44 protein-coding genes (2 of these 44 only partly in view) are annotated in these 57,671 nt (G+C 64.6%); 20 read left to right on the top strand and 24 right to left on the bottom strand.

Annotated elements, in window-relative coordinates; genetic code table 11:
- Positions 1–512: the beginning of a penicillin-binding protein 1C gene (pbpC, locus tag PHA8399_RS06590; protein WP_058285376.1), read on the bottom strand. 1,510 nt of this gene lie to the left of the window's left edge; only the first 512 of its 2,022 coding nucleotides appear in the window; the start codon lies at positions 510–512; its stop codon lies beyond the left edge, outside the window.
- A gap of 149 nt (positions 513–661) precedes the next feature.
- The gene (locus PHA8399_RS06585; RefSeq protein WP_208856274.1) at positions 662–6,112 is read right to left on the bottom strand and encodes an alpha-2-macroglobulin family protein; all 5,451 of its coding nucleotides are present in this window, start codon (positions 6,110–6,112) and stop codon (positions 662–664) included.
- A gap of 149 nt (positions 6,113–6,261) precedes the next feature.
- On the opposite strand from PHA8399_RS06585, the gene PHA8399_RS06580 reads away from it, so the two are divergent.
- The gene (locus PHA8399_RS06580) at positions 6,262–8,532 is read left to right on the top strand and encodes an ATP-binding protein (RefSeq protein WP_058285375.1); all 2,271 of its coding nucleotides are present in this window, start codon (positions 6,262–6,264) and stop codon (positions 8,530–8,532) included.
- A 447-nt stretch (positions 8,533–8,979) separates the two neighbouring features.
- On the opposite strand, the gene yaaA is transcribed toward PHA8399_RS06580, so the two are convergent.
- The 3 genes from yaaA to PHA8399_RS06565 all read right to left on the bottom strand — a co-directional run bounded on the left by yaaA (position 8,980) and on the right by PHA8399_RS06565 (position 12,281).
- Complete coding sequence (yaaA, locus tag PHA8399_RS06575) at positions 8,980–9,744, bottom strand: peroxide stress protein YaaA (protein ID WP_058285374.1); 765 nt, start codon at positions 9,742–9,744, stop codon at positions 8,980–8,982.
- A 42-nt stretch (positions 9,745–9,786) separates the two neighbouring features.
- A complete protein-coding gene (recQ, locus tag PHA8399_RS06570) occupies positions 9,787–11,853 on the bottom strand; it encodes a DNA helicase RecQ (protein ID WP_058285373.1) in 2,067 nt (688 codons plus the stop codon).
- A 140-nt stretch (positions 11,854–11,993) separates the two neighbouring features.
- Complete coding sequence (locus PHA8399_RS06565) at positions 11,994–12,281, bottom strand: YggT family protein (RefSeq protein WP_058285372.1); 288 nt, start codon at positions 12,279–12,281, stop codon at positions 11,994–11,996.
- Between the two features lie 135 nt (positions 12,282–12,416).
- On the opposite strand from PHA8399_RS06565, the gene PHA8399_RS06560 reads away from it, so the two are divergent.
- The 11 genes from PHA8399_RS06560 (at position 12,417) to PHA8399_RS06510 (ending at position 22,128) form a co-directional block, all read left to right on the top strand.
- Positions 12,417–12,965 (top strand): acyl-CoA thioesterase, encoded by a 549-nt coding sequence (locus PHA8399_RS06560; protein ID WP_058285371.1) that lies wholly within the window; start codon positions 12,417–12,419, stop codon positions 12,963–12,965.
- Positions 12,966–12,982: 17 nt separating this feature from the next.
- Entirely contained in the window at positions 12,983–14,380 is a 1,398-nt protein-coding gene (locus PHA8399_RS06555) for an MFS transporter (protein ID WP_342027517.1), read from the top strand.
- Positions 14,377–15,246 carry a penicillin-insensitive murein endopeptidase gene (gene mepA, locus PHA8399_RS06550; protein ID WP_058285369.1) on the top strand — a complete coding sequence of 290 codons (870 nt, stop codon included), beginning with the start codon at positions 14,377–14,379 and terminating at the stop codon, positions 15,244–15,246. The genes PHA8399_RS06555 and mepA overlap by 4 nt, the downstream gene beginning before the upstream one ends.
- Positions 15,219–16,133 (top strand): esterase-like activity of phytase family protein, encoded by a 915-nt coding sequence (locus tag PHA8399_RS06545; protein WP_058285368.1) that lies wholly within the window; start codon positions 15,219–15,221, stop codon positions 16,131–16,133. The genes mepA and PHA8399_RS06545 overlap by 28 nt, the downstream gene beginning before the upstream one ends.
- 161 nt (positions 16,134–16,294) lie before the next feature.
- On the top strand, positions 16,295–16,930 hold the full coding sequence (locus PHA8399_RS06540; protein WP_058285367.1) for a queuosine precursor transporter: 636 nt from the start codon (positions 16,295–16,297) through the stop codon (positions 16,928–16,930).
- 258 nt (positions 16,931–17,188) lie between these two features.
- Positions 17,189–17,608 (top strand): alternative ribosome rescue aminoacyl-tRNA hydrolase ArfB, encoded by a 420-nt coding sequence (gene arfB / locus PHA8399_RS06535; RefSeq protein WP_058285366.1) that lies wholly within the window; start codon positions 17,189–17,191, stop codon positions 17,606–17,608.
- 63 nt (positions 17,609–17,671) lie between these two features.
- Complete coding sequence (locus tag PHA8399_RS06530; RefSeq protein WP_058285365.1) at positions 17,672–18,418, top strand: SDR family oxidoreductase; 747 nt, start codon at positions 17,672–17,674, stop codon at positions 18,416–18,418.
- 85 nt (positions 18,419–18,503) lie between these two features.
- Positions 18,504–19,526, top strand: coding sequence for a P1 family peptidase (locus PHA8399_RS06525; RefSeq protein ID WP_058285364.1), 1,023 nt, complete (start codon positions 18,504–18,506; stop codon positions 19,524–19,526).
- 109 nt (positions 19,527–19,635) lie between these two features.
- Entirely contained in the window at positions 19,636–20,097 is a 462-nt protein-coding gene (locus tag PHA8399_RS06520; RefSeq protein WP_058285363.1) for a c-type cytochrome, read from the top strand.
- Between the two features lie 153 nt (positions 20,098–20,250).
- On the top strand, positions 20,251–20,793 hold the full coding sequence (idi, locus tag PHA8399_RS06515) for an isopentenyl-diphosphate Delta-isomerase (RefSeq protein WP_058285362.1): 543 nt from the start codon (positions 20,251–20,253) through the stop codon (positions 20,791–20,793).
- A 78-nt stretch (positions 20,794–20,871) separates the two neighbouring features.
- Complete coding sequence (locus PHA8399_RS06510; protein WP_058285502.1) at positions 20,872–22,128, top strand: flavin-dependent oxidoreductase; 1,257 nt, start codon at positions 20,872–20,874, stop codon at positions 22,126–22,128.
- A gap of 238 nt (positions 22,129–22,366) precedes the next feature.
- Here PHA8399_RS06510 and glpK read toward each other — a convergent pair whose 3' ends face one another.
- The 3 genes from glpK to panB all read right to left on the bottom strand — a co-directional run bounded on the left by glpK (position 22,367) and on the right by panB (position 25,798).
- Positions 22,367–23,857 carry a glycerol kinase GlpK gene (glpK, locus tag PHA8399_RS06505; RefSeq protein ID WP_058285361.1) on the bottom strand — a complete coding sequence of 497 codons (1,491 nt, stop codon included), beginning with the start codon at positions 23,855–23,857 and terminating at the stop codon, positions 22,367–22,369.
- A gap of 226 nt (positions 23,858–24,083) precedes the next feature.
- Positions 24,084–24,944 (bottom strand): pantoate--beta-alanine ligase, encoded by an 861-nt coding sequence (panC, locus tag PHA8399_RS06500; RefSeq protein WP_058285501.1) that lies wholly within the window; start codon positions 24,942–24,944, stop codon positions 24,084–24,086.
- A gap of 8 nt (positions 24,945–24,952) precedes the next feature.
- Positions 24,953–25,798 carry a 3-methyl-2-oxobutanoate hydroxymethyltransferase gene (gene panB, locus PHA8399_RS06495; protein ID WP_058285360.1) on the bottom strand — a complete coding sequence of 282 codons (846 nt, stop codon included), beginning with the start codon at positions 25,796–25,798 and terminating at the stop codon, positions 24,953–24,955.
- A 164-nt stretch (positions 25,799–25,962) separates the two neighbouring features.
- Between panB and PHA8399_RS06490 the strand changes: the two genes are divergently transcribed.
- Positions 25,963–27,441 carry an ABC transporter substrate-binding protein gene (locus tag PHA8399_RS06490; protein ID WP_058285359.1) on the top strand — a complete coding sequence of 493 codons (1,479 nt, stop codon included), beginning with the start codon at positions 25,963–25,965 and terminating at the stop codon, positions 27,439–27,441.
- Between the two features lie 109 nt (positions 27,442–27,550).
- Here the strand turns inward: PHA8399_RS06490 and PHA8399_RS06485 are convergent, their stop codons facing one another.
- On the bottom strand, positions 27,551–28,675 hold the full coding sequence (locus PHA8399_RS06485; RefSeq protein WP_058285358.1) for an acetoin utilization protein AcuC: 1,125 nt from the start codon (positions 28,673–28,675) through the stop codon (positions 27,551–27,553).
- A gap of 175 nt (positions 28,676–28,850) precedes the next feature.
- Between PHA8399_RS06485 and PHA8399_RS06480 the strand changes: the two genes are divergently transcribed.
- From PHA8399_RS06480 to PHA8399_RS06460, 5 genes are all read left to right on the top strand, one after another.
- Positions 28,851–29,798, top strand: a complete 948-nt coding sequence (locus tag PHA8399_RS06480; RefSeq protein WP_058285357.1) for an ABC transporter permease — start codon at positions 28,851–28,853, stop codon at positions 29,796–29,798.
- 136 nt (positions 29,799–29,934) lie between these two features.
- On the top strand, positions 29,935–30,750 hold the full coding sequence (locus PHA8399_RS06475; protein WP_058285356.1) for an ABC transporter permease: 816 nt from the start codon (positions 29,935–29,937) through the stop codon (positions 30,748–30,750).
- Complete coding sequence (locus PHA8399_RS06470) at positions 30,747–32,339, top strand: ABC transporter ATP-binding protein (RefSeq protein WP_058285355.1); 1,593 nt, start codon at positions 30,747–30,749, stop codon at positions 32,337–32,339. Before PHA8399_RS06475 ends, PHA8399_RS06470 begins: the two co-directional genes overlap by 4 nt.
- The gene (locus PHA8399_RS06465) at positions 32,336–32,809 is read left to right on the top strand and encodes a GNAT family N-acetyltransferase (protein WP_058285354.1); all 474 of its coding nucleotides are present in this window, start codon (positions 32,336–32,338) and stop codon (positions 32,807–32,809) included. Before PHA8399_RS06470 ends, PHA8399_RS06465 begins: the two co-directional genes overlap by 4 nt.
- Complete coding sequence (locus PHA8399_RS06460; RefSeq protein WP_058285500.1) at positions 32,802–34,259, top strand: aldehyde dehydrogenase family protein; 1,458 nt, start codon at positions 32,802–32,804, stop codon at positions 34,257–34,259. Before PHA8399_RS06465 ends, PHA8399_RS06460 begins: the two co-directional genes overlap by 8 nt.
- Before the next feature lie 83 nt (positions 34,260–34,342).
- Here the strand turns inward: PHA8399_RS06460 and pncB are convergent, their stop codons facing one another.
- The 3 genes from pncB to pncA form a co-directional block, all read right to left on the bottom strand.
- Positions 34,343–35,632: a nicotinate phosphoribosyltransferase gene (gene pncB, locus PHA8399_RS06455; protein ID WP_058285353.1), complete on the bottom strand. Its 1,290-nt coding sequence runs from the start codon at positions 35,630–35,632 to the stop codon at positions 34,343–34,345.
- 64 nt (positions 35,633–35,696) lie between these two features.
- Positions 35,697–37,958: an ATP-binding protein gene (locus tag PHA8399_RS06450; protein WP_058285352.1), complete on the bottom strand. Its 2,262-nt coding sequence runs from the start codon at positions 37,956–37,958 to the stop codon at positions 35,697–35,699.
- Positions 37,959–38,027: 69 nt separating this feature from the next.
- On the bottom strand, positions 38,028–38,624 hold the full coding sequence (pncA, locus tag PHA8399_RS06445) for a bifunctional nicotinamidase/pyrazinamidase (protein WP_058285351.1): 597 nt from the start codon (positions 38,622–38,624) through the stop codon (positions 38,028–38,030).
- A gap of 179 nt (positions 38,625–38,803) precedes the next feature.
- On the opposite strand from pncA, the gene trhO reads away from it, so the two are divergent.
- Entirely contained in the window at positions 38,804–39,715 is a 912-nt protein-coding gene (gene trhO, locus PHA8399_RS06440; protein WP_058285350.1) for an oxygen-dependent tRNA uridine(34) hydroxylase TrhO, read from the top strand.
- A gap of 198 nt (positions 39,716–39,913) precedes the next feature.
- Here the strand turns inward: trhO and PHA8399_RS06435 are convergent, their stop codons facing one another.
- From PHA8399_RS06435 to PHA8399_RS06405, 7 genes are all read right to left on the bottom strand, one after another.
- Entirely contained in the window at positions 39,914–40,582 is a 669-nt protein-coding gene (locus tag PHA8399_RS06435) for a NapC/NirT family cytochrome c (RefSeq protein ID WP_008554939.1), read from the bottom strand.
- The gene (locus tag PHA8399_RS06430) at positions 40,582–41,052 is read right to left on the bottom strand and encodes a nitrate reductase cytochrome c-type subunit (RefSeq protein ID WP_058285349.1); all 471 of its coding nucleotides are present in this window, start codon (positions 41,050–41,052) and stop codon (positions 40,582–40,584) included. Before PHA8399_RS06430 ends, PHA8399_RS06435 begins: the two co-directional genes overlap by 1 nt.
- Positions 41,053–41,060: 8 nt before the next feature.
- Positions 41,061–43,559, bottom strand: coding sequence for a nitrate reductase catalytic subunit NapA (napA, locus tag PHA8399_RS06425; protein ID WP_058285348.1), 2,499 nt, complete (start codon positions 43,557–43,559; stop codon positions 41,061–41,063).
- The gene (locus tag PHA8399_RS06420) at positions 43,556–43,834 is read right to left on the bottom strand and encodes a chaperone NapD (protein ID WP_058285347.1); all 279 of its coding nucleotides are present in this window, start codon (positions 43,832–43,834) and stop codon (positions 43,556–43,558) included. The genes napA and PHA8399_RS06420 overlap by 4 nt, the downstream gene beginning before the upstream one ends.
- Complete coding sequence (napF, locus tag PHA8399_RS06415; protein WP_058285346.1) at positions 43,831–44,346, bottom strand: ferredoxin-type protein NapF; 516 nt, start codon at positions 44,344–44,346, stop codon at positions 43,831–43,833. Before napF ends, PHA8399_RS06420 begins: the two co-directional genes overlap by 4 nt.
- A 12-nt stretch (positions 44,347–44,358) precedes the next feature.
- Positions 44,359–44,508 (bottom strand): periplasmic nitrate reductase, NapE protein, encoded by a 150-nt coding sequence (gene napE, locus PHA8399_RS06410; RefSeq protein ID WP_008553292.1) that lies wholly within the window; start codon positions 44,506–44,508, stop codon positions 44,359–44,361.
- 827 nt (positions 44,509–45,335) lie between these two features.
- Positions 45,336–45,590, bottom strand: coding sequence for a hypothetical protein (locus tag PHA8399_RS06405; RefSeq protein ID WP_058285345.1), 255 nt, complete (start codon positions 45,588–45,590; stop codon positions 45,336–45,338).
- A 174-nt stretch (positions 45,591–45,764) separates the two neighbouring features.
- Here PHA8399_RS06405 and PHA8399_RS06400 point away from each other — a divergent pair, with 174 nt between their 5' ends.
- Positions 45,765–46,622 (top strand): GSU2403 family nucleotidyltransferase fold protein, encoded by an 858-nt coding sequence (locus PHA8399_RS06400; protein WP_058285344.1) that lies wholly within the window; start codon positions 45,765–45,767, stop codon positions 46,620–46,622.
- Here the strand turns inward: PHA8399_RS06400 and PHA8399_RS06395 are convergent.
- From PHA8399_RS06395 to PHA8399_RS06380, 5 genes are all read right to left on the bottom strand, one after another.
- The gene (locus PHA8399_RS06395) at positions 46,610–47,863 is read right to left on the bottom strand and encodes an HAD family hydrolase (RefSeq protein ID WP_058285343.1); all 1,254 of its coding nucleotides are present in this window, start codon (positions 47,861–47,863) and stop codon (positions 46,610–46,612) included. The genes PHA8399_RS06400 and PHA8399_RS06395 overlap by 13 nt on opposite strands.
- Positions 47,864–47,872: 9 nt before the next feature.
- Positions 47,873–48,697, bottom strand: a complete 825-nt coding sequence (locus tag PHA8399_RS21860; protein WP_244270168.1) for a DNA-processing protein DprA — start codon at positions 48,695–48,697, stop codon at positions 47,873–47,875.
- Between the two features lie 13 nt (positions 48,698–48,710).
- Positions 48,711–49,484, bottom strand: coding sequence for a tyrosine-type recombinase/integrase (locus PHA8399_RS06390; protein WP_082649474.1), 774 nt, complete (start codon positions 49,482–49,484; stop codon positions 48,711–48,713).
- A 467-nt stretch (positions 49,485–49,951) separates the two neighbouring features.
- Positions 49,952–54,934 carry an nSTAND1 domain-containing NTPase gene (locus PHA8399_RS06385; RefSeq protein WP_058285342.1) on the bottom strand — a complete coding sequence of 1,661 codons (4,983 nt, stop codon included), beginning with the start codon at positions 54,932–54,934 and terminating at the stop codon, positions 49,952–49,954.
- On the bottom strand, positions 54,921–57,671 hold the 3' portion of the coding sequence (locus PHA8399_RS06380; RefSeq protein ID WP_058285341.1) for a DUF7379 domain-containing protein. 759 nt of this gene lie beyond the right edge of the window; 2,751 of the gene's 3,510 nt are visible here — the last part of the coding sequence; its start codon lies beyond the right edge, outside the window; it ends in the stop codon at positions 54,921–54,923. The genes PHA8399_RS06385 and PHA8399_RS06380 overlap by 14 nt, the downstream gene beginning before the upstream one ends.

Genomic DNA, 57,671 nt, shown 5'->3' with positions numbered 1-57,671 from the left:
TAGGTCGCCGCGCGGATCCCCTCTGCCGCGCCGCCATAGGGGGCGTGGGTCAGGTAGAGGGTGAGGATTTCGTCCTTGCTGAGGCGGCGTTCCAGCGCCAGCGCCACCCGCATCTGGCGCAGCTTGCCGGACCAGCGGCCAGTGGTGCCGTCCTCCAAGAGGCGCGCGACCTGCATGGTGAGGGTGGAGCCGCCAGAGACTGTCCTGCCGTTCCACAGCGCCTGCCCTGCGGCGCGCAGGAGGGCGATGGGGTCGACGCCCGCGTGGGAGCGGAAGCGCTTGTCCTCGTAGCGCAGAAGCATGGCGATAAAGCGCGGGTCGACGCCGGCGGGCTGCACGGCGAGGCGCCAGAGGCCGGTGCCGACGGGGTAGGCGCGCAAGAGCTTGCCGTTGCGGTCGAGGACCTCGGTCGAGGTTTCAGTGAGGGTGAGGGGGAGGTTTGTGTTGCCGATCCAAGTGTCGAAGCTGCGATACGCAGAGAACGTCACCGCAACCAGCAGCGCCAAGGCCAAAGCGCTCCGCCTCCACCTCCTGCCTGGCCGATAGGCCGGGCATCGCCCGTCCGCCCCCGTCACGCCAGAGGCGTGCTTGCAGCACGACGGCGGGCGATTCTCGCCCCCCCGCGGACGGGCGCTGCCCTCTGAGCTGTTCAGCCAGCGTGTCACCTGACCTCCACGCGCCCCGTGCCGGTGCGGGCGCGGTAGGCGGGGCGGTACATGTCCTCGACCGAGGCGGCGGGGTGGTGGAACGTGCCGGGCGTCACCGCGCGGACCACATAGGCCAGCGTCACCGGCGCGGCATCGCGCGCATTCACCGCCGCCAGGAAGCGGTCGCTGCGGAACTCAGCGTGTTCGGCCTCTGCCGGGTTCAGCCAGTCGAGATCGCGCAAATCGCCGGAGCGCAGCAGGTTGGGGTTGTCGATCTCAAATCCCGCGGGCAGCGGGTCGTTGATCATCAGCCGGGCGCCGGTCTCTTCATGCGGCATCACCCGCAGAACCGCCACGAACCGCGCGCCTGTCTGCACGGACTGCGCGTCCAGCGGCTGGCCCTCCAGCGTGTAGTAGCTGCGCTCGATGGTGTAGCCGAAGCCGCCCGCGGCAGGCGGGACCTCCGGCACGCCAAGGGTGGTGAGCGTGATCTCAGCCGTGCGGCCATTGGCGGCGGTCAGGGCAAGTTCCGGCATGTCCTGACCGTCTGCGGCCTGCACAAACGGGCCCTGAACCGGCTGGCCGTTGACCAGCAGGCCAGAGGCCTCGGGGGTCTGCGCCAGCGCGCGGGCGGCCATCAGGGTCCAGGCCGCCTCTTGCGTGGAGCGTTGGCCGCTGGCGTTCGAGATCCGCGCCGACAGGCGGGTCCGGTCCACCGCGTCCGATCCGGCCTCTGCCGCCAGCGCCAGAACGCCTGCGGTGTCGCGCAAGGCGGTGCCGAAGTCGGCGCGCCAGAGGCGGGCTTCGCCCTGCGCCTCGGAACCGGTCATCCGGGCGGCGCGGGCAAACATCCGGTCCGCGCGGCGCTGGTCGCCATAGGCCGCGAGCGCGGCGCCCAGCTGGGCGGCGGCGAGCGGGGTGGCAAAGGCGTCGCCCTTCACATCCGCATAGTAGCGCAGGTCGCCCATCTGGGCCGCACCTTCACGCGCCAGCACCAGGAGGGCATAGGCGATCTCCTCGCCGCCCGTGTCGAAATCGGCGGCGTAGCTGATGCGGTTGCGCAGGTTATCCATCGCCTGGGCGAAGGCTTGCTGCGGCACCTCATACCCTTGCGCGCGGGCGCGGCTGAGGAAGTCGCTGGCGTAGGCATCCAGCCAGAATTCGCCGCTGTCGGCGCGCCACATCCCGAAGGCGCCGCTGGGGGCCTGGCGGGTCAGCACCTGGCGGATGGCGGCGTTAATGCGCGCGTCCACCGCCGGGCCGTTACCCAGCCCAGCTGCCTGCGCGACGCTGCTGAGGTAGAGGAGCGGCAGCGCCTTGGAGGTCACCTGCTCGGTGCAGCCGTAGGGGTACTGGTCCAGCTCCGCCAAAAGGCCCGGCACGTCGAACTTGGCAAGCGGGCCGGAGGAGATGGTGGCCCGCGCAGTGCCGGGGCGCAGGCCGGTGAAGACGTCCTTGCTGAACAGGAACGTGTCGCCTGCTGCGAGAGTGAAGCGGCGGGTTTCCGACGTCACCGGATCATTGGCGCGGACCGGCATCCGCAGGTCCTGCCGCAGCTGCTGCCCGTCGGGTGTGGTGAGGGTGAGGGTCAGCGCATGGTCGCCGATGGTTTCTGCCGTGACCGGCAGGTCCAGCACGGTCTTGCCCTGCTCCGCCAGAGTGACGGAGGCCGGCAGGCTGCCGAGCGTCAGGCCGCCTGCGGTGCTGGCTGTCAGCTTCATCTCACCTGCCGGGCCGTCGGCGTGGACGATTTCGATGCGGGCGCGGCTTTGATCGCCCGGCGCCAGGAAGCGCGGCAGGGCGGCGGTGACCACCACCGGGTCGCGCACCAGCATGTCGGCCTCGGCCTGGCCCACGGCCTTGCCCGACCAGGCCACCGCCATCAGCCGCACGGTGCCGTTGAAGGCGGGCAGCGTCAGGGGAAAGTCAGCCTCGCCATTGGCGTCCACCTGCAGCGGGCCGGAGAACAGCGCCACCAGATCCTGGGTAGGGGGCGGCGATTGCATCTTCATGCCGCCGTCCGCATCGCCGCCGGAGCGGATGCGGCCCATGGCGCCATTGCCGGGGTCGATCAGGCGGCCATAGACGTCGCGCAGCTCCATCCCCAGACGGCGCTGACCGAAGTAATGCGCGCTGGGATCGGGGCTTTGGAACCCTGTCAGATTGAGGATGCCGAGGTCGACGGCGGCGGCGGTCAGCCAGACCTCCTCGCCCTCCGCCGCGCCATCCACACGGATTTTGGCCACTTGCGTGCCGCGCGGGCGGGCCACTTCGGGGACGTCAATCGCGACCTGCAATTGCTGGCCGGGCTGGGTGACGCTGGCGTGGGCGAGGCCCAGGGCGCGCAGCGGGGTACGGCCGCGGTCGCCTGCCACTGGCTGGATCACCGTGGCGGTCACATAGGCGCCGCTGCCCCAGTCCTGCGTGACTTCCAGCGGGATCACGGTTTCGCCGGCAGGGACCTCAACCGCCATGCGGTGGATCAGATGGCTGGAGACCACCGAGACCAGCGCGGTGCCCGCGGCCTGCGGCACGATGCGCAGGCGGGCGGTGCTGCCGGGGGTGTAGCTTTCGCTGTCCAGCGACAGGTCCAGACGGGCGGGTGTCTCGGTGTTGCCCTCGGGCGCGTACCAGCCGGCATAGAAGTCAAAGGCGGCGGAGGCATATTCGCCGTCGAGGCGCTCCACCACCAGTTCATAGCGGCCCCAGTCGACCGGCTGCGACAATGGCAGGGGATCGCTGCCCAGCTGCGCCTCGCCGGTGGCGATGCGGGTGCGGCGGGTCACCGGCTCCCAGTTCCAGTTGCCGTAGAGCTGGTACCACTGATAGCGCGTCTCGACCCGGTTCAGGGTCCATTTGACGCGCATCGGCATAGGCGTCAGGTCCGGCGACAGGGCGATCAGTTCAAAGCCTGCTTCAGAACCTTCTGCCGCGGCCTCTTCAAATTGCGGCTTGATGCCGAGGACCGGACCCGCGGGGCGGACGGGCAGGTCCAGGGAGCGCTCCACGGGCCGGGCGGACCCATCCGCGACGCGGGTGGTGAAGGTGGCGAGCAGCGGCTTGCCTTCTGCCGGGGGGACGGCTGGCAGGCTGACGGTGAAGGCCGCGGCACCGTCAGGGCCGGTTTCCTGGCCGCCGAAGTGTTCGGTCTGGGGCGAGGACGCCTCATCATAGCGGCCAAAACGAAAACCCGGCCATTGTTCCAGAGTATTGGCGGCGGTGAGGCGGACGCTGCCCTCCACCTTCAGGCCCGCGCCCGGCGCGCCGAACAGGTAGTCGGCTTGCAGCGCGATCTGAGCTGTACCGCCGGGCTGGAGGCTTTCTGCATTCGTTACCTGCTGTTCAAAGTCGATGCGCTCCGGCAGAAAATCCTCAACCAGGATCTGGCGGCTGGCGAGCGCGGGGGCCTTGAGGTCGCTTTTGATCTCGACCCGCCAGGTGCCGCGCGGGGCGGCGGGGCCGGTGGCAAGCGCAAAGACATGGCCGCCCTGATGGCCTGCGGCGGAGGTCTGGCGGGTGTATTCCACCCCGTCGGGGCGCAGGAGAATCGCAGTCAGCGGCAGGCCGTCGATGGCTTTCGCCTGGCTGTCGCGGGCCAGCGCGGTCACATGCACGGTTTCGCCTGCGCGGAAGGCGCCGCGGGTGGTGGCGAGGAAGACATCCACCGGCCCCGGTGCGGGGCGGCCGGCCACACCGCGGTCAGAAAGGTCAAAGGCGGCATCGTTCAGGGGCAGGAAGGTGAAGTCGCCCTCCCCCGCCCGCGCGGTGATCAACGCGGGTGCCGCGCCGCCGGTGCCGCGGTTGAGGCCGGGGGCGAAATGCACATAGCCGCTGGCGTCGCTGGCTGCTGTCGCCAGAACCTCGTTGGCTGAGGAGATCAGGCTGACCTCGGCGCCGGCGTGCGGCTTGGCGTCCGCCAGGCCCTGCACCTGCACATGCAGGCCGTCGCTGCCGGACATGGTGGAGAGGCCCAGGGAAGTCAGCACGAACCACTGGGTGGCACCGGCGTCTTCATAAGGATCGGCCCCTGGCACCCGGGCGGTGAGGGCATAAAGGCCCGGTTTCTTCTGCCCTGTCAGCGCATCTTCCAGCGGCAGGCGGCTGGTCATCGCCTGATTGAGCGCGGTGTCCACCTCGGCGCTGCCGGTCCAGATTTCCTCGGCAATTTCAGACGCGAAGTTCTTGTCCTCCCACTGCGAGAGCGGCTTGGCGAAATAGCCCTCCTGCAGGGTGCGCAGCACGTTGCGGCTGCTGACCCGGCGCAGGCGCAGGTCCAGATCCGTCAGGTTCACGGTTTCCACCGGCAGCGCCGCCGCGCCGCCCGCGGGCAGCACATAGGCGCGGCCCGGGAAGCGGACCTGCGGGGCGCGGTCGCGCACGTAGTGGGTCAGCTCCACGTCCTTATACAGCTGCTCGCCGCTGGCGGCGGGCAGGCCGCGGCGCAGGGTCAGGCGGTAGCGCTTGCCGTGCTCCGCCCCGTCGAGGCACAGCTGGCGGCCCTGCACGGTGACGGCCAGGCCGGCCTCGGCCATGCGGACGTAGTTTTCGTAATCGGTTCCGGCCTGTTCCAGATCCTCCGAGAATTCGGCGCAGATGCGCGGCGCGGCGCTGTCGCTTTCGACGGTGCTGGCCAGCACGCGGAAGCCGTGTTTGGCAATCGCATCCTCCAGCCGGGCGGCGCGGGCCTCATCCGGCGCGATGTCCTGCGCCAGCCGCAACAGCGGCAGCATGGCACGGCCCCTGCCCTGCAGCTGCTGCGCCTCGGCTGCTGCCGCCAGCGCCTCGGCCTGCGCGGCCGGGTCCGCGGCCCGCAGATAGCCGTTCAGCGCGGCATGATAGGCCTGCGCGCGGTAACGGTTCTGCTGGCTGCGGCTGCTGCTGTACTTGGCCGCGCGCAGCAGATACGCGGAAAACTGCGTCCAGTCCGCGGCCGCGTCGCCCAGCACCACCGCTTGCGCCATCCAGCGCAGGGCAGCCGGGGAATCACCGTCCCGCAACAGGCTGCGGGCGGCGGCGCGGGCCTCTGCCGGGGCATTTGCGGCCAGCGGATAGTCCAGCCCCAGGGTGCGCGCCAAGGCGGCGGCGTCCTGCAGCTCCTGCGCGGGCAGGAAATCCAGCCGCGCCGCACGCGCCGCGGCCGCTGCGGCCAGACCCGGGGCGGCGGGCTGTTTCACGGCGGAGAGGGCGCCTGCGTAGGGGCTGGACTGCGTCAGCTGCGATTTGGGGAAACAGGCATTGGCGCGCTGGTTGAAAACAAAGCCTGCGCAATCCGCCTGCGCGGAGCAGGCGCGGGCGCAGGACTGCACGTCGGTGCCGTACAGAGGCTGCAGGTCGGAGCCGAAGAAATCCGTGTCCGCATAAGAGCGGTAACGGTAATCGGGCACCTCCGGTCCGGCCCAAGCCGAAGGTAAAACCGTAATAAAAGCAATAAAGTAAAATAAGGCAGAAGCTAACAGACGCGGCATGGCACCCTCCAATACTGGGGACAGGCTGGCACGGGCTTAACGTCATAGCAAGATTCCTCCGCGTAACACATGAGGGGCAGCCCTGCGGCCGCCTGTGCGGGAATTTGCCGCGCGTTGTTTGTCTTGATGCATTGCCGGAGTTTGCAGGGATGAGCCTTGCCGACAAATTATCGGAAGAAAGGCGGGCCCGGCTGGCCGCCGAGCGGCTGCTTGAGCTGAAGCAGGCGGAGCTGTCTGCTGCCAACCGCAAACTCGGCCGCCACGCGCTGGCATTGACCAAGCAGATCGGCCAGACCCAGGCGGAAGTCGCCACCGTGCGCGACGAAAACGCCAAGGTGAAATCCGACCTCCACACCGCCAACGAGAAAATCGAAACCGCGGAGCGGCGCCTGTGGCATTCGATCCAGGCGTTTCAGGACGGGTTTGCCTTTTTCGACACTGACAGCAACCTCATTGGCGCCAACACCGCCTATCTCAACATCTTCGACGGTCTGGAGGAGGTGGCGCCCGGCATCTCCTACATGCGCATCCTGCAGCTGCTGACCGACGAGGGGCTGATCAACACCGGCGGCATGGCCCCGGATGCCTGGCGGGCGATGATGAACGAACGCTGGCTCTCCCCCGCGCCGGAACCGGTGGTGGTCCAGCTTTGGGATGAGCGGTACCTGCGCCTGATCGACCAGCGCGGCCATGACGGCGACATGGTGACGCTGGCGCTCGATATCACGTCGACCGTGCGCTATGAGGAGGAGCTGCGCGCCGCCCGCGCCCGGGCCGAGGCCGCCAACCGCGCCAAATCCGCCTTCCTCGCCAATATGAGCCATGAGATCCGCACGCCGATGAACGGGGTGGTGGGCATGGCGGAACTGCTGTCAGACACGGGGCTGAACGAGGAGCAGCGGCTGTATGCCAGCACCATCAAGAATTCGGGCGAGGCGCTGCTGGTCATCATCAATGACGTGCTCGACTACTCCAAGATCGAAGCCGACAAGCTGGAGCTGCATCCCGAGCCCTTTGACCTGGAGCGCAGCCTGCATGAGGTGGTGATGCTGCTGCAGCCCACCGCCCGGGACAAGGGGATTGCGCTGCTGGTCGATTACGACCTGTTCCTGCCGACCCGCTTTACCGGGGATCCGGGCCGGATCCGGCAGGTGCTGACCAACCTGGCCGGCAATGCGGTGAAGTTCACCAAGGAGGGGCACGTGACGCTGCGGGTGACCGGCATCACCTCTCCCGACGACAAGCAATGCGCGGTGCATGTCAATATCGAGGACACCGGCATCGGCATCCCGGAGGAGAAGATCAGCCACATCTTCGGCGAGTTCAACCAGGTCGAGGACGAGCGCAACCGACAGTTCGAAGGCACCGGCCTGGGGCTGGCGATCTCCAAGCGGCTGATCGAGATGATGGGCGGCGAGATCTGGGTCGACAGCGAGGAGGGCAAGGGCTCCTGCTTTGGCTTCCGCCTGCCGCTGCCGGTGGAAGCCGGCCCCGAGGCGGCGGTTCAGGCGCTGCCCAGCACCCTGCGCCACGTGCTGCTGGTGGATGACATGCCGCTGAACTGCGAGATCCTGCAGAAGCATCTGCTGATGCTGGGCATCCAGGTCACCACCGCCGGCACCGCCGCTGCTGCGCTGGCAGCGATGCAGGACGGGATCGACCTGGTCATCAGCGGCCACAACCCGCCGGTGCTGGACGGTGTGCAGCTGGCCCGGAACCTCAGGTCCGGGCCGTGGAGCGGGGTGCCGGTGCTGCTGCTGAACTCCAGCCCGCAGGCGGCCAATGATCCGGAAATCCGCCAGCTGGTGAACGGCGTGCTGCAGAACCCGGTGCCGCGCGGCGAGCTGTTCCGCCAGCTGGCGCGCCTGGCCGGCCCCGGCAGGCCCGCCGCGGTGCAGGCGGCCCCTGTCGCGAAGCCGGAGCCTGCCGCCGCCGCCATTCCGCTGGCCGCGCCGCCGGAACCGCCCGCGGCGCCGGCCTCCCCCGAAGCCCGGCGGATGCGGGTGCTGGCGGCAGAGGACAACAAGACCAACCAGCTGGTGTTCCGCAAGATGGTGAAGGAGCTGGACATCGACTTGAAATTCGCCGGCAACGGCTTGGAGGCGATCGACGCCTACAGCAGCTTTGAGCCGGATCTGATCTTCATGGACATCTCGATGCCCAAGATGGACGGCAAGGAAGCCACCGCCGAGATCCGCAAGATCGAGGCCGGAACCGGCCGTCACGTGCCGGTGGTGGCGCTGACGGCGCATGCCATGGCGGGCGATTCCGAGGGCATTCTGGCTGCCGGGCTGGATCATTACCTGACCAAGCCGCTGCGCAAGGCGCTGATCCACGAGAAGATCCGCGATTTCGCCCCGGCCGGCACAAGGCCGCTGGACCCCGGCAGCCCGCCCGCCGTCTCCGCCGCCGGGGGATGACGCGCGGCCGGAGAGCGTCTGCGCCGGGCCGCCCGCAGCTGGGATAACCGGCCTTCGGGAGCCGCGGCAGTGCCGTGCCCTGACCCGGCCGCCGGACCAGCCGGTCAGGCGGAAGCCGGTGAGATGAAGGCCAGTCATGCCGAGGCCGGTCAGACGCAGGCCAGATATGCAGAAGCCAGTCAGGCTTCGGGCAGTCAGACGGAGACCGCGCTGGCGGAGGCTGCTCAGGCTGAAGGTGCTCAGCCCGGGCTGCAGCCTGCGCCGGGCAGGATTGCAGCTGCCAGGCCCTCCCGCGCCCGCGGGCGCACCGGCTGCGCCGGAACGCCCTCTGTGCGGCCTTGGGCCCGGCAGCGCGCGTGCCGCGCGCTGCCGGGCCCAACCGGGACGGTGCGTTCTTTGAATGTGCCGGAGCGGGCGGGAGCTGCCCTCTTTTATGTCAAGTTCAGGTCAAGCCTTGCGCAGGAAGACGGGCTTGTCCGGCTCCGACATCTGCGGCTGGTACGCGTAGCCGCCGGCGTCAAAGTACTTGAGGCTTTCGCTATCCGTCAGCCGGTTCTGGATGATATACCGCGCCATCGCGCCGCGGGCGCGTTTGGCGTAGAAGCTCACCACCTTGGGGGTGCCGTTCTTGTCTTCCATGAAGACCGGCGTGACCACCCGCAGCTTCAGCGCCGCCAGATCCACCGCGCCGAAGTATTCCTGGCTGGCGCAGTTCACCAGCACCTGCGCGCCCACCGCGTCTGCCTGTTCATTCAGTGCTTCCGAAATCCGGCTGCCCCAGAAGTCATAGAGGTTCTTGCCGCGCGGGTTCTTCAGGCGCGAGCCCATTTCCAGCCGGTACGGCTGCATCGCGTCCAAGGGCCGCAGCACGCCGTACAGGCCGGACAGGATGCGGAAATGCTCCTGCGCCCAGGCCATTTCCTCAGGCTCCAGCGAGGCGGCCTCCAGCCCCTGATAGGTGTCACCGGCAAAGGCCAGCGCCGCCGGGCGGGTGGCGTCTGTCTTGGGGTCGGCGGCAAACTCCTGGAACCGTGCATAATTCAGCTTGGCCAGATCCTCGCTGATGTGCATCAGCTTCATCAGATCCGCCACCGATTGCCCGCGGGCCACCTCTGCCAGCGCCACCGCATCGTCATGCAGCGCGGGCCAGGTCATCTCCTGCTCCCGTTCCGCCCAGTCCAGCTTCTTGGCCGGAGAGGTCACTACCAGCATATCTGCCCCCAAAATTTCCTAGCCCGGTTTCTCGGCGCGACCCTAGCCCGCGCCGCGCAAGACGTCCAGAAACGCCGATGCGAAACGTTCGGCGCGGCGCTCCCCCAGCAGCCTGGTGACGCCGGTCTCGTCCTCCGGGCGCATCTGCGCCACTTTGGCCAGGAGCGACGCAGAACAGGTGAGCGGTTTCAGCGTGCCGCACGCGCCGCGCGCCAGCTGCGCCTGCACTTCCAGCAGCGAATCATAAACGGAGCCGGACTCCCGCCCCGCCAGCTTGCGCCGCGCGGGATGCAGCTGCTCCGCCGCGCCGGTGATCACACCCAGGAAGTCATCGCCGTAGCGTTCCAGCTTCTTGGCGCCGACGCCGTTGATGCGGGCCATCTGGTCCAGCGTTTCCGGGCGCATCTCTGCCATCTCGATCAGGGTGCGGTCGGGGAAGATCACATAGGCCGGCACTTTCTGCGCCTCGGCCAGGGCGCGGCGCTTGGCCTTCAAGGCCGACAGCAGCGGCGCGTCCTCCTCGGAGACCAGCGCCTTCACTGCCGGGCGGCGGTCGGCGGATGTGATGGTGTCGCGGCGCAGCTCAATGGTTTGCTCGCCGCGCAGGATCGGCAGCGCGGATTCGGTAAAGCGCAGGGCGCCGTGGCGTTCGGGGTCGGGGCGCAAGAGGTCGTGGCCCATCATCTGCCGGAACACCGCCTGCCACTGACGCTTGCCGAATTCCTTGCCGCAGCCATAGACCGACAGCTCGTCATGGCGCTTGGCGCGGATGCGCTCGTTGTCGGCCCCCAGCAGAATGTCGATCAGATGGCCGGAGCCGAACCATTCCTCGGTCCTGAGCACCGCTGACAGCGCCTTCCTCACCACGGTGGTGCCGTCGAACACATCCGCTGGCGTGTCGCAGAGGTCGCAGTTGCCGCAAGGCTCTGCCTCTTCGCCGAAATAGCCCAGCAGTTTCTGGCGGCGGCAATGCAGCGCCTCGGCCAGGCCAAGGAGAGCGTTCAGGCGGGCGTGGTCGGCGGCGCGGCGTTCGGGCGGGGCCAGCCCCTCGTCGATCTGCGAGCGGCGCAGGCGGATGTCGTCGGGGCCGAACAGGGTGAGGGTTTCCGCAGGCGCGCCGTCGCGCCCTGCTCGGCCGATTTCCTGGTAATAGGCCTCGATGCTTTTCGGCAGGTCGGCGTGGGCGACCCAGCGAATGTCGGGCTTGTCGATGCCCATGCCAAAGGCGACGGTGGCAACCACGATCAGCCCGTCCTCGCGGGCGAAGCGGGTTTCGACGATGCGGCGGTCCTCGGCCTCCATGCCGCCATGGTAGAAACAGGCGCTGTGGCCTGCGTCGCGCAGGGCGGCGGACAGCGCTTCGGTCTTGGCGCGGGTGCCGCAGTAGACAATGCCGGATTGCCCCTTGCGGGCGGCGGCGAAGTCCAGGATCTGGCGGCGGGGGCTGTCCTTGGCGCCAAAGGCAAGGTGGATGTTGGGCCGGTCAAAGCCTCGCAGGAAACTGCGGGGGGCCTCGCCGTCGAACAGTTTCTGGACGATTTCTTCCTGGGTTTCCTGGTCCGCGGTGGCGGTGAAGGCTGCCAGCGGCACGTCCAGGGCACGGCGCAGCTCGCCGATGCGCAGGTAGTCGGGGCGGAAATCATGGCCCCACTGGCTGACGCAATGGGCCTCGTCCACCGCGATCAGGCTGACGCCGATACGGCGCAGCATGCCCATGGCGGCGCCGGAAGCGAGACGCTCGGGCGCCATGTAGAGGAGCTTGAGCCGCCCGGCCTCGATCGCCTCCCAGACCATCTCGGTCTCTTCGTCGGTATTGCCGGAGGTGAGGGCGCCGGCGGTGACGCCGGCCTCCTGCAGGGCGCGGACCTGGTCGCGCATCAGCGCAATGAGGGGGGAAATCACCACGGTGATGCCGTCGCGCAGCAGCGCGGGTAGCTGGTAGCACAGCGACTTGCCGCCGCCGGTGGGCATGATCGCCAGCACGTTTTCCCCGGCGGTTACTGCGTCGACGATCTCTTCCTGGCCGGGGCGGAAGGCGTCGAAGCCGAAGATCTCGCGCAGGATCGGGGACGCGCCAGGGAGTTCTGCCGGGGATGCCGGGGCTGTCATGGGGGCGAAGGGCCTTGTTGTGGTGGTCTGCTCTTACTTGGCAGGCACAATCCCACAGGAGGCATGGGGCGGCAAGGGGGGCTTAGGCCAGCAGCGGGAATGCCCGGCGGTGCCGCCGGGCGAAACACTTTCAAGCTGGTTCAGTAGAACGCCGCCATGTTGTTCATCAGGATGATGCGCAGCGCGTAGACCGCGACCAGCACCACCAGCGGCGCCAGATCCAGCCCGCCCATGTTCGGGATCACGCGGCGCACCGGGGTATAAAGCGGTTCCAGAATCCGGTTCAGCCCGTACCAGATCTGCGCCACCAGCTGCTGGTGCAGGTTCAGCACCTGGAAGTTGATCAGCCAGCTCATGATCACATGGGCAATGATGAAGAACCAGACAATGTCCAGGATCAGCATCAGGATTTGGAACAGCGAGACCATCTGTTATCTTTCCTCTTTCGAACAGCCACACAGGTAAGCAGCCGGCAGGAAATACGCAAGGCTTCCGCGAGGTTGCGGTTGACGCGCTGTAAACGGGTGGCATCACGGGCACATGCGAAACAGGAGCGCCGTGCGATGTACCCGATTTTCCGCCTGATCAAGGATACCGTTCTGGCCAGCCGGATGGAGCGGCTGCCGATCACTGGCCTGCATGTGTCCAGCCATATCTGCTGGCCCTGGGATCTGGACATGTGGATGGAGCTGAACAACGGCCGCACCATGACCCTGTACGATCTGGGCCGCACCATGCTGGCGCAGCGGGTCGGGCTGATCCGCTGCCTGCGCGAGAACCGCTGGGGGCTGACGGTGGCCGGGTCTTCGGTGCGCTACCGCCGCCGCATCCGCGGCTTTGAGAAGTTCGAGATGCGCAGCCGCACCGCGGGCTGGGATGATAAATTCATCTATGTCGAGCAATCCATGTGGAAGAAATACGGCGACTGCGCCAGCCACGTGATGCTGCGCACCGCGGTGACCGACCGCAACGGCATCGTGCCGCCCGCCAAGGTGCTGGCGGCGCTGGGGCAAAATGCAGAAACCTCGCCCGAGCTGCCGGCCTGGATCAAGGGCTGGTGCCAGGCGGATGCGGGACGCCCCTGGCCGCCGATGCAGGACGGGCTTGCCTAGGCCCCTGCCCGCCTGTCATACCTGAAGGCAACAATAAAAAGAGGCCGGGTATGCAGCAGGTGTCCACGCGCAAGCGGATCTGGGGATGGTGGTTCTTCGATTGGGCCAGCCAGCCGTACCAGACACTGCTGGTCACCTTCATCTTCAGCCCGTTCTTTGCCGCCGTGGCCGCCGAGCACTTCATGGGCCAGGGCCTGGACGGCGAGGCCGCCAAGGCGCAGGCGCAGACCGTCTGGTCGATGTGCCTGACCGTGACCGGGCTGATCATCGGCTTCGGGGCGCCGTTCCTGGGCGCGCTGGCCGACATCACCGGGCGGCGCCGGCCCTGGATCGCCGTGTTTTCGCTGATGTATCTGATCGGCGCCTGGGGCCTTTGGCACATGGATCCCGCGGGCAGCAACCTGTGGTGGATGCTGGTCAGTTTCGGCTTTGGCTTCATCGGCGCCGAGTTTGCCCTGATCTTTGTCAACGCCCAGCTGCCAACGCTGGCCAGCCGCGAGGATGTGGGGGATATTTCCGGCTCCGGCTTTGCCTTTGGCTATCTGGGCGGGGTGATTTCGCTGTTCATCATGCTCTTGCTGTTTGTCGAACAGGGCAGCGGCAAGACCCTGATCGGCCTCAGCCCGGCCCTGGGCCTGGATGCCGGGGCGCGGGAAGGCACCCGCGCCGCCGGGCCGTTCACCGCGATTTGGTTTGCCGTCTTCATGATCCCCTATGTCCTGTGGGTGAAGGACCGCGGCGCGACCGGGCGCAAGGCGACGCTGGGCAAGGCCTGGCAGATGGTGGTCAAGCTGGTCTCTGGCCTGCGCCGGCGGCTGAGCCTGGCGAGCTATCTGGGGTCTTCGATGCTGTACCGCGATGCGCTGAACGGGCTTTATGGCTTTGGCGGCGTCTACGCCAAGCTGGTGCTGGGCTGGGAGATCACCCAGATCGGCATCTTCGGGATTGTCGCCGCCCTCGCCGCCACCCTGTTCAGCTGGCTGGGCGGCAAGGCGGACCGGCGGTTCGGGCCGAAGCCGGTGATCATCGCCGCGATCCTGGTGCTGTCGCTGGTCTGCCTGATCATCGTCAGCATGTCGCGCACCCAGTTTTTCGGCGTCGTGCTGGCGGAGGGCTCGACCCTGCCGGACACGGTGTTCTTCGGCTGCGGTGTGCTGATCGGCGGCTTTGGCGGCATCCTGCAGGCCGCCAGCCGCAGCCTGATGGTGCGCCACACCAGCCCCAGGGACGCAACTGAAAGCTTTGGCCTTTACGGGCTGTCGGGACGGGCCACCGCGTTTCTGGCGCCCGCACTGATCGGCTTGGCGACCACGCTGACCGGCAGCGCCCGGCTGGGGATCACCCCCGTCATCGGGCTGTTTCTGATCGGATTGATACTGTTATTCTGGGTTCATGGAGAAGGAGATCAGGGTTGAGACTGTTATTTGCCACATGTTTAGCGGTTGCTGGTTTACTCAGTCCGGCAAGCGCGCAGACCCCCGCCAAGGCTCTTTTCGGGGCCAAACCCGTTGCCTCCCCGCACCGTCCAGCCCCCTTCGGCTCTTACGCCAAGGGCTGTGTCGCCGGCGCCGAGCAGCTGCCGGAAACCGGCCCCACCTGGCAGGCCATGCGGCTGAGCCGTAACCGCAACTGGGGGCACCCGGCAGCGATTGATTTCGTCAAGGACCTGAGCCGCGTGGCTGCGAAGCAGCGCGGCTGGAAGGGGCTTTATATCGGCGACATCAGCCAGCCGCGCGGCGGGCCGATGCTGTCGGGCCACCGCAGCCATCAGATCGGCCTGGACATCGACATCTGGATGCGCCCGCCCGACCGGCTGAACCTGAGCCGCAGCGCGCGCGAGAACATCTCCTCGATCTCGATGCGCCGGGCCAATGGCGCCTATGTGAACGCCAGCTGGACGCGGGCGCATCACGAGATCCTGAAGGCGGCCGCCAAGGACAAGCGGGTGGCGCGGATTTTCGTCTTTCCAGGCGCCAAGGTGCAGATGTGCAACGACGAGAAAGGCGACCGCCGCTGGCTGCGCAAGATCCGGCCCTGGTGGGGGCACCATTACCATTTTCACGTGCGGCTGAACTGCCCCCGCGGCGCCCGCGGCTGTGTCGATCAGGCGGCTCCGCCCAAGGGCGACGGCTGCGCCGATGCGCAGCAGTGGGTCAGCAACATCCTGAACCCGCAGCCGCCGAAACCGGTTGACCCGAACGCGCCAAAGCCTAAACCTCGGCGGGACTACACCCTTTCGGACCTGCCTCAGCAATGCGCCGCCGTTCTGCACTCAAACTGATCCTGGCATTTACCGCCGCCGCCGGGCTGGCGGCGGCGGCTTTTGCGGCCAGCCGCCCTGCCGCTGCCGTGACCGCCAAGGCGCAGTATCTGGGCAGCTATACCTGGAACCTGAAACAGCCCTGGTTCGGTGGCTTCTCCGCGCTGAAGATCAGCGCAGGCGGCCGCGAAATGACGGTGCTCAGCGACCGGGCCACGCTGGTGACAACCAGCATCCGGCGCAAGAAGGGGCAGATCTCCGGCGTGACCGCCCGCACCGCGCATGGGCTTCGCGCCTCCACCGGCAAGATGCTGAGCGGCTTTGCCGGCGACAGCGAGGGCCTGGCCATCGCGGCGGACGGCAGCCGTTACATCTCCTTTGAGGGCGCGGCGCGGGTCGCCCGCTACCGCCACGCGCAAGGCCGCGCCAAGGTGCTGCCGCGGCCCGCCGCGTTCCGCAAGCTGCCGGTCAACAAGTCGCTGGAAACGCTGGCGATCGATGCCCGCGGCGATCTCTACACGCTGCCGGAACAGGCCTTTGACCAGAACGGGCAGATCCCGGTCTGGCGCTGGAACGGCCGCCGCTGGTCGCGCCCCTTCAGCCTGCCGCCCTCAGGCGGCTTCCTGCCGGTGGATGCCGATTTCGGGCCTGACGGGCGCTTTTACCTGCTGGAGCGGGACCTGACCTTTCTGGGCTTCCGCAGCCGCCTGCGCCGCTGGGACATGACCGCTGGCGGCCCCGCGAACGAGACGGTCCTGCTGCAGACCGGCCCCGGCACCCACGACAATCTTGAGGGCCTGTCGGTCTGGACCGATGACACCGGGCGGCTGCGCGCCACTATGGTGTCCGACGACAATTTCCTGCCGCTGCAGCGGACGGAACTGGTGGAATACGCTCTGCCCCGCTGATCTGCGCCCTGCGCCGCGCCAGCGGCGCCCGGCCCAACCGCGGGCGGGAGCCCCTGCCCGCACCCGGGAGGCTTGCACCGCGGGCCGGAGCATTTTAAACGGGCCGGTCTTTTGCTGCCGCGGAGAAATTTTCCGCGCCCCGAAACAAACGGATCCGATCCATGACCCGCTCGCATATCCCCGGCATTCTTGCCATGGCCGCCGTGGTGGCGGCCTCCAACATTCTGGTGCAGTTCCTGTTCGGCCAGTGGCTGACCTGGGGCGCCTTCACCTATCCGGTCGCCTTTCTTGTCACCGACGTGATGAACCGGGTCTACGGCGCCGCCGCCGCGCGCAAAGTCGTGGCTGCCGGCTTTGTCGCCGGGGTGATCTGCTCGCTCATCGGCACTCAGGTAATGCTGCAGGGCGATGGCTTCACCTACCCGGCGGTGACCCTGCGGATCGCGCTTGGCTCCGGCCTTGCCTTCCTCACAGCGCAGATGCTGGATGTGGCCGTGTTCTCTGCCCTGCGCGAGGGAAAATGGTGGCGCGCGCCGCTGGCCTCCACCCTGATCGGCTCCTCCGTCGACACCGCGATTTTCTTCACCCTGGCGTTTTCGGCCGCGCTCAGCTGGCTGGAACCGGCCAATGACGTGTCCTGGGCCGGAGAGATGCTGCCGCTGCTGGGCGTTGGCCCCGAATCCCCCTTGTGGGTTTCGCTGGCCCTGGCCGATTGGCTGGTGAAATTGTCGCTGGCCGTGGTCGCCCTTGTGCCCTTCCGCATCATCGTGCGTAAGCTCACCGCAAAGACCACATGATTTTGTTTTGACATTAACCGAATCTGTGGCAGGCTGGACTTACACGAAACATCAGAAAGGAGGTGCCCATTGTCTAGAGAAGCTATGGAGAGCAGTGCCGGAACAGTTCAGAAGGAGTGCGGCCGAGGCAGCCCTTGGCACGAATAGCCCGCTGAATTGGTGCTGACCTAACCGGTGCACCTCCTATCATCTCGAAGGGCTGTTCCCCCGTGTGGGAACAGCCCTTTCGATTTTCCGGTGGCTATTTCATAAAGAGCCATGATCCGCATCAACGACCAAATCAGCCTGCAGGACTGGGAAATGACCGAGAGCTTCATTCGCGCCTCGGGCCCGGGCGGGCAGAATGTGAACAAGGTGGCGACCGCCGTGGAGCTGCGGTTCGAGGCCGCCCGTTCGCCCGCGCTGGCGCCTGCGGTCAAATCGCGGCTGAAGCGGCTGGCAGGCCGCCGCTGGACCAAGGACGGCGCGATCATCCTGCAATGCGACGAGACGCGCTCGCAGCAAAGAAACCGCGACATCGTGCGCGAGCGGCTGGCGGAGCTGGTGCGCAAGGCGCTGGTCGCACCGAAGCGGCGGATTGCCACCAAACCCACCCGCGGCTCGGTCAGGCGGCGGCTGGACGCCAAGAAGCAGCGCGGCGAATTGAAAGCGACGCGCGGTAAAATCGACCCGGATTGACATGGGATTGCGTCCGCCGCCCGCTCCCCGCATGCTGACGCCAAACAGTTCGGGAGGGAAATCATGCGGCTGGACGGAAAGACCGCCATTGTGACCGGCGGCGCCTCGGGCTTTGGCGCAGGCATCGTGCGCAAGTTCCTGGCGGAAGGCGCAAAGGTGATGATTGCCGACATCAACGGCGCCGCGGCAGAGGCGATGGCGGCAGAGCTGGGCAGCAGCGCCATCGCACAGACCGTGGATGTCTCGGACGGCGCTTCGGTCACTGCGATGGCAGAGGCGGCGCTGGCGGACTTCGGGCATCTCGACATCCTGGTGAACAATGCCGGCGTCACCCATCTGCCCGCCCCGCTGGAGGAGATCAGCGAGGACGACTTTGACCGGGTGATGGGTGTCAACATGAAATCGGTCTACCTGACCGCCCGCGCGCTGGTGCCGCATATGAAGGCCAACAAGGCGGGCGCGATCCTGAACGTGGCCTCCACCGCCGGCGTGTCGCCCCGCCCCAACCTCAACTGGTACAATGCCTCCAAGGGCTGGATGATCACCGCCACCAAGACCATGGCGGTGGAGCTGGCGCCGCATGGCGTGCGGGTGAATGCGATCAACCCGGTTGCCGGGGAAACGCCGCTGCTGAAATCCTTCATGGGCGAGGACACCCCGGAAATGCGCGCCAAGTTCCTGTCCACCATCCCGATCGGCCGCTTCTCAACGCCGGAGGACATGGGCAACGCGGCCTGCTTCCTGTGCTCCGATGAGGCCAGCATGGTCACCGGTGTCGCGATGGAAGTGGACGGCGGGCGCTGCATCTAGCGGCCCTGTTTTCATCTTTCCCGAAATACTCCCGCCGGAGGCCGCGCGCGCCAGCGCGCTTCATTCAGCAAAAGGACATCCCGCCATGCTCCCCGGCCCAAAGAACCTGATCACGGACGTGCCCGGCATCCTGGTCGGCAACGCCCAGGACGCGGCGCTGAAGTCGGGCACCACGGTGCTGATCGCGGACGCGCCCTTCACCGCCTCAGTCCACGTGATGGGCGGTGCGCCGGGCACGCGGGAGACGGACCTGCTGGCGCCGGACAAATCGGTCGCCAGGATCGACGCGCTGGTGCTGTCGGGCGGCTCTGCCTTCGGGCTCGACGCCTGTTCCGGCGTGATGGATGCGCTGCACGGCCAAGGCCGCGGCTTTCCGGTCGGGCCTGCGCGGGTGCCGCTGGTGCCGGGCGCGATCCTGTTTGATCTGCTGAACGGCGGCAGCAAGGACTGGGATCAGAACCCCTACCGCGCCCAGGGCCGGGCGGCGTTTGAGGCGGCGGCAGAGGACTTCACCCTTGGCACTGCCGGCGCCGGCACCGGCGCGCTGACTGCGATGCTGAAGGGCGGGCTGGGGTCAGCCTCCCTAATGCTGGAGAGCGGCGTTACCGTGGGCGCGCTGGTGGCGGCCAATCCGCTGGGCGCCGTCACGACGCCGGGCGAGCGGCATTTCTGGGCCGCCCCGTTTGAGATCGGCGATGAATTCGGCGGGATCGGACCGGACCGGGCCGCCGGGCTGGGCCGCAGCCTGCACAGCCGCAAGATCGAGGCGATCCAGACCCTGGGCGGCGCGCCGCTGCCGCCGGAGCGCGCCAATACCACCATTGCCATCGTCGCCACCGATGCGGCGCTCAGCAAGGCGCAGTGCCAGCGGCTGGCCACCGCCGCCCATGACGGCATCGGCCGCGCCATCGTGCCGGCGCATTCCCCCGGCGATGGCGATCTGGTGTTTGCCGCCAGCACCGGCGCGCGGGTGCTGGAGGCTGCGGACGCAGAACTCGGCACTCTCTGCCATGCCGCCGCCCTGTGCCTCAGCCGGGCCATCGCCCGCGCGGTCTTTCACGCGCGCCCGGAACCCGGAGATCTGCTGCCCTGCTGGTCAGCGCCTTGAATTGCCGCAGTTTCCTGCCGGAACTTTGATGCGCGTCAAACTGCCGGTTGACACTGCCGGGTATTGGATCATGAGTCACACGTGCCAACTCATAACCGGAGCAAGCAATATGAAACCTCTCGTTACAGCCGCCATTTTCGGCCTCCTCGCCGCCCCTGCCTTCGCCGAAGGCGACCCCGAAGCTGGCGAGAAAGGGTTCAACAAATGCAAGTCCTGCCACATGGTCGTGTCGGATGACGGCGACGTGATCGTCAAGGGCGGCAAGACCGGCCCCAACCTGTGGGGTGTTGCCGGCCGTGCCGCGGCCAGCGTGGAAGACTTCAAATACAGCGATGACCTGACCGCCGCAGGCGAAGCGGGCCTGGTCTGGGATGAAGAGAAATTCGTTGGCTTCACCACCGACCCCAAGAAGTTCCTGCAGGCCGAAACCGGCAATTCCAAAGCCAAGTCGAAAATGTCCTTCCGCTTGAAAAAGGGCGGCGAAGACATCTATGCCTTCCTGGCCAGCCACGGCCCGGCCCCGGCAGAGGGTGCCGAAACTGAGGAAAGCGCAGAAGCGGCCACCGAATAACGCCCGGATTTCCGGCAAGCATTGCATCAAAGCCGCGGCATTTTCGCCGCGGCTTTTCGCGTAATTGCTTTCGCAACCCGCAGGCGTTAGCGGTAAGAGCCAGGCCATCGCATTTGCGGCAGGCCGGCCAGGGAACCACGTCACGGACACAGTATGAGCCACATGATCCCCGCCTGGGTGAACGGCGATTTGACACCTGTTGACAAGCTCGCCGCACATGAGCGCGGGCTGAAACACAAGGCGGTTTCCGTCTTTGTGGTGAAAGGCGTGGAAATCCTGATGCAGCGCCGGGCGATGGGCAAATACCACACTCCGGGCCTGTGGGCGAACACCTGCTGCACCCACCCGATGTGGGAGGAGCAGCCCTCGGCCTGCGCGGTGCGGCGGATGCAGGAGGAGCTGGGGATCACCGGTCTTTACCCGGAGTTCCGCCACCACCTGGAATACCGCGCCGATGTCGGCAACGGGCTGGTGGAGCATGAAGCGGTCGATGTGTTCCTGGCGCACGCCCACCGCCCGCTGAAGATCACCCCCAACCCGGATGAGGTGATGGAGACCCGCTGGGTCGACTACCACGACCTGCTGGCAGAGGTGAGCCGCCATCCTGAACGCTTCACCCCCTGGCTGAAGATCTACCTGCACAATTATGCCGACGTGATCTTTGGCCCCGACCTGATCATCGCCGGACGGCGCTGACCTCAATCCGCCTCTGCCCGCTTGCCCTGCTGCCTGCGCCGTGGTTATCTGCCCGCGCCATTAGGGAGTATGCTTATCATGTCCATTCTCATCGCCGGCGGCGGCATTGCCGGGCTGACCCTGGGGCTGACCCTGCAGCAGGCCGGGGTGCCCTTCCGCATCTTCGAGGCCGCGCGGGAGCTGAAGCCGATGGGGGCTGGCATCAACCTGCAGCCCAATGCGGTGCGCGAGCTGTTCGATCTGGGGCTGGAGGCGGAGCTGGACGCGATTGGCGTCCGCACAAGGCAGCTGGGGTTTTACAGCAAGCTGGGCAAGACGATCTGGGAGGAGCCGCGCGGCACCGGCGCGGGCTATGCCTGGCCGCAGTATTCGGTGCACCGGGGGGCGTTGCAGATGATGCTCTGCCGCGCGCTGGCGGAGCGTGCGGGGGCGGATTGCATTGAAACCGGCGCGCGGGCGGCGGGGTTTGAGAACACGGACGGCGGCGCGGCGCTGCTGCTGGCAGACGGGCGGCGGATCGACGGCGGGCTGGTTGTGGGGGCGGATGGCATCCACTCTGCCCTGCGCGCGCAGATGGTGCCGGATGAGGGCGCGCCGGTCTGGAACGGCCGCATCCTGTGGCGCGCCACCACCAAAGCGCCCGCATTCAAGGGCGGCGCAGCGATGGCGATGATCGGTCATGACCATCTGCGCCTCGTAGCCTATCCCATCTCAGCGCCGGACGCGGACGGCCGCGTGACGATGAACTGGATTGCGGAGAAGAGTTTCGACCCCTCCGCGCCCTGGCGGCGGGAGGACTGGAACCGGCCCGCGGATATCACTGAGTTCCTGCCGGATTTTGCGGATTGGCAGTTTGATTGGATCGACGTCCCGGCCCTGATCCGCGGGGCGAAGGCGGTTTATGAATATCCGATGGTGGACCGCGACCCGCTGGCGCGCTGGACGCATGGCAACGTCACCCTTATGGGCGACGCGGCGCATCCGACCTATCCGGTCGGGTCAAACGGTGCCAGCCAGGCGATTGTGGGCGCGCGGGTGATCGGCGCCAAGCTGCTGGAGCACGGCATCAGCGCCGCCGCGCTGGAGGCCTATGAGGCAGACGTGCGCCCGGTGACCACGGCAGTGGGCCTGGCCAACCGCGCGGGCGGCGGGCCGGACGGGGTACTGCAGCGGGTCGAGGACCTCTGCGGCGGAGACTTCGGGGACATCAGCGAGGTGATCCCGCAGGCGGAGCTGGCCGCCCATGCCGCCAAGTACAAATCCATTGCGGGCTTCTCCATCGCGGAACTGAATGCACGCCCTGCTACCATCCCGGCAGGTGCCCGCGTCGGTTAGGGAACGCCTGCGGCCGGCCGCGGGTCAAGGGCGGCGCAGCCGCCGTGCCGCAGGCACGGTTCACCCTTGAGGCGCGGATGGGCGCACGGACCCTCGGCAAGGCGCGTTTCAGGGCAGCCCTGCCCTGAAACCGCTTCTCAGCAAAAAGAGAACGCCGCGCAAAGCGCGGCGCCACGCCCAACTGTGAGGCGCATTCTTTGAATGCCGCAGAACAGGCGGGAGCCGCCCGCCTGCTGCTTTAGACGCCGATCACGGCCTGCACCGCGCGCTGCCAGCGCCCGTAGGCGGCTTCGCGCGCGGCGGGCTGCATCAGCGGCGCGAACTGGCGGTCGAGCTTCCAGGTGTCGGCAAAGCCGGTCTGGTCCGGGTAGATCCCGGCCCGCATCCCCGCCAGCCAGGCGGCGCCCAGCGCGGTGGTTTCCTGCATCACCGGGCGGTCGACGGCGGCGCCCAGGATGTCCGACAGGCTCTGCATGGTCCAGTCGCTGGCGCTCATGCCGCCATCGACGCGCAGGGTCACGGTGTGGTGGCTGTCGTCCTCCCAGTCCGCCCGCATCGCCTCATAGAGATCGCGGGTCTGGTAGGCGACGCTTTGCAGCGCCGCGCGGGCAAGCTCTGCCGGGCCGGAGTTGCGGGTGAGGCCGAACATGCCGCCGCGGCACTCCGGCTCCCAATAGGGTGCGCCGAGGCCAGTGAAGGCGGGCACCAGGATCACATCCTGGCCCGGATCGGCGCGCAGGGCCAGTTCGCCCGAATCCGACGCCTGTTCGATGATGCCCAGCCCGTCGCGCAGCCATTGCACCGCCGCGCCGGCGATGAAGATCGAGCCCTCCAGCGCATAGGTCGGCTTGCCGTCCAGCTGATAGGCGATGGTGGTCAGCATCCGGTTCTTTGACACCACCGGCTCATCCCCGGTGTTCAAGAGCGCAAAGCAGCCCGTCCCGTAGGTGGATTTCATCATCCCCGGCTGGAAACAGGCCTGGCCGATGGTGGCCGCCTGCTGGTCGCCCGCCACCCCCAGGATCGGGACCGGCCCGCCCAGGATTTCCGGATCGGTGGTGCCGAAATCTGCCGCGCTGTCCTTCACCTCCGGCAGCATCTGCTGCGGCACGTCCAGCAGATCGCTGATGGTGCGGCTCCAGCGGCCCTTGCGGATGTCATACATCAGCGTGCGCGCGGCATTGGTTGCATCCGTCACGTGGGAGGCGCCGCCGGTCAGGCGCCAGATCAGGAAGCTGTCGACGGTGCCGAACAGGAGATCCCCCGCCGCCGCCCGGTCGCGCGCGCCCGGCACGGTGTCGAGGATCCATTTCACCTTGGTGCCGGAGAAATAGGGGTCCAGCAGCAGCCCGGTGCGGTCGGCCACCATGTCCGCGTGGCCCGCCTGGCGCAGCTGCTCGCAGATGGCGGCGGTGCGGCGGTCCTGCCAGACGATGGCGTTGTGAACCGCCTTGCCGCTGGTTTTGTCCCAGACCACGGTGGTTTCGCGCTGATTGGTGATGCCGATGCCCGCAATATCCGCAGCGGAGACATCCAGATCCGCCATCACCTTGCGGCAGACCGCGACCGTGGTGCCCCAGATCTCCTCCGGGTCATGCTCCACCCAGCCCGCCTGCGGGTAGTGCTGGGTAAACTCCTGCTGGGCGGTGCCCGCGACCTGCATTCCCGCATCAAACAGGATTGCCCGGGTCGACGTGGTGCCCTGATCAATTGCCAGAATATAGGTCATCTGCTGCCCTCCAGTCTCCTCTGACCGGAGAGCATAAACGCAAACGTGTTACCGCTGCCAGCCCCTACTAAGAATTTAGTTGAGGAACTTCCGGAAACATCGGCACCTTCGCCCGGCGGCACCGCCGGGCGGCGCCCGATCCTCCCCGCGGGAGGGCGCTTCGCACCCGCCCAGGGTCAGGCGCCGCCCTTGGTTAATCTATGCAGACCTGGCTGCGCGTGAGCCTTCAGGATTGCTTCTGTGGCACGTCGATATTGTCGATCAGCCGGATCCCGTCCATCCAGGCGGCGGCCAGCAGGCGGGCGGGACGGGAGGGGGTCCCCAGCGCCTCCAGCGTTTCGGCGCAGCGCAGGTCGAAGTATTCGACATCGCCGAAACCCGCCTGTGCCAGCGCCTTGCGCGCGGCGGCTTCCAGCGGCGGCCAAGGCATGCCTGCGGAGGCTTCGGCGGCAGCCTTGCGCATCTCCGCATTCAGAGCGGCGGCCTTGGCCAGCGCCTCCGGCGACAGGCGCAGATTACGCGAGGACATGGCAAGGCCCGACGGCTCGCGCACGGTTTCGCAGCCGTGGACCGTGATCGGGATGTCCAGATCGCGGGCCATGCGGGTCACCACCATCAGCTGCTGGTAATCCTTCTGGCCAAAGAACGCCTGATCCGCGCCGGTCTGCAGGAACAGCTTGGCGACCACCGTCGCCACCCCGTCGAAATGGCCGGGGCGGAAGGGGCCTTCCATCACATCCGTGATGCTGCCGCCGACAGAGACATTGGTGGCATAGCCGCCGGGGTAGATCTGGTCCGGGTCCGGGACATAGATCAGATCGACGCCGTAGGGGGCGAGCTTTTCCGCGTCTTCGGTTTCGGTGCGCGGGTAATTCGCCAGATCCTCGGCGTTGTTGAACTGCTTGGGGTTCACGAAAATGGTCACGATCACCCGGTCGCAGGCCTGATTGGCGGCCTCCACCAGCGACATGTGGCCGGCGTGCAGCGCCCCCATGGTCGGCACCAGGCCGATGGTTTCGCCATTGCTGCGCCATTCAGCCGTCTTGGCGCGCAGGTCAGCCAGACGGCGCAGGATCGGGGCAGTCATGTCAGCAGTCATCCTTTGGAGGGGGTCTTGGCCGCCGGGGCCTGGTCGGCAAAGACATGCTCCGCCCCGGGGAAGGCGCGCGCCCGCACGTCGGCGGCGTATTCGGCGATGCCTGCCTCTGCCAGCGGGCCAAGATCGGCGTAGCGTTTCACGAATTTCGGTTTGAAGGCGGTGAAGAAGCCCAGCATGTCATCAACCACCAGGATCTGCCCGTCGCAGCCCGCGCTGGCGCCGATGCCGATGGTGGGAATCGCGACCTCAGCGGTGATCTTGTCGGCCAGTTTCTGCGGCACCTTCTCCAGCACCACGGAGAACGCGCCGGCCCCGGCCACCGCGCGAGCGTCGGCCAGCACGGCGTCGGCTTGCGCATCGCGGCCCTGCACCTTGTAGCCGCCCAGGGTGTTGATCGACTGCGGCGTCAGGCCGATGTGGGCCATCACCGGAATGCCGCGCTTGACCAGGAAGCGGATGGTCTCGGCCATCTCGACGCCGCCTTCCAGCTTGACCGCGGCGCAGCCGGTCTCGGCCATCAGCCGGGCGGCGTTGCGGAACGCCTGCTGCGGGCCTTCCTCGTAACTGCCGAAGGGCATGTCGATCACCAGCATCGCCTGGCTGAGGCCGCGCGCGACCGCCTGGCCGTGCAGGATCATCATCTCCATGGTGACGCCCAGGGTGGAGGTCAGCCCGTGCAGGACCATGCCGACGCTGTCGCCGACCAGCACGAAGTCGCAGTGCTTGTCCATCAGCCGCGCCATCGGCGTGGTATAGGCCGTGAGGCTCACCAGCGGGGTGCCGCCCTTGCGGGCCCGGATGTCTTCGGCGTTGGGCGCCTGTTTCTTGGCTGTTGCGCTCATGGCTTCCTGTCCGCGGTTTAAAAGTGGGCACGGGTTATCAATTTACGCCGCGTGCTTCCAGTGGGCGAAATGTCCCCCGCCCTTGATTACGCATGGGAAACAGGGAAACTCGTTTCCAATAGGCGCCGCACACGGCCCGCAGATTGTACACGGGGAGTTCTTCAATGGCACTGAAATCATTTGTTTTTGCGGCAGGTTCCGCACTGGCCCTGGCCGCCGGCGGCGCCTGGGCCAAGGACAGCGTCACCATCGCCATGCAGCTGGAGCCGCCGCATCTGGACCCGACCAGCGCCGCCGCGCAGGCCATCGACTCGGTTGTCTACACCAATATTTTCGAGGGGCTGACCCGTTTCATGGGCGATGGGTCGGTGGTTCCCGGCCTCGCCGAGAGCTGGGAAATTTCAGAAGACGGCACCGTCTACACCTTCAAGCTGCGCCAAGGCGTCACCTTTCACGATGGCAGCGCAATGGATGCGGAGGACGTGAAATTCTCGCTCGACCGCGCCCGCGCCGAGGACAGCACCAATGCGCAGAAGGCGCTGTTTGACGGGATCGCCTCGGTCGAGGCGGTGGACCCGCAGACCGTGCGGATCACCCTGGCGGCACCGAACGGCAGCCTGCTGTTCAACCTTGCCTGGGGCGACGCGGTGATCGTGGCGCCGGAGAGCATTGAGGGCATCAAGAGCAATCCGGTCGGCACCGGCGCCTATACCTTCCAGGAGTGGGTGCAAGGCGACCGCATCACGCTGGCGCGCAACCCGGATTACTGGGGCGAGCAGCCGGCGCTGGCCTCGGCCACCTTCAAGTTCATCTCCGACCCGACTGCCGCCTTCGCTGCGATGATGGCGGAGGATATCGACGCCTTCGACAACTTCCCGGCGCCGGAGAACCTGCCGCAGTTCGAGGCCGACCCGCGGTTTCAGGTGCTGGTCGGCTCGACCGAGGGCGAGACGATTCTGTCCATCAACAACAAGCTGCCGCCGTTTGACGATATCCGGGTGCGCCAGGCGGTTGCTCATGCCATCGACCGGCAGGCGATCATCGACGGCGCGATGTTCGGCTACGGCACCCCGATCGGCACGCACTTTGCGCCGCACCACCCGGCCTACAAGGACCTGACCGGCATGTCCGCCCATGACCCGGAGCAGGCCAAGGCGCTGCTGGCGGAGGCCGGGTTCCCGGAGGGGTTTGAGACCACCCTGCACCTGCCGCCGCCGTCTTATGCGCGGCGCGGCGGCGAGATCATCGCGGCGCAGCTGGCCGCTGTCGGCATCAAGGCCGAGATCATCAACGTCGAATGGGCGCAATGGCTGGAAAGCGTGTTCAACGGCAAGAGCTTTGGCCTGACCATCGTCAGCCATACCGAGCCGATGGACATCGGCATCTATGCCCGGCCCGAGTATTATTTCCAGTACGACAGCAAGGCGCTTCAGGAGCTGATGAACCGGCTGACCGCGACCACCGGCCCGGACAGCCGCACCGCGCTGCTGCAGGACGCGCAGGAGATGATCGCGGCGGATTACGTCAATGGCTACCTGTTCCAGCTGGCCAAGCTGGGGGTGGCCAAGGCCGGGCTGCAGGGCCTGTGGGAGAATGCGCCCACGGCAGCCATCGACCTGACGGCGGTCAGCTGGGCGGAGTAGCGATCGCCCCTATTCACGAAGGGCGGCGCCCGTCCCGGCGGGGTGGGAAGCGAAGCGCCCGCCCCGTGGGGGGCGGGACGGGCGCTGCCCGGCCTGCGGCCAGGCGGTGCTACCTTTGGAGCCTGCGTCTTCTTCGCAAGAACTGCACGCGCCCCCGGATTTCCTGACGGATCTCCCCTCCCCGCGGCTGATCCCTGAGCGTGGTGAACCAATGCTCCGGCGGGTTGCGGCCCAGGCGGTTGCCGTTGAACCCCAGCCCCCGCAGCACTTCTTCGCCCGCCGCAGGCAGACGCTCTGGCACCTCAATTCCGTTCAGCGCCGCCCAGACCCCGGTCCAGAGCCGCCCGACCGACCACGGGTTATAGCCGCCCCCGCCCAGCACCAGATAACGCGGCGCCATGCCCATCAGCGCCCGCACCACCGCCCAATGAGCGTTGTTCGACAGGTCCAGATGCGGCAGCGGGTCCTCCAACACCGCATCCGCCCCGCATTGCAGCACGATAGCATCCGGCTGAAACGCCTGCACCGCGGGCAGGATCAGGTCGTCGCGCACCAGCGCCATCTCGTCATCATTGAACCCGCGCGGCACCGGCAGGTTCAGGGCCGAACCGCCGGCATCCTCCGTCAGCGTGCCGGTCTTGGGCCAGAGGTTTTCCTCATGCACTGAGATCATCAGCACGTCAGGGTCGCCGGCAAAGCCATGCTCCACCCCATCAGAATGATGGGCGTCGATGTCGACATAGGCGATCCGCCGCACGCCGTGGTGGCGCAGCGACAGCATCGCCAGGACAGGATCGTTCAGATAGCAAAACCCGTTGGCCCGGTCCGGCATCCCGTGGTGGGTGCCGCCCGCCGGGTTGTAGACGATGCCGCCATCCGCCAGCAGCTCCCCCGCCAGGATCGAGCCGCCCGCGGCGGTGGCCGGGCGGCGGAAGATTTCCGGGAACACCGGGTTGGAGAGGGTGCCGAGGTGATGGCGCGCGCGGACTTCCGCGCTGACCGCCTGCGCGGTCTCCGCCGCCTGCAGCGCGGCGACATATTCGGGCGTGTGCCAGACGGTCAGCGCCGCTGGTTTGGCGCGGGGGGAATTCACATAGACCGCATCCGGCAGCCAGCCCAGCGCGCGGGAGAGGTCCATCACGGTAGACACCCGCGGCACCCGCAAGGGATGGGTGCGGCCATAAGAGGAGGTGCGGTAGATTTCCGAACCGATGAACAGGGGGCGGGACAGCATGACAGAGTGATAGACCGTTTCCGCCCGCTGCCAAAGAGCCTGCCGGACGCCCTTGGCCTGTTTCCGGCCGGATTGCGCACAACCTTTTGACGCTGCGCATTTTTCGCCGCCTGCGGTTCGTTTCCCTCCGCGCTCCCTCTGGACCCGTTCCCCGCAGGCTCCTAACGTGGCAGCCATGCTCCGCTATGCCCTCAAACGCCTCCTGTCGCTGATCCTCAGCCTGGCTGTTGCCTCGCTGGTGATCTTCCTCGTGGTGGAGGTGGCACCGGGCGACCCCGCGTCATTCATGCTGGGGGTCAATGCGCAGGCGGACACGGTGGCGGCCCTGAAGGCAGAGCTGGGACTGGATCAAAGCAAAACCGCCCGCTACCTCAGTTGGGTTGCGGGGATGCTTGGGGGCGATTTCGGCACCTCCTACACCTACCGCACGCCGGTGGCGGGGATGATTGCCGACCGGATGTGGGTATCGCTGCCGCTGGCGTTTTATGCGCTGACGCTGTCTACGCTGATTGCCTTTCCGGCGGGCATCTACGCCGCTGCCCGCCGCGGCAAGGCCGGCGACATGGCGGTGATGGGGGCGACCCAGCTGGGCGTGGCGGTCCCGAACTTCTGGTTTGCGATGATGCTGGTCCTGATCTTTGCCATCAACCTGCGCTGGTTCGGCGCCGGCGGGTTTCCGGGCTGGGAGGCGGGGATTTGGGCCGGTCTTCATGCCCTTACCCTGCCCGCGATTGCGCTGGCGCTGCCGCAGGCGGCGATCCTGACTCGGGTGATGCGCTCAGCCCTGCTGGACATTCTGGACGAGGATTTCATGCGCACCGCCCGCGCCAAGGGGCTGACCCGGCGCCAGGCGCTGTGGCGGCACGGGGTCAGGAACGCCTTGATCCCGGTGCTGACCATCATCGGGCTGCAATTCTCCTTCCTGCTGGCGGGCGCCATCATCATCGAGCAGGTGTTTTACCTGCCCGGCCTTGGGCGGCTGGTGTTCCAGGCGATTTCCGCGCGCGATCTGATCGTGGTGGAGTCGGTGGTGATGCTGCTGGTCTTCGCCGTCATCACGGTGAATTTCCTAGTCGATCTTGCCTATGCGCTGGTCGACCCGCGGCTGAGGAGCCGGGCATGAATAAAGACGCAGCGGTGCAGATCTGCCGCCAAGGGCCGCGCCCGAGCCTGGGGGGGCGCAACGCGCCCTCCCGTGGGGAGGGTCGGGCGCGGCCCGGCCTTGCGGCCGGGCGGGCGAGCAGAAATGGCGGCCGGACATGACCCGCAACCTGATCCTTGGTGCCGTTTTGTCCTCGCTGGTGCTGCTGGCGGCGGCGGTGTCGTTCCTGTGGACGCCGTTTGACCACACTGCAATGAACATCCCGGCCAAGCTGCAAACCCCCAATGCGCAGCACTGGCTGGGCACCGATCATTTCGGGCGCGACCTGATGTCGATGATCATGGTGGGCGCGCGCACCTCCATCGCCGTCGCGCTGGTGGCGGTTGGCATCGGCATGGGCGCAGGCGTGCCGCTGGGGCTGACGGCGGCGGCGCGCAAGGGCTCCTGGCTGGATGAGGTGATCATGCGCGGCAATGATCTGGTCTTTGCCTTCCCCTCACTGGTGATTGCGATCCTGATCACCGCCGTTCTGGGGGCTGGCGCCATCAACGCGATCATCGCCATCGGCATTTTCAACATCCCCGTCTTTGCCCGCATCACCCGCGGCGCGGCGCTGTCCCTTTGGGAGCGGGAATTCATCCTGGCCGCCCGCGTGGCCGGCAAAAACGCGGCGCGGATCTCGGCGGAGCATATCCTGCCCAACGTCACCAACCTGCTGATCGTGCAGGGCACAATCCAATTCTCCCTTGGCATTCTGGCCGAGGCCGGCCTGTCCTATGTCGGCCTGGGCGCGCAGCCGCCCACGCCCAGCTGGGGGCGGATGCTGGCCGATGCGCAGACCATGGTGAGCTTTGCGCCGCATCTGGCGCTGGTGCCGGGCACGGCCATCATCCTGACGGTGCTGGGGCTGAACCTGCTGGGCGACGGCTTGCGCGACTGGCTGGACCCGAAACTGAGGATGGCGCGGACATGACGCTGCTGGATGTGACCCGCCTGTCGCTCAAGATCGGCTGCTACCCGGTGCTGAAGGACGTCTCCTTTCACATCGAGCCGGGCGAGATCGTCGCGGTGACCGGCGAAAGCGGCTCCGGCAAGTCGATGACCGCATTGGCAGTCATGCAGCTGCTGCCGGAACAGGCTGAGGCCAAAGGGTATATCACCCTGGACGGCACCCAGCTGCTGGACCAGTCCGAGGCGCAGATGTGCGCCCTGCGCGGCCAGTCCATCGGCATGGTGTTTCAAGAGCCGATGACCGCGCTCAACCCCGTGAAGACCATCGGCGCGCAGGTGATGGAGACGATCCTGATCCACAAGGCGATGCCGCGCGGCCAGGCCGAGGCCCGCGCCCGCGAGGTGCTGGAGCGGGTCGGGCTGCCCGAGGACCGTTTCCCGCTCAGCCGGTATCCGCATGAGCTGTCGGGCGGCCAACGCCAGCGGGTGGTGATTGCCATGGCGATTGCCCTGCGCCCGAAACTCTTGATCGCGGATGAGCCGACCACCGCGCTGGACGTGACCACACAGGCGCAGATTCTGGAGCTGCTGAAGGACCTGGTGCAGGACACGGGCATGGGGTTGCTGATCATCACCCACGATCTGGCGGTGGTGGCGGATCTGGCCGACCGGATCGTCGTCATGCGCCACGGCGAAGTGGTGGAGACCGGCGGCACGCGCCAGTTGTTGCGCAACATGCGCCATCCCTATACGCGGATGCTGTTTGCGGCTTCCAGCCACCGGGTGGCACTGCCGGAACCGCCCGCGCCGGCGCCGCTCTTGGAAGTCCGGAACGCCGTCCGCGACTACAAGACCCCGCGCAAGTCTCTGTTTGCCAAACCCGGCCGGTTCCGCGCCGTGAAGGATGTCTCCTTCACCCTGAACCGCGGCGAGCGGCTGGGGCTGGTGGGGGAGTCGGGCTGCGGAAAATCGACCCTGACACGGGCCATTCTGGGGTTGGAACCGCTACAGGGCGGAGAGATTCTCCTCGGTGGAGAGGTGGTGACGACCCATCTGAAACCGGCGGTCCGACGCAAACTGCAGGTGGTGTTCCAGGACCCTTACGGCAGCTTCAACCCGCGCCACCGGGTGGAGCGGCTGATCACCGAACCCTTCCATATGCTGCCGGATCCGCCCGTTGGGGCCGCGCGCAGGGATCTGATCGCCGAAACCCTCACCGCTGTCGGGCTGAAACCGGAAGATGCCGGCAAGTACATCCACCAGTTCTCCGGCGGGCAGCGCCAGCGCATCGCCATTGCCCGCGCGCTGATCACAAGGCCGGAGCTGATCATCTTTGACGAGGCGGTCTCAGCGCTCGACGTTTCGGTCCGCGCCCGCATCCTGGACCTGCTGGCGGAACTCTGCGCAGCCTATTCGCTGACCTATCTGTTCATCAGCCACGACCTGAGCGTGGTGCGCACGATCACCGACCGCTGCCTGGTCATGAGGCAAGGCGAGATCGTCGAGCAGGGCGAAACCGAAGAGGTCTTTTCCAACCCGCAGCACCCCTACACCCGGCAGCTGATCGCTGCGGCGCCGGTGCTGCCCGATCTGGATCAGGGGGCCGCATGAGCCTGACGCTGTCGCTGATCATGCCGCGGGAGCAGGCGCTGCTGGCAGCAGCGCTGGCGCCCTACTTGGCCGAGGTGGCGCCGCGTGCTTCCATTGATCCGGCACGCTGTGCGGGCCAGATGCTGAACCGCAAGGACGTGACTGCCTTCTGGATCAGGAATGGCACCCAGCGCATCGGCTTTGCCATCGTGCTGAACCTGCCCGATGACCGGCGCGAGCTGTCGGAGTTCTGCATCCTGCCGCAGCACCGCCGCCGGGGCTGGGGCCAAGAGGCCGCCCGGACCCTCCTGCGCGAGTTTCCGGGCCGCTGGCGCATGGGGCTCTCGAAATCCTCAGCCGATGCGGTGGCCTTTTGGGGCACCTGCCTTAGCGCGATGCCCGGCATCCGGGACTTGCGCCAGGGGGCGCCGTTCACCGAACATCAAATCAAAAGCTACAGCTTTGAGATCGCAGGAGCGCATGATGACTGACACTTCCCCGCTTTGGTTCGACCCCGCGCTCTGCCTGATCGGCGGCACCTGGCAGCCCGCGGCCAGCGGCGGCACCCTGCCGCTGGTGAACCCCTCGGACGGCAGCGAAATCTGCCAGATCGCCCGCGGCGGCGCGGCGGATATCGAGGCCGCGGTACTGGAAGCAGAAGCGGCGCTGGATGGCGGCTGGGGCCGCATGACCGCGCTGGAGCGGGGCCGCATCCTGACGCGGATAGGCCAGTTCGTGCTGGAGCGGGTGGAGCTGCTGGCCGCGATCGAGGCGATGGACGTGGGCAAGCCGCTGAGCCAGGCGCGTGCCGATGCGGTGGCGCTGGCGCGCTACTGCGAGTTCTATGGCGGCGCGGCGGACAAGGTGATGGGGGAAACCATCCCGTATCTCGACGGCTACACCGTCTATACCCTGCGCGAGCCGCATGGGGTCACGGGGCATATCGTGCCCTGGAACTATCCGATGCAGATCATCGGGCGGTCCGTCGGCGCCGCACTGGCGATGGGCAACGCCTGTGTGCTGAAACCGGCGGAGGAAGCCTGCCTGACGGCCCTGGCCTTCGCCCATATCGCGATGGAGGCCGGGCTGCCCGCGGGTGCGCTGAACGTGGTGCCGGGGCTGGGGGCTGAGGCCGGCGCGGCGCTGGCGGCGCATCCCGGCGTGCACCACATCTCCTTCACCGGGTCGGTCAGGACCGGCGCGCTGGTGCAGCAGGCCGCCGGCGCCAATGTGGTGCCGGTGACGCTGGAGCTGGGCGGCAAATCCCCGCAGCTGGTGTTCGACGATGCCGACCTGGATGCCGCCCTGCCGTTTCTGGTCAACGCCGGCATCCAGAACGCGGGCCAGACCTGCTCGGCCTCCTCGCGCATTCTGGTGCAGCGCGGAGTGTATGAACAGGTGAAGGCGCGGATGGCCGAGGCCTATGGCGCGCTGACCGTGGGACCGGCGGCAGAGGACCTGCGGGTCGGGCCGCTGATCTCTGCCCGGCAGAAGCAGATTGTCGAGGCCTATCTGAAACAGGGGGCGGACCTGCCGGTTGCGGCGCAGGGGGCGATTGTGCCCCATGCCCCGGAAAGCGGCGCATACGTGCCCCCCACCCTGTTTGCCGATGTGCCGGAGGATCATGCGCTGGCGCGGGAGGAAATCTTCGGCCCGGTGCAGGTGCTGATCCCGTTTGAGACCGGGGAGGACGCCCTGCGGATCGCCAACGCGACCGAGTACGGGCTGGTGGCCAGCGTCTGGACCCGCGACGGGGCGCGGCAGATGCGGCTGGCAAAACGCCTGCGGGCGGGGCAGGTGTTCCTCAACAACTACGGCGCCGGCGGCGGGGTGGAACTGCCATTTGGCGGGGTCGGCAAATCCGGTCACGGGCGGGAAAAGGGCTTTGAGGCGCTCTACGGGTTTTCGCAGCTCAAGACCGTGGCGGCCCATCACGGCTGAGGGCGCCCGCCGCTTTCATCTTTCCAAAATACTCCGGGGGTGAGGCCGCCAGGCCGAGGGGGCGGCGCCCCCTATGTGCGCCCTCAGACGATAACGTCCTGCCGCTCCTGCTTGCCGACGCCGAAAACCCGCTTGTAGCGCGCGATTTCCTCCGCCGGGCCCATCGCCTTCTCCGGGTTGTCGGACAGTTTCACGGTGGGCCGCCCGTTGGCCGCAACCGCCTTGCAAACCAGCGAGAACGGCGCCAGCGCATCGTCCGGAACCAGGCCGCGGAAGTCGTTCGTCAGCAGCGTGCCCCAGCCGAAAGAGACCTTCGTGCGGCCAGCAAACTGCGCGTGCAGGTCCTGGATCTGCGGCACATCGAGGCCATCGGAGAAGATCACCCGCTTTTCCGCCGGATCCTCGCCGCGGTCCTTCCACCAGTTGATCGCCACCTCGGCCCCCTTGGCCGGGTCGCCGCTGTCGATGCGGATGCCGGTCCAGCCCGCCAGCCAGTCCGGCGCCCGGTCCAGGAAGCCTTGGGTGCCGTAGGTGTCGGGCAGGATGATGCGCAGGTTGCCCTCATGCTCGTCATGCCAGTCGGACAGCACGTCATAGGGGGCCTGGGCCAGTTCCGCGTCGCTGTCCGCCAGGGCGGAATAGACCATCGGCAGCTCATGGGCATTGGTGCCGATCGCCTCCACCTCGCGGCGCATGGCGATGAGGCAGTTGGAGGTGCCGGTGAACTTCTCCCCCAGCCCCTCGATCATTGCCTGCACGCACCAGTCCTGCCACAGGAAGGAGTGGCGGCGGCGGGTGCCGAAATCGGCAATTGTCAGGCCGTCGATTTCCCGCAGGCGCTCGATCTTTTCCCAGACCCGGGTCATGGCGCGGGCATACAGCACCTGCAACTCAAACCGCCCCATCTTGTCCAGAACCGCGCGCGAGCGCAGCTCCATCAGCACCGCCAGCGCCGGGATTTCCCACAGCATGACCTCGTGCCATTTGCCCTCGAACGTCAGCTCATACTGATCGCCCTTGCGCTCCAGATGGTAGGGCGGCAGGCGCAGGCCCTCGAACCACTCCATGAAGTCGGGGCGGAACATCTGCCGCTTGCCATAGAAGGTATTGCCGCGCAGCCAGGTGCTTTCCCCGCGGCTGAGTGACAGCGAGCGGATGTGGTCCAGCTGTTCGCGCAGCTCGCCCTCGTCGATCAGCCGGGCCAGCGGCACATGGGTGGAGCGGTTGATCAGCGAGAAGGTCACCGTGGTGTCCGGCTTGTTGCGGAACACCGACTGGCACATCAGCAGCTTGTAGAAATCAGTGTCGATCAGCGACCGGATGATCGGGTCGATCTTCCATTTGTGATTGTAGACGCGGGTTGCAATATCCACCGGCGGCCTCGTGCTTAAGGGGTCATTGATTGATAGGATAGCGCGCCTGCGGGGGCAAAGGAAATCAGCCCGCGCGGCGGGACTGCGCCTGCGGCGCCAGATGCGCCAGCAGGTCCAGCAGCTTGCCGCGGTTGACGGGTTTGCTCATGAATTCGTCCATACCAGCAGCAAGACAGGCCTCGCGGTCAGAGTCGAAAGCGTTTGCCGTCAGCGCGACAATGGCGGGCTGCGGCCGCGCCAGGGCGCGGATCGCGCGGGTGGCGTCCAACCCGTCCATCTCCGGCATCGACATATCCATCAGGATGATATCCGGCGCAAACGCCTCAAACTGCGCCACTGCTTCGCGGCCGTTCTGGGCAAAAGCCACCTCCGCCGGGGTGGGCAGCAGAAACTTCTCCATCAGAACGCGGTTCACGGCATTATCCTCCGCCACCAGCACCCGCAGCCCCTCCAGCGCGGCAGAACTGCCAGCCTGCGGCGTTGCGGCGGGGGCTGCTGCCGGCTCTGCCCGCGGCGGATCCAGGTGAAGCCGCACGGTAAAGCAGGACCCAAGCCCCAGGTCGGAGGTCACCGAAATGCTGCCGCCCATCGCCTCCGCCAGGCGGCCGGAAATGGCGAGCCCGAGGCCGGTGCCGCCAAAGCGGCGGCTGATTGCAGCATCCGCCTGGGAGAACCGTTCGAACACTTTGGAGAGCATTTCCCTGGGGATGCCGATCCCGGTGTCCGTGACCGAAAAGACCAGGCCGGTCCCCTGCCCCGCCGGTTCGGCATCCAGCGTCACCTGCACCTGGCCGTGTTCGGTGAACTTGATCGCATTGCCGGTAAGGTTCAGCAGGATCTGGCGGATCCGCCGGTCATCGCCGTGCAGCTGCGCGGGCACGCGCTCCTTGATGTCCAGAAGGAGGTCCAGCCCCTTGGCCTCCGCCTGGGCCGTCAGCAGGCGCATGGTGTCTTCGAAGCAGGCGCGCGGGTCGAAATCGGTGCAGCTGAGGCTGACCCCCTCGGCATCCATTTTGGAGACGTCCAGGACATCATTGATCAGCGCCAGCAGGGTATCCGCCGAGCTGAGAATGGCGCCGGCATAAAGCTCCTGCTCTTCGTTCAGGCCGCTGTCGCGCAGCAGCTGGGCCATGCCGATCACCCCGTTCATCGGGGTGCGGATCTCGTGGCTCATGGTGGCCAGGAAGTCCGCCTTGGCGCGGGCGCCTTCCTCAGCGGCGATCCGCGCCTGCTCCAGCTGCCGGGCATGTTCCTTGGCGGCGGAAATGTCGCGTTCCACCGCGATCAGGGTTTCCAGCTCCCCGGCGCTGTTCAGCATCGGCACCTGGCTGGTCTCGATCCAGATGTGTCGCCCGTCCTTGCGCCGGTTGCAGATTTCCACCCGCACCGGCCGGGCCTCGCGGACGCTGTCCCGTAGCAAACTTATGGTTGCGGCGTCGGTCCGGCCGCTGTTCAGCAGATCGCCGGGCAGCTGGCCCAGCGCCTCGTCAAAGGAATAGCCGGTGAGGCGGGTGAAACTGTCATTGACCCAGGTGATCCGCCCCTGGCGGTCCATCAGCATCACGCTGTCATTGGCGTTTTCCGCCACCAGCGCCAGGCGCTTGGCCTCCATCTGTTGATCAGAGAGTTCAGCATAGGCGGCTTCCAGCTCCTGCTGCTGCTGGGCCTGGGCCAGCATATTGCTGCGCGTCCGGCTGAAGTTGCGCCTGACAAAGCCCAGAAACCACAGATACGAGGTATAAAACACCAGCAGCCCTGCCAGGTGCAGCTGATAGGAGGCCGCCAGTTCCGGGGACTGGAGGATTTCGAAGGCCAGGAAGGCAAGCGGCATCGCCGCATAGGTGACCAGTTTGGCGACGACGGCCTGCGGGTGGTAGGGCAGCACCAGCCCGGCATTGATTGCCGAGCCCAGAAGCAGGCCGACCGTAAACAGCGGCTCTGCATGGACCTGCGGCTGCAGGGACTGGAATTCAACCCAGAACGGAAGCGAGGCAGCCGCGCTGAGCGCCAGCGCGTGCAGGAGGGCGGTCAGTGCTGTCAGCAGCCGCAAGGCCCGCTCGCTCATCCCGCGGCTGGCCAGGTATCCGGCCCGGTGCAGCAGCAGGCAATCCGCCGCATCCCCGGCACAGGTCACGGCATAGGCCAGCAGCGCATACTGGAAGGGGACGATCAGCCCCAGCACAAGAAAGGCCAGCGCCATGTACAGCTGGCGGCCCCAGAACATCCGCACGCGGCCGCGGGCGTAGCGCAGCAGCAGCTCGAGCGAGCCGTACCGCTTGTCGTAGCTGGCCAGCGGGCCGGTGGCGGCCCCATCCGAAATATCCATCAAAACGCCTTGCCGTCGGTGTGCCGGCCCAGTTTAAGCCGGGAATTGTTAATAAATCGGCAAATCAACTCAGGATTGAAGCGCAATGCCCGCCTCTTTCATCTGATCCAGCGCCGCCTGCAGCGAGCCGTCCAGATCAATCGCCCGGCAGGCGGCCAGATTAACGGTGACCTCAAACCCAAGCCGGGCCGCGTCCAGCGCCGTGAAGGCAACGCAAAAGTCGGTGGCAAGCCCGGCCAGAGCCAGCCGCGTGATGCCCCGGCTGCGCAGGTATCCTTCCAGTCCGGTGGGCGTGGTCCTGTCGTTTTCGAAAAAGCCGGAATAGCTGTCGATCCCGGGGCGGAAGCCCTTGCGGATGATCAGGTCGCCATCGGTGCGCAGATCCTTGTGAAAGGCCGCCCCACCGGTGCCCTGCACGCAGTGATCGGGCCACAGAACCTGGGTGCCATAGGGCATCTCCACCGTTTCGAACGGGGCCTTGCCCGGATGCGCGGAGGCGAAGGAGGAATGGCCTGCCGGGTGCCAGTCCTGGGTCAGAATCACCGTCTGGAACTGCGCCATCATGGCGTTGATGGGGGCCACCACCTCGTCCCCGCCGGGCACCGCCAGCGCCCCGCCCGGACAGAAGTCATTCTGCACATCCACAACGATCAGGGCCTGGGTCATCGGCAACTCCTTTGCTGGCTTGCACAATTTGTAACGGGACAAGTGCCGCTTGGGAACTCCTGCTGGCCGGCGGCGGGCTGGCGCGGGGAAAAACATACATGCAAAGCCCTTGTTTTATTGGCTCCGCGCAGGCGGTTCTGGGTCTTGAAAACCGCGCGCCATGGTTCTAAGGCCGGGGCATGTACACGATTGCTGCCCTCTATCACTTCACCCGTTTCCCTGATCCCGCCGCCATCCGCCCGGCGCTCTTGGACCTGTGCCAGGCGCAGGGCGTCAAAGGCTCGCTGCTGCTGGCGCAGGAGGGAATCAACGGCACCATTGCCGGGCCGCGCGCTGGCATTGATGCGGTGCTGGCCCATATCAAATCCCTGCCGGGCTGCGCGGGGCTGGAATGGAAAGAGGCGGCGGCGTCCGAGCCGCCGTTCGGCAAGATGAAGGTGCGGCTGAAGAAAGAGATCGTCACCATGGGCCAGCCGGACGTGGATCCGCAGGCCTCCGTCGGGCATTACGTCGAGCCGGAGGAGTGGAACGACCTGATCCGGCAGGACGATGTGGTGCTGATCGACACCCGCAACGATTACGAAGTGGCGATCGGCACCTTTGAAGGCGCGATCGACCCCAAGACCGAGAGCTTCCGCGATTTCCCCGCCTGGTGGGAGGCGAACAAGGACCGGTTCCACAACAAGCGGGTTGCGATGTTCTGCACCGGCGGCATCCGCTGCGAGAAATCCACCAACTACCTGCTGGGACAGGGGGTGGAAGACGTCTATCACCTGAAGGGCGGCATCCTGCGCTATCTGGAGGAGATGCCTGCGGAAAACAGCACCTGGGAAGGCGAATGCTTTGTCTTCGACAACCGGGTGTCGGTCGGCCACGGGCTGGTGGAAGGCCCGCATGAGCTGTGCCACGGCTGCCGCCGCCCGATCCTGCCGGAAGACAAGGCGCGGCCTGAATTCGAGCAGGGCGTCAGCTGCCACCTGTGCATCGATCAGACCTCGGAAGAGGACAAGGCGCGGTTCCGCGAGCGGCAGAAGCAGATGAAGCTGGCGCGGGAGCGCGGCGAGGATCATCTGGGCAGCATCCCGCTGTAAGCCTGAGCCTGAAAAGAGACATTCAATGGTGCTGCACCCGTTCGGCCGCCTTGCCGCATTGCGGTGAGCGGCTGCCCCGGCGGGCAGGCGCGTGCCTGCCGCTTATGCGACAGGCCAATGGCAACGGCCAAACCTGACAAAAAAGGCCGCTGCCCGGATGCGCAGCGGCCTTTTCATGTTTGTCACGGGCAGTCAGCGTCAGTTGCTGTTCAGGCCCAGATAGCTGCGGGTGCTGGCCAAGAGGCCCTCGCCATGGGCCGGGGCCAAGAGGCCCGCGTGATCCTCGCCCTCAGCAGCGGCCATGTCGGGCAGCTGGTGGGCAATGCCCTTGTGGCAGCTGATGCAGGTCTTCTCGCCGGTGAACAGGAAGCGCTCATGCGCGTCCGCCGCCCGCTTGGACTGGCGGGTGATGTCCATCGATTCGTCCGAGTGGCAGTTGCGGCATTCCAAGCTGTCATTCGCCTCAAGCCGCGCCCATTCGTGCTGCGCCAGCTCCAGCCGGTGCTCCAGGAATTTCTCCCGGGTGTTGATGGTGCCGAAGATCTTGCCCCAGACCTCCTTGGAGGCCTGCATCTTGCGGGCGATCTTGTTGGTCCAGTTATGCGGCACGTGGCAGTCCGGGCAGGACGCGCGCACGCCGGAGCGGTTGGAATAGTGGATCGTCGGCTTCAGCTCCTCGAACACGTTGTCGCGCATTTCGTGGCAGCTGGTGCAGAACGCCTCGGTGTTGGTGACTTCAAGCGCGGTGTTGAAGCCGCCCCAGAAGATGATCCCCATCACAAAGCCGCCCATGGTCAGGAAGCCGAGCGAGAAATAGGCGCTGGGTCGCCTGATGATCCACCAGAGCCTTTTCAGGAAAGCAATCATCAGTCCGCCCCGCCCTGTTTGGAGTGGACGTAATCCAGCACCTTGTCGACATCGACGAACTCATTCTCGACCAGCGGCCGGGCGTTGGTCTGCACCACGTGGCACTGGGTGCAGAAATAGCGCCGCGGGCTGACCGCGGCGAGGGTCTGGCCCTCGCGGTTCATGAAGTGGGTGACCGAGATCATCGGTGCCTGGCTGACTTCCACGGCGGTGCGGCTGTGGCAGGTCAGGCATTTGTTGGAGTTCAGATCGACCTGATAGTTGTCGGTCTTGTGCGGGATCAGCGGCGGCTGATCCGGGTAGTTGCGCACCTGGCGGATGTCGGTGTTGACGATGCCGGGGATCTGGGTGGCTTCGCCCTCTTCCGCCAGCGGCGCATTGTTGCGCAGCGTGGCGACCTGGTTCTGGGCGAAAGCGGCCGAGGCCAGCAGGATCGGTGCGGCCAGGATGGCGAGACGGAGATGTTTCATGACGGGCCTCACACTGCTTCGATACGGACTGCGCATTTCTTGAAGTCCGTCTGTTTCGAGATCGGGTCGGTGGCATCCAGCGTGACCTTGTTGATCAGCCGGCGCGCATCGAACCAGGGCACAAAGACCAGGCCTTTGGGCGGCTTGTTGCGGCCGCGGGTTTCCACCCGGGTGCGGATTTCGCCGCGCCGCGAGATGATCCGCACCTCGGTGCCGCGCCGGAAGCCCTGCGCCTTGGCGTCGTCGGGGTGCATGTAGCAAAGCGCGTCAGGCACCGCCTGATAAAGCTCCGGCACCCGCTGGGTCATCGAGCCGGAGTGCCAGTGCTCCAGCACACGCCCCGTTGCCAGCCACATCGGGTATTCGTCATCCGGGCTTTCCGCCGGCGGCTCATAGGGCAGCGCAAAGATCACCGCCTTGCCGTCGGGCTTGCCGTAGAATTCATAGTCCGCGCCGGGTTTGACGTAGGGATCGGAGCCTTCCTTGAAGCGCCAGAGGGTTTCCTTGCCGTCCACAACCGGCCAGCGCAGGCCGCGCACCTCGTGGTAGGTGTCAAATGGTGCCAGATCATGCGCCTTGCCGCGTCCGAATTCGGCGTATTCCTCGAACAGGCCCTTTTGGATGTAAAAGCCGAAGTCCTCGGATTCGTGGTTGCCGTATTCGCGGGCCTTTTCGGACAGCTCGTATTTGTCGACCTTGCCGTTGGCGAACAGCACCTCGAACAGGGTCTTGCCCTTGTATTCGGGGTTGGCGTCCAGGATTTCGGCCGGCCAGACCTCATCTGTTGTGAAGCGCTTGGAGAATTCCGCAAGCTGCCACAGGTCGGATTTCGACTCACCCGGCGCGTTGACCAGCTGGTACCAGAACTGGGTGCGGCGTTCGGCGTTGCCGTAGGCGCCTTCCTTTTCCACCCACATGGCGGCGGGCAGGATCAGGTCGGCGGCTTCTGCCGTCACTGTCGGATAGGCGTCCGACACCACGATAAAGTTGTCGGGGTTGCGGTAGCCCGGCAGCCCTTCCTCCATCATGTTAGGGGCGGCCTGCATGTTGTTGTTCACCTGCACCCAGTAGCAGTTGATCTTGCCGTCCTTCAGGTCGCGATTCTGCTTCACCGCGTGGGAGCCGACCCAGCCCGGAATGGTGCCTTCGGGCAGTTTCCAGATCTTTTCGGCATAGGCGCGGTGTTCCGGGTTCTTGACCACCATGTCGGCGGGCAGACGGTGCGAGAAGGTGCCCACCTCGCGCGCGGTGCCGCAGGCGGAGGGCTGGCCGGTCAGCGAGAACGGCGAGTTGCCGGGGGTGGAGATTTTGCCGGTCAGCAGGTGGATGTTGTAGAGCAGGTTGTTCACCCAGACACCGCGGGTGTGCTGGTTCACGCCCATGGTCCAGAGCGACATCACCTTGGTGTCGGGATCGGCGTAGAGCTTGGCGATCTTCTCCAGCGTCTCAGCCGGGACACCGGACATTTCCGCCGCTTTTTCAAGCGTGTATTCGGAAACGAATTCGGCGAATTCCTCAAAGCTCATCGGCTCGGCGCCGCCGGCCTTGTCCGCATTCTCTGCCGCCTGCTCCAGCGGGTGCTCCGGACGCAGGCCATAGCCGATGTCCTGGTTGCCGCGTTTGAAGTTGACGTGCTTGGCGACGAAGTCCTTATGCACTGCTTCGTTCTGGATGATGTAGTTGGCGATGTAGTTCAGGATCACCAGGTCGGAGTGCGGTGTGAACACCGCCGGAATGTCCGCCAGGTCGAAGCTGCGGTGGGTGAAGGTCGACAGCACCGCCACCTTGACATGCGGATGGCTGAAGCGGCGGTCGGTGATGCGGGTCCACAGGATCGGGTGCATCTCTGCCATGTTCGAGCCCCACAGCACAAAGGCGTCGGCGTTCTCGAAGTCATCATAGCAGCCCATCGGCTCGTCGATGCCGAAGGTGCGCATGAAGCCGCCCACGGCAGAGGCCATGCAGTGGCGCGCGTTCGGGTCGATGTTGTTGGAGCGGAAGCCCGCCTTCATCAGCTTGGAGGCTGCATAGCCTTCCCAGACGGTCCACTGGCCGGAGCCGAACATGCCAATGCCCTCGGGGCCTTTCTCGGCCAGGGTCTTTTTCCACTTCTCGGCCATGATGTCGAAGGCCTCGTCCCAGGAGACCGGGGTGAACTCGCCGTTCTTGTCATATTCGCCGCCCGTTTTCCGCAGCAGCGGCTGGGTCAGGCGGTCGGCGCCATACATGATCTTGGACAGGAAGTAGCCCTTGACGCAGTTCAGGCCGCGGTTGACCTCTGCCTGGGTGTCGCCGTGGGTGGCGACCACCCGGCCCGCCTTGGTGGCGACCATGATCGAGCAGCCGGTGCCGCAGAAGCGGCAGGCGGCCTTGGACCATTTCAGCTCGGTCACATTGGCGTCGGTGACAAGGTTCTGCGCGGCCGCGGGGATCGGCAGCCCGGCGGCAAGGGCCGCGGCTGCAGCGGCCTGCGCCTTGATGGCGTCACGGCGTGTAAGTCCGGTCATTGGGGGGTTCCTTCCTGAAGGGCGAGTTCCTGGGCATCACAGGTCTGATGGAAGACAAGCGCCGCGCTGGCGACGCCGTCGAGAAGCTGGATTTCGGCCAGGGCATCGCCAATGGCACGGTCACTGTCCGCTTCGAACAAGACGACAATTTTGCCCGAGGGGTCTGTTTGCGAAATCTCGGCGTTCGGCATGGCTTTGATGGTATCCAGCACGGCGGCCATGCGGGCCGGGTTGCTGCGCACCAGCAGGCTGGAAATATGAACCTCTTTTGTCACCCGTGGCTCCTTTGCTGGCGGGGGTCGCGGATCGCGATGGCGTTGTTGGGACAGGTGGCAAGGCAGGCGCCGCAGCCGGTGCAGGCATCCGCATCAACCTGGATGGCACCCGCCGGGCGGACCGACAGATCCATCCGCAGGGCGCGCGCGTCGCAGATGTCGGTGCACAGCTGGCAGGTGATTCCCGCGGCCAGCAGGCAGCTGCCGCCGATGTCCACGGTCACCGGCCAGGGGGCGGGCTGCGCAAGGTCGAACACGGGCTCCGGGCAGGCCTCAGCGCAGGCCGCGCAAAAGGTGCACTCGCCGCCGCGGAAATTGATCCGCGGGCGGCCCCGGCTGTCGCATTCGATAACCTCTTCCGGGCACGCCTCCACGCAGGCATTGCAGCTGGTGCAATGCGCCTGCACCCGGGCCTCATCGGTCCAGGGGGGGCGGAATTCCGGCTTGGGCCTGGCGACCCGTCCGGTCAGGAAGGCGCGCCGGGAAGGGGCTGTGCTGGCATGGGCTGGCATCGGCCTGGCCTCTTAACCTGCGGGCGGGCCCAGGAAGATCTGGGAGATCCAGATAATCAGGCCGTAACCGCCGACAATCCCTACCGCCAGAACTGGCGCCAGAATAACGGCGAGAAACAGGAAAGTGTTCCGCTCTTCGGCTTTGGTTGGCTGTTCGGACATATGTGTCCTCCTTGGCTCTCACTTTCTCAGCGGAGCAGGCCAGCCAGGAAACGGTCATCTCAGATGCTGTTTTTCCAGGTCGGTCGCGCTTCGCTGGACCGGAGAATGCGGAGGACCAGCGCCCGGCACCTTGATCTGAGTCATTTTCTAAGTGGTTGATTTGGAAATTCAAAACATTCAAATAATCAGAAGTAAGATTTGGTTGATCGAGCGCAACCTCTTCCGCTGCTGGTTGTTAAGAATTTCGAAAAGTAGCAACGCAGCGGCCGATCAAACGGCCTGAAGCCTGCGGGCGGCCGCGATCACAGAAACGGGCAGACCCGTAACGGCGGCGCAAAGCCGCCGCCGGGTCCGAGGCGGGCAGTCCTCACCCGCACGCTTTGCCGGCCCTTGCCCCACAGCCGCAGACGGTGGGGCAAGGGCTGCAAGGGCTGCAAGGGCTGCAAGGGAGGTTGTAGGATCGCGCATAGTGTTGCGCCGCGCTCATTGGTTTCATTGACAAAAATCATAGATATGCGCCCAAAGTTCTGCGTGGCACTAGCGCATAGTTTTGCACATTTTGCCCATAGGTTTGCGCGTTCGCTGCGTCTACCTCGCAATGAAGTTGCAAGGGTCGCCAAGAATCAACTCGAGCACTTCCTAGCTCTACATATAGTGCATCAGATTCTGCACTGGACAACCCCAAAGTTTCACCGGTTCTATCTGCTGCGGCTGGGATTACTGGTGAGTTCCCATACATCAATGAAGCAAGGGAAAGAGCTTCTAAGGCCAGTCTTGCACGATTAACCAGATCAGATCCGTCAGATCGGCCCCCTGCACACAGTCAGTCAGTCATCACGACTGACATTCATCATTGCACGAATCAACCTATCGACGACATCGTCAGCGCCTCGATAGCCAACTTTAAGCCCGTCCAGGCCAACGGAGGCGTGAAGAATTGCAGGCGCAGGAGCCGTCTTCGTTTCCTGAGCAAACCAACTCTCAAAATCTTTGACGTCGCGATCAGATCCGTGCGCAATCAGCGCTGCCAGGATGCAATCATGCAGTTTTTGCCAAGACTGCAGCACCGTTTCGTCACTCATATCACTTCCCCGGTTCAAACGCCGTAGCACTTCAACCGGGGTAATGAGGGTTCGTCGGTGCCGCAAGAAGGTTGCACTCCCTTTGGTGCTTACATTCGAATCTCCTCGAAATCTGTGTTACAGACACTTTCTGATTTTTGTCTGGAACCTCTTGTTGCTTCAGGGAGCAAAACCTTGGTCGAATGGCTGCCCGTGTCACTTCAGACGCTCTATGCTGAAGCGGTCGACCGAAGTTGGGGCGGCTCGTACGCAGAGTTGCTCGAAGCTGGCGGCACGCCTTACAAGCGGTCCCTGAAGGGTCGTGATTACTGGTATTTTAAGACCTCTTCTGTTGGAACTGGTTCACGTAAGGACCTCTATCTTGGCCCCGACACCAGCGCTGTGCGTCAGCGAGTGGATGAGTTGCGCGACCTCAAGCGCATCCGCAGGGACCGCATCTCAATGATCCGCGCGCTGAGAGCGGCAGGGCTGCCGGCGCCAGATGCTATGAGTGGCAAAGTTCTTTCGGCTCTCTGTGAAGCGGGCGTACCCCGTCTGCAGGCCGTCGTCGTTGGCATCATCGCGTTCCAGACCTACGGTCCGATGCTGGGCGTTCGTTTCAATAAGAGGATCGCCCAGGCTTCCGATCCCGCCCAACTCCACTCAGTCTCTATCTACGTTGACAAACAGATTGAGGGTGATCTGCTGTCCCTCTTGCACCGTGTAGACGAGAGATTTCGACTTGCACCTCAAGCGTTCGACAGCACGAATTCCCTGAAATATGTGCTCGCCCCTGAAACTCAGGAAGAGTTCTCTGTCTATGTCCTGCACCCCCTTGCGGGCTCTGAGCGCCGCGGCCGTAGCGCAGAAAGAAATGCGATCCAGGGCGATGACGAGATCCTCCGTTATCTGGGTTTCCTCATCAAAGGGGAAATCAACGCGGTTGACCGCCCCTGCAGGCAGGACGGAGAGCGGTCGTTCGCTACTCATGTTTTGGCCGGAAGAGTCTACAATCAAGGCAGACTATTACGTTCCTATCTTCACACGCCTTGAGGCCAGTCCCACCCATTGAAGCGTGTGAAGGCGTCGGCAATCTCCGTTGCTGCGTTGTGATTGATAACGTTGCCGGAATTTGAATGAATAGCCGTTGCTTGGCTTTCTGGCACGTACTTTGAATAGGGCCGTTTGATGCTTGGAGTGAGGCTAACGATTTCATGGTAGTCGTTTGGGCCCGGTGTCTTGAGCCAGCATAAGCAGATGACATTGGCACCCGCCGCCTCGGCAAACGCTCTGGCCGTTTCAAGTGAATGACCCTGCGTACAAATATCGTCCACCATCAGCAAGGTCTTACCTTTGACGTTGGGGCGATTCTTGTAGCGCCCACCGACCTCGCCAGTTTTGAGCGGGTCCGTTCTGAGGTGGATCGTTGCCAGTTGATTATGAGCTGACGGTTGCTGGCCGCTATTCCTAAGGGCCTGCGACTTGGGTGCATCTTGGTGTCTGACAATGTAGTCTTCCAAGTACCGGGCTCGCAATGAGCCTGAGGCAATTCTTACGGCTTGCAAAAGTTCAGCCTTTTCAGAAGTCGTTTTGTGGCCAGGGTACGGGGCTACATATGATGCCTCTGCTCCAATGCCGGATAGGTGCATTCTCGCAGCCATCAGAAGGCCCCAAAACCTTAAGTCTCCCACGCCAAATTTCACGGCGTTCTTTGCGTCTGTCGAGTAGGTTGCAGCGTGCGGATAAGCTTTGGAAAACTCACCTAGCGGAGCGATGGTGTAGACCCGTAAGTTTCCTTGCTCAATGCTCCAGAACCAGTCTTTCGGTGTTAAACAACAGCAGTCGACAAATTTCGCAATGTCTTTTGGTGAGTTGAATTCAAAGCCAAACGGGCTATTCGCCTCATGCCATTTTGCGTTCAAGAATAGTAGCCCACCATTCGATGCCGCTTGAATGTCATCCTGAGTATTTCCGATGTAGACGACTTCCTGAGGCTGCCAACCTTGGTCTTCTAACACGTGCTGCATAGCGGCGGCATACTGTTTGTACGCCATGTCTGTTCCACCTTGATAATAGGGCAGTTGTTGGCCTACCAGCCGGGAAAAGTAATCATTGAATGGCTCGTTACTGCCCACCATCGTCCACGTTGAATTGCTGACCAATACGGGCTGCACACCAACAGAGATCAAGTATTTTATCAGCCTGATTGTTTCCAAAGCCTTAGCTTGATCCAACTGGCCTTCCTTGACCAATACGTTCCTGAGAGAAAAAATTGCGCCACGTAGAGTGTGCATAACTGCTCCTTACAACAGCGTGAGCTGAGTGGTCTTTGATCTTGGTTCAGAGTTCAAATGACGAAACACAAAATCAACAAATCCGTCCTGCTCAGTGGGGATGGTGAAAAAGCCATTCTGTGGCACGTATTCGCGAGGCACCCAGCTGAGGTCTGGTTGCGCTGGAGTTCTTAGAAATGCAATAGGGCGCGAGAGTTCATGCGCGTATCGCACCGTGTGCGCAGTGCCGCTTTTGACGGCCCATTCTGTCGGAATGAGAAGGCTACCCAATGCGGCTTGAAGTCTATTTCGACGCACAAAGTTTGCAGCGCTGTATCCTTCCTTGATCAGGTACTCAGTCGCGATTGCACCACCATTGTCCAGAATTGTGCGCCTCAGCCTATCTGAACCTTTCGGATACTCAGTGAAAATGCCCGTTCCTAGAAACGCAATTGTAGGAACGCCAGCCTGGATGCTGGCAGAATGAATTTCTTGATCAATACCATCGGCCAAGCCACTCACAGTTGGAGCGCCGAACTCTGACAGGCAATGCCCGACATATCGAGTAAGCCACACACCATCCTGTGACGCTTTCCGTGATCCAACTACTGTGATGGAACGCCGCGACAGGACATCGACTTGCCCCTGAACAAATAGCCAATGAGGGGTGTTGCTAAGGTCGTTCAGTTGTGAAGGGAAATTTTTTTCGCCCTGAAAAATAATCGAGACGTTAGCCAGAGCCAACTCCTGACACCTGCGTTTCGCACTATCCAGTGCTCGGTTGCGGGTTTCGCGCCAAGCCTGACCTCCGTCATCGTTTCCTTGTAGTTCAGATCGCCCCAATAGGCTGCGCACTTCGTCAGCGTCCTCAAGTTCGATCACACTTTGAAAAGACTTCTCCGATGAGGAGATTCGCCGCAGTGTCTCGAAACCAACCCCCTTGATGGCACTGAGGGCAAGAAACGCGATGCGTTCCGCATCGAAATGTTCTTCTGAAACTTCCAAAGAAACCGTCCAAAACTCTGTGCAGTCGAGAGACAGGTAATCTGAATGGTGGCTCTAGCGCAATCGGTTCGACACTTGCGATGCCGTAGTCGCGCAGCAAGCTCAGAAGCCCGGGTGACAGCATCACCTTCCGGTCCTTCCGCCCTTTGCCCTGTTCGACATGGATCAGCATCCGGTCGCTGTCGATATCGCCGATCTTGAGGTTGCAGACCTCGGCGGCCCGCAGCCCCGCGCCGTAGGAAATGCTGAGCGCGGCCCGGTATTTGAGCCCGGGCCCCGGCGCCGCCATCAGGATGTCCGATACCTCTTCAACGCTAAAGACTACAGGCAACCTCCTGGGCTGGGTGCGGAACTGCATGTAGCGCTTCATCTCCTCGCGCCCGCAGGTCATGCCGAAGAAGAATCTGAGCGCCACGATCCGGGCGTTGAAAGTCGCCGGCGTTACCACTGTATCCGTCATGTGCAATTGATAGGCGCGGAGTTCCTCCGGTGAGGCGGTATCCGGCGGGTGCCCGAGGAAAATGGCGAAATCCTTGACCGCCCGGATATGCGCTTTCTGCGCCTTGTCGCCCATCCCGCGGATGCGCATGTCCTCGATCATCCGCTCTCGAAGCGGGGTCGATCTCTCCCCTGTCATGGGACCCTCCTGTCTTTCGATTGAGAAGGCCTCAATCGTCAGGCAGAAATGCCGTTCCCCAAATGCACCACTGTCAGATCATCGCTGAACACCAGCCACCCGCGCCAATGCCGCGGAGCGGCTTCGTCCTTGGGCTCCAGAACCGCCTAAGGCTCGCGCGGCGATGCCGTTGCAATAGGCTGATCGAGACCGGTCATCCGGGGATCGGGCCAAGTCTTTGATCTTTTGTCACGTCGCTCAATGCGCGGTCGTTGGCAAATCAGGAGCCTTAGTTTGCGCCTCAGGCGGCGAAACCGGGGTGTGAGCCCAAATCAACCGATGCTGCACGGTGCTCGAATGGCGCAATGCGAAAATCAGAGGCCGTCGCTCCTAGAAATCCGGCCCAAAATTGTCGACCCTTCAAAACAGCCCTTCGATCTGTTTTCATCATTACTGGCAGCGCGGCTACTTTCGAAGGGCAAATCCACTTATGGATCGACCGAACCACATCCGGAAGGGGTTGACAGCGCAAAAGCCCGGCATTCATCCTCTTGGATTGGTCTCAAGCGAGTCACGACCGCTCCGGCGGCGTCGATCAATCCCTCCAGGCCGCGGGGCCAAATCCGGATCACCGGGTCTGCGTCGGACCAGGTCACTATTTGGTCGCCGACTTCAAGCGCACCGGTTACATGGCCCACACCTCCCACCGGCACTGTGTGACCGTTCAACACGGTCACAAGGTGCCCGTTCTTATCCGACTCCCACATTTCGACAAACGGTCTTTCGCCCCACGTCAACAGTCGGCCGTCGCTGAGAAGCCGCGCACCCGACAGCCGGGAGATCTGCCCCTTGATCTTGAGCGCGGCACCCGTCATCGGATCACATACGAATACTGTCCCAGCCGCGTTTGCAAAGACGATCCGCCCGTCGCTGATCTCTTGCACAAAGCGAGTGGTGTTATCGGAACAAGCGTCGAAAGAGATAATGAGCTTGCCAGTCACCGAGCGCAACTCGGCCACGCCCGCGCCATCCCAAACGACCATGCGATCCGGCTGCGATGGCAGGACATAAGTTTGCCGGTGTTGGCCCCATTGCAGAGTCTTGTTGTGCTCAAAAGCTTCGCCCCAGATTCTCACGACGCGATCAGAGTAGGAAAGTAATAGGCCATCATCGCGCAGATCATCGACAGACTGAATACGATCGGCATGGGGTGCCATCGAGGCAGAAGTGTAACCTGACCCGTCCCAACGATGGACAGTCAGCCAAGCATCGTGGTCCCAAGTAACCAGACGATCGTCAGATAGCACGCGCGCATTTCGCGCATTGTCAATGATTGTGGGTGCGCCGCCATCCCAAGGCCAAATCACTACCACGCCGCCAGAATGCCGAGCCAGCAACTGACCACCTGAAAGCTCGGATACCGACAGGACTTGGCCAAAGGCGCTGCGGAACCTCTTAATTAATTCGCCTCGATATGTCCACACGACAACCGCGCCATCCTTGCCGTATGTCGCAATTCGACCGTTTTCCAAGACAGCAACTCCGTTGAGAAGCCCACCATGCCGGACAGTGAGCCGCTCCTCCAGAACGGTGGCGTCCCAAAGTTTTACCGTGCCATCAAGGCTCCCGCTGAGAATCCGTGCATCGTCGAGCACCTGCACTTGGATCACGCCGCAGGTGAGCTCGTTGCCCAGATACTGGTCAGGGATGCAATGGCCAGCCAGGCTTGCTCCTGGCAAACCATCGACACCAATGAGACGGGCCGTCCTATCGCCGCTCCATGTCAACAGCGTGCTGCTGCCAAACGCCTGGACTCCGTGGATGTCATCGTCACCTGCGACAATGCGCAGCGGTGCGACCCAGTCGAAAGCTCGCCACACAAGGATTTCCCGCTCGCTCCAGGTGACAAGCCGCCCATCGCTAAGTACCAACGCGCCCTCGACAGTGGCGCTGTGACCATCAAAGTCCCGCAACACTTGCCCGAGTGGCGACCAAAGGCGAGCTTGGCCAGAAACTGTGACAAGCCCGTTTCCCGGCCACTCCAAAACGGCTACGAGGCCGCCCTCATGCGGCAAGTCCGCGATTTTGGTACCGTCGGACTGCCATAGCAGGACATTCTGGGGCCCTACGGATCCAGATTCCCATGTTGCGATCAAGCCTGAACTCAACTCTAAGGCACCTCCGATCCGGCCGCGATGGCCCGGAAGCTCGGCCACAAAAGTGCCGTCAGAAGACCAAACCTGGGCCGCCTCTATATTGATCGTCGATCCGTCGTCGTTTGCACGCACGGTCACCGGTGCGCTCCGCCACGCTATGAACCGGCGCTTAGAAATTGCGACGAAGCCATTTTGCCCTGTCGGGTAGTACTGTTCTAAGACGTGTGTGAGATCATACCCTGCCGGATGGAAGACACCGGGCTGATCATTGCCCCAAGTGAACCAACGCCCATCAAGCAATTGCACCGCTTTGATTCGTCCTTGGCTGTCGCTCTGAAGCCTCGCGCCCTGAGTTCCATCAACCGACCAGTATTGTACGGAACCATCGCTGCTAACGGTTATGAATTCGGAGTCATTAACCGAGGCAACATCGCTGATGAGATAGGTATGTCGGTCAAGGACGGCAATAAATTCGCCTGAGTCAGACCAAAGCCGCCCGGTCCGATCCTCGTCACCAGCCCAGCCCCCAGCCCAAGTGACGATATGTCCGCTTGGAAGCTCCACCGCATCGCCGATTCCATGTGGCGAGCCGTCAAGCACATGCCGGATCGCGCCGCTCTCATCCCACAAGATGGCGGTGCGGTCCCGGCTCCAGGTCAATAGCCTGCCGCCAGGCAGAGGCATTGCCCCATCGATCGGCAGGCTGTGACCACGGAAAATTGCAATCTCCCGCTGTTCGGTCCAGGCGCGATACAGGGAATTGACCGCGACTTGCAGAACCGGTCTGTCGGGAACCTCTGCGTTCGGCAGTGCGGCCAGCGAAAAGCCAAGCGCCTTTGAGGCTTGGCCAATGGCTGTCCGCGCTTCTGCAGCGCCAGTCAGAAAACGCGATTCGTTGCTCCACGCAACGTCGCGTTGAGCGACGGCCTCCTCTCGCGCGATTAAAGCTGCGACGCCCCCGATCACCGCGATGATTGTCAGTGCGACCAGCGACGCTCCCACTGCTGTCCTGAAACGCCGGTTTCTCTGGGCTCGACGTTGGCTTGCTTCAGCGAATCTTCGTTCTTTCTTGTTCAATCCCGGCGTTGAAGCCTTCTCAAGCGCCTCAATCTGCTCCTGACGCGCCGCATCGACCCAAAGTGTGCCGCGTCCCGCCTCGTCGGGCTCGGCCCATTGCTTGGCGCTCGCAGTGAGCCGACGCAGCACAATGATGTTTTCGAGGTCGTTTCTCACCCAGACCAGCAGCTGCGGCCAACTCGTGATTAACGCATCGTGCGCGAACTCCACATACGCCTCGCCACCGATTTCATCCGTAACGATGAGCCGAGCTGCCAAGAGCTGCCTTATGACTGTTTGGACGCGAATATTCTCGGCAGGGTCCGCCATCTCAAGCTCGAGCCGCGGCACGCGCCGACGCGCGAACTCGCTCGATTCCACCGCTATGAGTCGCTCTGCCACCCGCTGCATTGTTAGTCGCACAACCGGATCGAAGCTTTCCACGATCAGGTCCGCGCGAACGCGAAGCGATCCAACTACGCCGCCCTTGAGCGCCTTGTAGTCTGCCCATGTCAGGGTCCGATCTTCGTCATCGCGCTCCAGGTACTTTTTGTAAATCTCGCTGAGTGCGAATGAGAGCAGCGGCAGCCCGCCGGGCATGTTGACCACTTCATTGATGAGCTGGTCGATGAGCGTGTCTGTCTCGAAGCGCATCACCTTGGCCGACGCCGGCAGCTCGATCACACGACGCAGCTCGTCTTGAGTCATCTGCGGGACGATGTATCGCGCGTCCTGCCAGCGAGACCGCAAAGTCGAATCCACGAATTGCGGTTCGAACTCTGAGCGCAACGTTACAATGACTTGCAGCCGGTCGTCCGCCTTGTCCAGCGCGGAGGCGAGCATGCCAATAAATGCATCGGCCTTGGAACGATCGCTCATCGTGAACAGCTCTTCGGCTTGGTCAATGACAAGAAGAAGGCGACCTCCTCCGTCATAGCGGGCCAACCAATGGCCCATACGCTGCCCATAGCCGTGCGTGTCCCCCACCTCGGGATCTCGGAATACTTGATGTCGGCGAGCCAATTCGCCGCTGGCCCACCAGCGCTGTAACGCAGGGCATCGTTCAGCGTCAGCGTCGCGGACGCCCGCCTCCATTTTATTGCCGCGCAGCGCGAGTAACAAGCTCTCGAACGGGTCCTTCCCGGGCCGCATTATGGCGGTCTTGGTCTCCTCGGGAATTTTCGGAAGCAGGCCAGCCCGCACTAGGCTTGATTTGCCGATCCCCGACGGACCGGTAACCACTACGAATGGCCGAAGAGACCCCTCTCGATCACTCCCGCTTTCGTCTTTCCCCAACACGAGGCTCGCCAGTGCTTGAACGGCCTGATCCCTGCCAAAGAACAGGTCCCGGTGCTTCGCCTCGTAGGGCTCCAGGCCGCGCCATGGGTTCGTGTCGGAATTGAGCTCTGGCGCCGGCTGCAAGTCGAGCTCCCGACCCGGGGCCAAGAACACGAACTGACCTCTGCCGTGCTTCTTCAGCAACCACGAATGCGGGGTCTGTGGGCGATCGTTGGCGCTCTTCTGTTGACGAAGGCGGTCTTCCAGAAAAACGTGCAATTCAGTTGTAGTGATGACACCATCATTGGTGTAGTCGGCAGCGCCTTGCAGCCCATCGATCAGCGCCTGCGCAAAAGGAGAATGACGACCGACTTCCTCCGCCCGCTCGCCGATCGCGTTACCCGCGACCACATCGAGAGCCTTTTCGTTGTGGGCTGCCGACGCAATTGCCTGCCATGCATCGCCTTCGATATACCAGCGGTACCGCCTCTCATGCAGTGACGCAGACGCTATAGCCAGATCGCGGTAGCTCGCCCAGCGCATCGCCCCGGCGAAGCAGCAGTCGAGAACGACAAGCATGTGTCTGCAGGGCAGCGCCTCCAACGCCTCCTGAAGCTCGACCATCCCAAGAAATGTTGATTCGTCGGTAGGGCTGGCGTCCTGCGGAAGAATGTACCCCTTTGGCCCGTCATCGCTTTGGAGTGCGATCCCGTGACCGGCAAAGTAGAAAAGGACGCGGTCGTTTGGCCCCACTCGTTTTGAAAGCTCTGACAAAACATCCCGCAAACCGACAAGTGTTGCGGCATCCTCCGGAACGACCCGCGCTTCAAAACCGTGCTGTTGCGCCAAGATACCCGCAAGGGCCGTCGCATCTGACACGGGCGTTACAAGCGGCCGAACATATTCGTATCGGTCGATGCCAATCAAAACGGCGTGGCTATGTGCAAACTCGTCCAATGGGAAAACCTCAACTTTGCGCATCGTCGTTTGGACCAGTTTCCCCCACTCCCTGCAGAACCTCCAACAGGCATCTCTGCCCAGAGTTGGAACTAAAGAAACTAATGTGATCGCAAGCGGCCTCCTGCACCTGCGGTACGAGCGCGCGCCCTTCCGGCACGGCCTTTGCACTTGCGACACTCACTGCGATGTCGTTGGGCGCTTTCAGGAATGCGAGCGCAGTTGCCGCATGCAACACACGTTGCGGCGACAGCTTTGCCAACAAGCTGCTCAGTATCCCGGTTTCCACAGCTGCAGGAATGACTGACGTGTTCCCGACCAACAGAGAATAAGGCACATTCGGATCGGAATTTCGCCCAAGTTCTGTCAAAAAGTCCGATCCTGGTGCCATTTCGTCGAGAGTCACGTCTACTGCTTCGACCGCACCGACAAGATCGCCGAGAAGGCGCACTGGCCATGCAACTTGCGAAAAACCATTGAGGCCTACTGCGAGCGCAGTCGTGGCCCAACCCTGGATTGTCGGCCATGGCGAGCCTGCGTGCGGCGTACCGAGCGTGACCAAGTGCTGAACGACCTTGTCGCCGCCTTCGCGCTCAATGAACCATCTGGCGACCAGCCCGCCCATTGAGTGTGCTGCCACGTGGAGCGTCTTTCCGTGGGCCGCCCCGAGTCCGACAGATACAAGCCGGTCCCCAAGTGCCCTTGCGGTCTCTCGTATCCCGGTGTTGATGTTCTCGTAATCGAACGCGAGAACGAGGTCGTATAAATCCCCTATCCGCTGCGGGGGTCCGCTCGAGACCATTATCTCGGTCCGCGATGCGGAGGTCATCCCAAGCGTGTCGCCTAGAATACCATGAACGTATAGCAGGATCCGTTCCGAACTCGCGACTCTCTCTCGAACGAGATCCCCTGTCGCGTCGTAGCTCGGTTTCCCTTCCGCATCGAAGCTGACCGCTGCCAAGCGCGGGTAGTCGAACTCTGTTCCGAGTTTCGAACTCAGGATCTTTTGGAACAGAATCCTGACCGAACTGACGATGCCGCGCTCAACGTCAGCACCGGTCTGACTAGGTTCCGGCAACTGCCGCAATTCGATCTCCATGCCGCCGTCGATCTGCCGAGCCGCACCAAGTGGCAGAAAGAACTCACCGTCCCAAGCGAACGGAAGGACGTGCTCGCCAGGACGTAGCTGCGACTGCACACGCAAAAGCAGCGGTGAGTCGGCGCTTACTGTCTCAGGGTTTTCGACATCGATTAGTTGAAGGGCGCCCAGGCCTGGGTCTGTGCCCCGCGGGGCCTCAAACAAAAACGCCTCTGACACGTCCGGCGCATCGCGAAGGATCGCCGGAAGCCCCAGTTCACCAAGACCACGGCCCGCCTCCGTTGTGGAAACCAGTCGCGCCTTGGCAGAAAGCTTGGGGTGACCCAATAATGTTACGCCCGCACCGAGGTCCTGTTGCTGATCTGCCCGTGGCACCTCAGCCGCCTCAAGGGGCCGTACGACTGTGAGCGTCAACTCGGCGGTTCCCCAGTCAGGCGCGCTTTCGCCGCCTTTCGTTGGGGACAGGCCTCGAAAATGCAATCGCGCAGCCAGCCTTTCGAGAGCGCTTCGCGGCAGAGCCGCAGCTTTGGCGTCTCGGGTCAGCGCGTAACGCTCTATCTCCTCCTGCTCGAACAGCGTCGCATCGAACGGTTCCGTGCTGACGATCAGCTTCAGCACATCGCGCACCTCTGTTCGGCCCTCGCGCCATTTGTCTTCTGGCACAAAGCCCCAGACAGGTTCACCGCCATTCACCGCAGCGGATCCCCGCGCAGGCAGGTGCAGAGTGCCGCCTGGGATCAGGGCGGAACTCACCGAGAAATCTTCGCCAAGCCAAAGGAGAGCGCAGTAGACTTCGTGCTGACTGCCATTCCTGAGCTCTATCCGAACTTTTGGTTGCTCCCAATTTCCGCTGCTGAAGCGGTACTCCAGGCGAATGGCCTGCCGCGGGTCGGTGTCTCGCCAAACCTCCTTGCCCGACTCATAGGCAGGTTGCAGGATCGCGATCTCGACCGGATCGACACCAAGTCGGCTCCCCGGGTTCTCCAGCCCAGCCAGCGCCTTCCACCGGGCGACGTGCTCCAGCCGCTGGACCGCTGCCCGCGCGCCCTCCTTACCCACACCTGCAATCTCAGCAACGAGTGGCCGTTCGGCTTGTGCCCGACTGATGAGGAATGTTCCGTCTCGCGCCTTCAGGCGAAACTCCGCCTCGTTCTCAGGCCCAACCTCGCGAACAAAAGTTGATTGCCTACCATCCGGGCCGGATGTCGCGAGGGCTTTTCGCACCCGGTCCAGGGCGCCGGGCTCGCCAATCAATTGGACACCGAGCGCGGGCAATGGCGTTGCGACCACAACAGCGCGGTAGGTCGAGTTCTGGTCAAGCGGCACGTTGCGGGTTTGCAGTCTGACTCGGCTGAGCGACGGCCGGACCTCGTCTACGTCGGCGGTCGCCAGCGCCGCTTCCGGTTCGCGCCACGTGTCGGGCTTCGCCTGAAGATCGAATACCAACAGCACGGTCGTTTCATCTCCCGTGCGCGGGGGGATTCCATGAACGGAACCGCCATCAATCACCCACCCCAATTTCGGGTCGTACCGAAGCGTAAAGTGCGGTCGCTGTTGGCGAATTGCGCCGCCGAGGAACGTCCGCTGCAAATCGTTCGGGTCACTCGCCTCGGCCTGTGGCACCTGCTGCGCCACACGCAGCCGCACCTGAGCTTCGGCCCG

This window comes from Leisingera aquaemixtae (genome assembly GCF_001458395.1).
Lineage (GTDB): Bacteria > Pseudomonadota > Alphaproteobacteria > Rhodobacterales > Rhodobacteraceae > Leisingera > Leisingera aquaemixtae.
The sequence above is the reverse complement of the archived record's forward strand: the minus strand, read 5'-3'. Positions and strand labels throughout refer to the sequence as shown.

What these genes read in the sequence shown, in the direction of transcription:
- PHA8399_RS06520 (WP_058285363.1), top strand. Translation starts at nt 19,636, where the DNA reads ATGAAACCTCTCGTTACAGCCGCCATTTTCGGCCTCCTCGCCGCCCCT.
- PHA8399_RS06540 (WP_058285367.1), top strand. Translation starts at nt 16,295, where the DNA reads ATGACCCGCTCGCATATCCCCGGCATTCTTGCCATGGCCGCCGTGGTG.
- PHA8399_RS06585 (WP_208856274.1), bottom strand. Translation starts at nt 6,112, where the DNA reads ATGCCGCGTCTGTTAGCTTCTGCCTTATTTTACTTTATTGCTTTTATT.
- PHA8399_RS06405 (WP_058285345.1), bottom strand. Translation starts at nt 45,590, where the DNA reads ATGAGTGACGAAACGGTGCTGCAGTCTTGGCAAAAACTGCATGATTGC.
- napF (WP_058285346.1), bottom strand. Translation starts at nt 44,346, where the DNA reads ATGCCAGCCCATGCCAGCACAGCCCCTTCCCGGCGCGCCTTCCTGACC.
- PHA8399_RS06395 (WP_058285343.1), bottom strand. Translation starts at nt 47,863, where the DNA reads ATGCACACTCTACGTGGCGCAATTTTTTCTCTCAGGAACGTATTGGTC.
- PHA8399_RS06545 (WP_058285368.1), top strand. Translation starts at nt 15,219, where the DNA reads ATGCGCCGCCGTTCTGCACTCAAACTGATCCTGGCATTTACCGCCGCC.
- recQ (WP_058285373.1), bottom strand. Translation starts at nt 11,853, where the DNA reads ATGACAGCCCCGGCATCCCCGGCAGAACTCCCTGGCGCGTCCCCGATC.
- PHA8399_RS06430 (WP_058285349.1), bottom strand. Translation starts at nt 41,052, where the DNA reads ATGAAACATCTCCGTCTCGCCATCCTGGCCGCACCGATCCTGCTGGCC.
- PHA8399_RS06530 (WP_058285365.1), top strand. Translation starts at nt 17,672, where the DNA reads ATGCGGCTGGACGGAAAGACCGCCATTGTGACCGGCGGCGCCTCGGGC.
- PHA8399_RS06510 (WP_058285502.1), top strand. Translation starts at nt 20,872, where the DNA reads ATGTCCATTCTCATCGCCGGCGGCGGCATTGCCGGGCTGACCCTGGGG.
- PHA8399_RS06465 (WP_058285354.1), top strand. Translation starts at nt 32,336, where the DNA reads ATGAGCCTGACGCTGTCGCTGATCATGCCGCGGGAGCAGGCGCTGCTG.
- PHA8399_RS06385 (WP_058285342.1), bottom strand. Translation starts at nt 54,934, where the DNA reads ATGCGCAAAGTTGAGGTTTTCCCATTGGACGAGTTTGCACATAGCCAC.
- PHA8399_RS06580 (WP_058285375.1), top strand. Translation starts at nt 6,262, where the DNA reads ATGAGCCTTGCCGACAAATTATCGGAAGAAAGGCGGGCCCGGCTGGCC.
- PHA8399_RS06485 (WP_058285358.1), bottom strand. Translation starts at nt 28,675, where the DNA reads ATGCTGTCCCGCCCCCTGTTCATCGGTTCGGAAATCTACCGCACCTCC.
- arfB (WP_058285366.1), top strand. Translation starts at nt 17,189, where the DNA reads ATGATCCGCATCAACGACCAAATCAGCCTGCAGGACTGGGAAATGACC.
- napE (WP_008553292.1), bottom strand. Translation starts at nt 44,508, where the DNA reads ATGTCCGAACAGCCAACCAAAGCCGAAGAGCGGAACACTTTCCTGTTT.
- PHA8399_RS06565 (WP_058285372.1), bottom strand. Translation starts at nt 12,281, where the DNA reads ATGGTCTCGCTGTTCCAAATCCTGATGCTGATCCTGGACATTGTCTGG.
- PHA8399_RS06480 (WP_058285357.1), top strand. Translation starts at nt 28,851, where the DNA reads ATGCTCCGCTATGCCCTCAAACGCCTCCTGTCGCTGATCCTCAGCCTG.
- trhO (WP_058285350.1), top strand. Translation starts at nt 38,804, where the DNA reads ATGTACACGATTGCTGCCCTCTATCACTTCACCCGTTTCCCTGATCCC.
- pncA (WP_058285351.1), bottom strand. Translation starts at nt 38,624, where the DNA reads ATGACCCAGGCCCTGATCGTTGTGGATGTGCAGAATGACTTCTGTCCG.
- PHA8399_RS06470 (WP_058285355.1), top strand. Translation starts at nt 30,747, where the DNA reads ATGACGCTGCTGGATGTGACCCGCCTGTCGCTCAAGATCGGCTGCTAC.
- panC (WP_058285501.1), bottom strand. Translation starts at nt 24,944, where the DNA reads ATGACTGCCCCGATCCTGCGCCGTCTGGCTGACCTGCGCGCCAAGACG.
- PHA8399_RS06560 (WP_058285371.1), top strand. Translation starts at nt 12,417, where the DNA reads ATGTACCCGATTTTCCGCCTGATCAAGGATACCGTTCTGGCCAGCCGG.
- PHA8399_RS06390 (WP_082649474.1), bottom strand. Translation starts at nt 49,484, where the DNA reads ATGACAGGGGAGAGATCGACCCCGCTTCGAGAGCGGATGATCGAGGAC.
- PHA8399_RS06450 (WP_058285352.1), bottom strand. Translation starts at nt 37,958, where the DNA reads ATGGATATTTCGGATGGGGCCGCCACCGGCCCGCTGGCCAGCTACGAC.
- napA (WP_058285348.1), bottom strand. Translation starts at nt 43,559, where the DNA reads ATGACCGGACTTACACGCCGTGACGCCATCAAGGCGCAGGCCGCTGCA.
- yaaA (WP_058285374.1), bottom strand. Translation starts at nt 9,744, where the DNA reads ATGCTGGTAGTGACCTCTCCGGCCAAGAAGCTGGACTGGGCGGAACGG.
- PHA8399_RS06525 (WP_058285364.1), top strand. Translation starts at nt 18,504, where the DNA reads ATGCTCCCCGGCCCAAAGAACCTGATCACGGACGTGCCCGGCATCCTG.
- PHA8399_RS06490 (WP_058285359.1), top strand. Translation starts at nt 25,963, where the DNA reads ATGGCACTGAAATCATTTGTTTTTGCGGCAGGTTCCGCACTGGCCCTG.
- PHA8399_RS06460 (WP_058285500.1), top strand. Translation starts at nt 32,802, where the DNA reads ATGACTGACACTTCCCCGCTTTGGTTCGACCCCGCGCTCTGCCTGATC.
- panB (WP_058285360.1), bottom strand. Translation starts at nt 25,798, where the DNA reads ATGAGCGCAACAGCCAAGAAACAGGCGCCCAACGCCGAAGACATCCGG.
- PHA8399_RS06435 (WP_008554939.1), bottom strand. Translation starts at nt 40,582, where the DNA reads ATGATTGCTTTCCTGAAAAGGCTCTGGTGGATCATCAGGCGACCCAGC.
- idi (WP_058285362.1), top strand. Translation starts at nt 20,251, where the DNA reads ATGAGCCACATGATCCCCGCCTGGGTGAACGGCGATTTGACACCTGTT.
- glpK (WP_058285361.1), bottom strand. Translation starts at nt 23,857, where the DNA reads ATGACCTATATTCTGGCAATTGATCAGGGCACCACGTCGACCCGGGCA.
- PHA8399_RS06475 (WP_058285356.1), top strand. Translation starts at nt 29,935, where the DNA reads ATGACCCGCAACCTGATCCTTGGTGCCGTTTTGTCCTCGCTGGTGCTG.